The 42,344-nt window shown below is 66.0% G+C and carries 31 protein-coding genes; 10 read left to right on the forward strand and 21 right to left on the reverse strand.

The annotated features are described in order from the left end of the window. The 9 genes from A5634_RS29865 to A5634_RS07870 all read right to left on the reverse strand — a co-directional run. On the reverse strand, positions 1-1,662 hold a 1,662-nt coding region (locus A5634_RS29865; RefSeq protein ID WP_065143488.1), incomplete at its 3' end, for a PE family protein. 90 nt (positions 1,663-1,752) lie between these two features. After that, positions 1,753-3,582: a PE family protein gene (locus A5634_RS07835; protein ID WP_065143489.1), complete on the reverse strand. Its 1,830-nt coding sequence runs from the start codon at positions 3,580-3,582 to the stop codon at positions 1,753-1,755. Positions 3,583-3,908: 326 nt separating this feature from the next. Beyond that, a complete protein-coding gene (locus A5634_RS07840; RefSeq protein WP_065143490.1) occupies positions 3,909-6,443 on the reverse strand; it encodes a PE family protein in 2,535 nt (844 codons plus the stop codon). Positions 6,444-6,554: 111 nt separating this feature from the next. Further along, positions 6,555-8,027, reverse strand: coding sequence for a PE family protein (locus A5634_RS29870; RefSeq protein ID WP_065143491.1), 1,473 nt, complete (start codon positions 8,025-8,027; stop codon positions 6,555-6,557). Between the two features lie 239 nt (positions 8,028-8,266). Then, positions 8,267-8,959, reverse strand: a complete 693-nt coding sequence (folE, locus tag A5634_RS07850) for a GTP cyclohydrolase I (RefSeq protein WP_081290272.1) — start codon at positions 8,957-8,959, stop codon at positions 8,267-8,269. A 228-nt stretch (positions 8,960-9,187) separates the two neighbouring features. Then, a complete protein-coding gene (gene pheT / locus A5634_RS07855) occupies positions 9,188-11,686 on the reverse strand; it encodes a phenylalanine--tRNA ligase subunit beta (protein WP_065143492.1) in 2,499 nt (832 codons plus the stop codon). After that, positions 11,686-12,729, reverse strand: coding sequence for a phenylalanine--tRNA ligase subunit alpha (gene pheS, locus A5634_RS07860; protein WP_065143493.1), 1,044 nt, complete (start codon positions 12,727-12,729; stop codon positions 11,686-11,688). Before pheS ends, pheT begins: the two co-directional genes overlap by 1 nt. A 299-nt stretch (positions 12,730-13,028) precedes the next feature. Beyond that, positions 13,029-13,832, reverse strand: coding sequence for a rhomboid-like protein (locus A5634_RS07865; protein WP_065143494.1), 804 nt, complete (start codon positions 13,830-13,832; stop codon positions 13,029-13,031). A gap of 9 nt (positions 13,833-13,841) precedes the next feature. Continuing rightward, positions 13,842-14,753, reverse strand: a complete 912-nt coding sequence (locus tag A5634_RS07870; protein WP_081290273.1) for an adenylate/guanylate cyclase domain-containing protein — start codon at positions 14,751-14,753, stop codon at positions 13,842-13,844. 205 nt (positions 14,754-14,958) lie between these two features. On the opposite strand from A5634_RS07870, the gene A5634_RS07875 reads away from it, so the two are divergent. After that, complete coding sequence (locus A5634_RS07875) at positions 14,959-16,014, forward strand: oxygenase MpaB family protein (RefSeq protein ID WP_065143495.1); 1,056 nt, start codon at positions 14,959-14,961, stop codon at positions 16,012-16,014. Between the two features lie 10 nt (positions 16,015-16,024). Here the strand turns inward: A5634_RS07875 and A5634_RS07880 are convergent, their stop codons facing one another. The 6 genes from A5634_RS07880 to infC form a co-directional block, all read right to left on the reverse strand. Beyond that, entirely contained in the window at positions 16,025-16,828 is an 804-nt protein-coding gene (locus tag A5634_RS07880; RefSeq protein ID WP_065143496.1) for a PE family protein, read from the reverse strand. A gap of 143 nt (positions 16,829-16,971) precedes the next feature. Then, complete coding sequence (locus A5634_RS07885) at positions 16,972-17,970, reverse strand: PE family protein (protein ID WP_065143497.1); 999 nt, start codon at positions 17,968-17,970, stop codon at positions 16,972-16,974. A gap of 158 nt (positions 17,971-18,128) precedes the next feature. Continuing rightward, complete coding sequence (locus A5634_RS07890; protein WP_155769420.1) at positions 18,129-18,935, reverse strand: TrmH family RNA methyltransferase; 807 nt, start codon at positions 18,933-18,935, stop codon at positions 18,129-18,131. A gap of 7 nt (positions 18,936-18,942) precedes the next feature. Continuing rightward, a complete protein-coding gene (rplT, locus tag A5634_RS07895) occupies positions 18,943-19,332 on the reverse strand; it encodes a 50S ribosomal protein L20 (protein WP_023373731.1) in 390 nt (129 codons plus the stop codon). An 87-nt stretch (positions 19,333-19,419) separates the two neighbouring features. Beyond that, positions 19,420-19,614 carry a 50S ribosomal protein L35 gene (gene rpmI, locus A5634_RS07900; RefSeq protein ID WP_065143499.1) on the reverse strand — a complete coding sequence of 65 codons (195 nt, stop codon included), beginning with the start codon at positions 19,612-19,614 and terminating at the stop codon, positions 19,420-19,422. 44 nt (positions 19,615-19,658) lie between these two features. After that, positions 19,659-20,246 (reverse strand): translation initiation factor IF-3, encoded by a 588-nt coding sequence (infC, locus tag A5634_RS07905; protein WP_081290275.1) that lies wholly within the window; start codon positions 20,244-20,246, stop codon positions 19,659-19,661. A gap of 439 nt (positions 20,247-20,685) precedes the next feature. Here infC and lysX point away from each other — a divergent pair, with 439 nt between their 5' ends. The 6 genes from lysX (at position 20,686) to A5634_RS07935 (ending at position 28,659) form a co-directional block, all read left to right on the forward strand. Next, the gene (gene lysX / locus A5634_RS07910) at positions 20,686-24,021 is read left to right on the forward strand and encodes a bifunctional lysylphosphatidylglycerol synthetase/lysine--tRNA ligase LysX (protein ID WP_065143501.1); all 3,336 of its coding nucleotides are present in this window, start codon (positions 20,686-20,688) and stop codon (positions 24,019-24,021) included. A gap of 69 nt (positions 24,022-24,090) precedes the next feature. Then, positions 24,091-24,516: a DUF6653 family protein gene (locus tag A5634_RS07915; protein WP_065143502.1), complete on the forward strand. Its 426-nt coding sequence runs from the start codon at positions 24,091-24,093 to the stop codon at positions 24,514-24,516. Between the two features lie 10 nt (positions 24,517-24,526). Further along, on the forward strand, positions 24,527-24,757 hold the full coding sequence (locus tag A5634_RS07920; RefSeq protein WP_065143515.1) for a hypothetical protein: 231 nt from the start codon (positions 24,527-24,529) through the stop codon (positions 24,755-24,757). Then, positions 24,750-26,513, forward strand: a complete 1,764-nt coding sequence (locus tag A5634_RS07925; RefSeq protein WP_065143503.1) for a serine/threonine-protein kinase PknH/PknJ — start codon at positions 24,750-24,752, stop codon at positions 26,511-26,513. Before A5634_RS07920 ends, A5634_RS07925 begins: the two co-directional genes overlap by 8 nt. A gap of 20 nt (positions 26,514-26,533) precedes the next feature. Further along, entirely contained in the window at positions 26,534-27,703 is a 1,170-nt protein-coding gene (locus A5634_RS07930; RefSeq protein ID WP_065143504.1) for a winged helix DNA-binding domain-containing protein, read from the forward strand. Positions 27,704-27,738: 35 nt separating this feature from the next. Continuing rightward, positions 27,739-28,659, forward strand: coding sequence for a DMT family transporter (locus A5634_RS07935; RefSeq protein ID WP_367593450.1), 921 nt, complete (start codon positions 27,739-27,741; stop codon positions 28,657-28,659). Here A5634_RS07935 and uvrA read toward each other — a convergent pair. After that, on the reverse strand, positions 28,649-31,570 hold the full coding sequence (gene uvrA / locus A5634_RS07940) for an excinuclease ABC subunit UvrA (protein ID WP_065143505.1): 2,922 nt from the start codon (positions 31,568-31,570) through the stop codon (positions 28,649-28,651). The genes A5634_RS07935 and uvrA overlap by 11 nt on opposite strands. A 97-nt stretch (positions 31,571-31,667) precedes the next feature. Between uvrA and A5634_RS07945 the strand changes: the two genes are divergently transcribed. Next, on the forward strand, positions 31,668-32,345 hold the full coding sequence (locus tag A5634_RS07945) for an MBL fold metallo-hydrolase (RefSeq protein WP_065143506.1): 678 nt from the start codon (positions 31,668-31,670) through the stop codon (positions 32,343-32,345). Positions 32,346-32,357: 12 nt separating this feature from the next. On the opposite strand, the gene A5634_RS07950 is transcribed toward A5634_RS07945, so the two are convergent. After that, positions 32,358-32,798: a universal stress protein gene (locus A5634_RS07950; RefSeq protein ID WP_065143507.1), complete on the reverse strand. Its 441-nt coding sequence runs from the start codon at positions 32,796-32,798 to the stop codon at positions 32,358-32,360. 201 nt (positions 32,799-32,999) lie between these two features. Here A5634_RS07950 and A5634_RS07955 point away from each other — a divergent pair, with 201 nt between their 5' ends. Beyond that, positions 33,000-34,571: a glycosyltransferase family 39 protein gene (locus A5634_RS07955; RefSeq protein ID WP_065143508.1), complete on the forward strand. Its 1,572-nt coding sequence runs from the start codon at positions 33,000-33,002 to the stop codon at positions 34,569-34,571. Between the two features lie 3 nt (positions 34,572-34,574). Here A5634_RS07955 and A5634_RS07960 read toward each other — a convergent pair whose 3' ends face one another. The 4 genes from A5634_RS07960 to A5634_RS07975 all read right to left on the reverse strand — a co-directional run bounded on the left by A5634_RS07960 (position 34,575) and on the right by A5634_RS07975 (position 41,769). Continuing rightward, positions 34,575-35,990, reverse strand: a complete 1,416-nt coding sequence (locus A5634_RS07960) for an MFS transporter (protein ID WP_065143509.1) — start codon at positions 35,988-35,990, stop codon at positions 34,575-34,577. Between the two features lie 2 nt (positions 35,991-35,992). Beyond that, entirely contained in the window at positions 35,993-37,426 is a 1,434-nt protein-coding gene (locus A5634_RS07965) for an MFS transporter (RefSeq protein ID WP_065143510.1), read from the reverse strand. Beyond that, complete coding sequence (uvrB, locus tag A5634_RS07970; RefSeq protein WP_065143511.1) at positions 37,423-39,582, reverse strand: excinuclease ABC subunit UvrB; 2,160 nt, start codon at positions 39,580-39,582, stop codon at positions 37,423-37,425. Before uvrB ends, A5634_RS07965 begins: the two co-directional genes overlap by 4 nt. Before the next feature lie 147 nt (positions 39,583-39,729). Beyond that, positions 39,730-41,769 (reverse strand): serine/threonine-protein kinase, encoded by a 2,040-nt coding sequence (locus A5634_RS07975; RefSeq protein ID WP_065143512.1) that lies wholly within the window; start codon positions 41,767-41,769, stop codon positions 39,730-39,732. A 172-nt stretch (positions 41,770-41,941) separates the two neighbouring features. On the opposite strand from A5634_RS07975, the gene A5634_RS07980 reads away from it, so the two are divergent. After that, positions 41,942-42,344: FHA domain-containing protein (locus tag A5634_RS07980; RefSeq protein ID WP_216638723.1), on the forward strand; the 403-nt coding region annotated here is incomplete at its 3' end.

The raw sequence follows: 42,344 nt of genomic DNA on the forward strand, positions 1-42,344 counted from the left end.
TCCGCCGATACCCCCCGCGCCACCGTCGAAGAGGGCAGCGGTGCCGTGCGCGCCGTGGCCACCGTCTCCGCCCAACCCGCCGGTGCCGCCGTCACCGCCAGAGCCCCCGACGCCTGCGCCTCCGAATAGCCCACCCGCGCCGGCATGGCCCCCGTCGCCGCCGGCGCCCGCGTCGCCACCAGAGCCGCCAGTGCCTCCGTCACCACCGTGGCCGCCCGGCGCCCCGGGCCCGCCGATCCCACCGGAGCCTCCGTCGCCACCCGCCGCACCGGCACCACCCGCACCGCCCAGACCGCCGAGACCGCCGTTGCCGCCGATGCCGAATCGCAGGCCGCCGCGCCCACCGTTGCCGCCAGCCCCACCGGCGGTTCCTGCACCGCCGACGGCGCCGGTCCCGCCGACGCCGCCCGTCCCGCCAGGGCCGCCGCCAGCGCGCGTAATTCCGTCAGACTGCAGACCGCCGATGCCGCCTTGGCCGCCCTGGCCACCGTCGGCGCCCGTCCCGCCCATGCCACCGGTTCCGCCCATGCCCCCAGCGCCAGCGAACCCGTCCTCAGCGCCCGCGCCGAAGCCCGCGGCGCCGCCCGTCCCACCCGTGCCGCCTTGGCCGCCGACCGCGCCTGCGCCACCTTGACCGCCGGTCCCACCCGTGCCACCGCCAGCACCGTTTCCGCCGATTGAACTGAAAGTCGCGATGCCGGTGCTGCCGCCATCGCCGCCGACGCCACCGTCCCCGCCGGTGCCACCGGGGGCGCCTTCGCCACCTGCGCCACCGGTTCCGCCGATTCCGCCTTGCCCTCCACGGCCGCCCTTGCTGAACGCGAAACCTCCGTCACCTCCGTCGCCGCCGGGACCGCCCGCCGCCCCGATCTGGCCGACAGCGCCCGCCACCCCGGTTTGCCCTTGGTGCCCCTCACCCCCGTCTATGCCTCTTGCGCCGCCGGTGGGATCGCCGTCTGGACTTCCGACAGCGCCGGGACCTGCCGCGGCTCCCGGGGCGCTCGGGCTGGCAACGGGCTGGGGGTTGACGGCGTCTGTTCCGAGGGCGCCTATTCCGCCGTTGCCGCCGTGCCCGCCCTGGCCGAGCAACCATCCTGCATTGCCGCCGTTGCCGCCGCGGGCGCCCAAGCCGCCGGACAGTGCTGCCCCGCCAGCCCCGCCATTGCCGCCGTTGCCGATCAGACCCGCGTTACCGCCGGCCCCGCCTGCATGGCCAGCCGCACCGGGTGCGCCGTTGCCGCCGTTGCCGAAGAGCAGGCCACCGTCCTTGCCGGCTTCGCCCGCGACGGTTCCATCGGCGCCGTCGCCGATCAATGGCCGCCCCAGCAGCATCTGGGTGGGTGCGTTGATCAGATCCAGTACTGCTTGCATGGGCGATGCGTTGGCCGCCTCGGCGGCCGCATAGGCGCCACCCGCGGCGTTGATGGTGTGCACGACCTCGAACTGAAATGCCGCGACCTGTGCGCTCGCAGTCTGATACGCGCGGGCATTGCCGGAGAACACTGCGGCGATCGCCGCCGATACCTCGTCGGCTGCGGCTGCGACGATCCCGGTTGTGGAGGCCGCAGCCACAGAGTTCGCGGCGCTTACCGCCGACCCGATTCGCTGCAGATCAGCCGCCGTTGTGGCAAGGATCTGCGGCACGACACTGACGAACGACACGTCCCGACCTCCCGCCGTGCAAAAACACCGACGAGCGGAGCATATGCTCCAAGGACTGCTTTGGTCGAGCTTTTAGCGCGTTGTGAAGGCCTAAACGGGCGTTATCACGTCCGCGAGGTGGCGGGGTGTATAGACCAGCAATGTGTTTGCCAGCCCGGCAAACGGTGTGCCGCCCAGGGTCAAATTGATCGGGATGTCGATGATGTTGAAGAGGTTTAGCGGCACCGTCGCTGTCACTTGCTGCGGCGGAACGAGCAACCCATTGAATGGCAAATGCATCTCGATAGGTATCGAGACGTCACCCAAGAGGGGATCGATTACGGGCCCCAGCACGGGAACGCTTGACAGCTTCACCCCCATGGTCAAATCGACGATTGTCGTGCCATTGAGCATGCCGTCGAGTACATAAGCCGGGGAGTCCACGATTCCGGCGGCGATTGCGCCGATGTTGCCCGTCGCAATTCCATTCCCGATAACCGAGCTAGCGGTGGCGAATCCGTCCAAGCCAGCGACTGGCGCTCCGAGTACCGAGAAGAGAACCGACATCGGCAACCCGAAATTGGCGTCCAAGGACAGTCTGGGCGTGGGTTGCAACTCGAAACCGATGGTTGTCGAGACGCTGGTGTCGGCGAACGCATTGAGGATGTTGGCGAAGTTCTGCGTCATTTTTCCGGGAACGCTGTTGCCCGGGAACAAGTTCGCGAAGGTTTGAGCTTCCTGGCCGGGTAGTGCGAAGATCGGGAACAGGTCCGACGCCGGGCCCACGATCTTGATGTCGTTCAAGTTGCTCGTGTCGAATCCGGTGATGAAGAGGTTGAGGAACGCCGCCGTCCCGTCCTCTACCGCACCGTTGTAGTCGCCGATTGCGATGTCGTGGTTGACCGCCTGCCAGCTGGTCTGGAACTGACCCAGCCCGGCTTGGACATCAGCGCCGAACCTGGCTAGCGAAGTACCGAGGATGTTGGCGTATTTCACCTGATCGGTGAGGACGGTCTGGATCGCCAGCGCGGGGTTGGCCGTCGCGAGGTACCTGAGATTTGCCTCGGCCCACACCGCCGGGTTCGCGGCGATGTATGCGATATCCGAGTTGATCTGCGCCGCGTAGCCCTGCTGATTGGCCGCGATCTGCCGCAGCAGCGGGAACGGATCCTGATTCATCGCGTAGCCGAGAGCCGACAGATTGTTCGACGTGTTGGTAAAGAGTTGCTGCCAGGCACTGCCCATCGGCGGGGTGGGAGCCGTCACGACGGCAGGTGCGAACAACCCTGGGAACAGGACGCGTCCGAGGTCACCGACGATGGGAATCGTTCCGATCGGGCCGGTGAATCCCTGAAGTGCATTGGTCAGCGCTGCGCCGCCGGTGCCGTTGGCGAAGCCGGAAATGAGCGAACCTAGCTGCTGACCGGCGTTGTTGAACAGCGGGCTTAGGCCAGCACCGCTGATCAGTGTGCTTAACCCGCTGGTCCCTCCGCTGAGCGGGCCAAGCAGTCCGCCGAGTAGGCCCCCACCGCCACCGGTGGTGGTGCCGCCGCCGCTGGTGCCGCCGCCCAGGATTGGACCTAACGGACCCAGCAGACCGCCGAACGGGTCGGTCGCGGCAGGCGCCGCAACGCCGGCACCAGCCAGAGTCCGCTGAGCGTTGGCGATCTCGGCTTCGAGATAGGCGGTAGCACCACCGTTCAGCAACCGAACAAATTCAGCATTGAACGATGCCGCCTGCGCGTTGAGCGCCTGAAATTCCTGCCCGTAGGTGCCGAAGACACGGGAGATCGCCAGCGAGATTTCGTCTGCGGCCGCAGTGGCAATTCCGGTGGTTGGACCAGCAGCTGTCTCGACGGCCGCGCCGAGGGAGGAGCGAATGCCTGCCAGTTGCCCGGCGGCCGCCGACACCAGATCCGGACTAGCGGTCACAAAAGACATAACGAAACTCCCCTCGACGTACACCCGATGTACGCGCGGGTGTACCCACTACTAATTGGCCCCAAACGTCATTAGCCACCCTAAATTGTCGAACTCGTCACGCGTGGGAGAACGGGGCAATTAAGTCCGCTAATTACCCGAGCGCGTGGTTGCTGTTCGGCCGCAGCGGCGCCGGCACTTTGGGCACGCGCTCGCGGGGCCGCCGGGCCGGCCCGAACGCGAACGTGCGCACAATGCCACCGCCCGCGGCGTGTCGCCAGGCACTCCGTGCACGCTCGCGCGGGCAGCGACGGCTGGCCCAAGCGCGATGGCGCGCAAAATGCTAGTTACGCAATTGCCTTGGCAAGTTGGCCGGGCGCGTAATTCAGCAGTGCGGGAATGATGCCGCCGGTAGGCGTTCCGCCAAGCGTGATGGAAATCGGCCCAATGACTGGGGCATCCACGTGAGCCACGAAGGGCCGCAGCGGCGAAAGAATGCCTCCCACAGGAATATCGAGTGTCACCGGAATCCCCGCCGTGGACGCCAGCGGCAGCGCCAGCGGCAGCATCGCCTCTCCATTGAGGAAGCCGTTGGCGATGTTGGCCGGAGCACCGACGAATGCGGTCGCTGCCGCTTGCAGGTTTCCGGCCTGCAACGCACTGACAATCGCGCTCGTGCTGTCGGCAAATGCCATCGCCGTAGTGATCGGCGAACCGACGGCGTTGAGGGTCATTGCCAGCGGCAACCCGAACGTCGCGGCCCCGGTAAAGCTTGTCGTGTCAATTGCAAAGGCGATATTGGTGTCCAGCACGGTCGTGAGCACGTTGGTGAAGTTCTGCGCAATGTCGCCGGGGATTGTCAGCAGCGGGAATAGGTCTCCGACTGTGCCGGTCAGCAGAATGTTCGAGAAGTCACTCGCGTCGACACCGCTGACAAAGAGGCCAGCCAACGCTCCTGCGAGGTTGCCCGTTTGCAGGCCGGCCGGTATTCCGGCCAGTCCGATCGTGAAGTCCCGGGCGGCGTCAGTGAATGCGGTGAAGCTCAGCGACGCGTAGTCGAACTGGTTGGTCAGGAACTGGCTCAGGAATGGCGCCGGGTTAGCCAGCCAGGTGTTGCCCGTAAGCCGCAGATTGTCGACGGTGTTGTTAAAGAGGTCTTCGTACGGCCCAAAGATCGTGTCGCTGCTCGCCGCGGAGAAGGACACCGCGGCTGCACCCGGCGAGCCCGCCGTGCCGAAGATCCCGTTGGTGCCGGGGTTGCCCGGGGTACCGGCAGCACCGCCACCGGGTGTCCCGCCGGCCCCACCGGCACCAGCGGCCCCACCGAGACCGAACAGCCTGGCGTTGCCGCCGTCACCACCGTTAGCACCGGCCCCGCCCGAGGCACCTACGCTTCCGCGGGGCCCGCCGTCACCACCGGCCCCGCCGGCGCCACCGTTCCCGGACAGCAGCCCACCGTCGGCCCCCGCGCCGGCGGCGCCGCCGGCTCCACCGGTCCCGAGGGAACCGCCAATGCCGCCGGCCCCGCCGTTCCCACCGGACCCGCCGTTACCGATCAACAGTCCCGCGGTGCCGCCATTTCCGGCGGCACCACCGGCACCGCCGCTGCCACCAAGCCCGCCGCTGGCACCGGCGCCAGCGTTGCCGCCGGCACCTCCGTTACCGAAGAAGCTGGCGTTGCCGCCCGCTCCGCCCATTCCGCCAGCCCCGCCGGCCAAGGCCGGCACACTAGTGCTCGCGCCGTTGCCACCGTGTCCACCGGCCCCGCCGTTCCCGCCGAACAGTCCGCCGCTGCCGCCGGCACCGCCGGCTCCGCCCGCGAGGCCGAAGGTTAGCCCAGGAGGAATCGGGACAGCCGCGCCACCGCCGCCGTTGCCGCCGGACCCACCGGAGCCGAACAGTCCGACGCTGCCGCCAGCGCCGCCTGCCGCGCTCATAGCGCCGCCGGCCGCACCACCGTTTCCACCCTGGCCCACCATGGTGCTTCCGCCGGCACCACCGGCGGCGGCGGTGCTCGAGCCGCCTTCTCCACCATTGCCGAAGAAGGCATTACCACCGGCACCACCGGCGGCCGTTGTGCTGGATCCCCCGGCACCTCCGTTTCCGACGAATCCGCCGTCGGCACCGGCCTGTCCAGACCCGGCCCCGGCGCTGCCGCCGTCGCCAAAGAACACTCCGGCGCGGCCCGCGGTGCCACCGGACGGGCCGTCTCCACCATTTCCGCCACTACCGAACAGCACGGCGTTTCCACCTGCCCCGCCGGCACCGGTCCCATTGCCTGCTCCGCCGGCACCGCCGTTGCCGTATAGCAACCCACCACCGCCGCCGCTGCCGCCGGCCGCGTTTGTTCCACCGACTCCGCCGGCGCCCCCGTTACCGATCAAGCCGGCAGCCCCGCCGGCGCCGCCTGCGCCGCCGGTCGGTCCGCCAGCGCCGCCTTTGCCGCCGTTGCCGTACAACAGTCCACCGGGAGCGCCATTGCCGCCGGGATTCGATCCGATCCCGGCAGTCCCGTCAGCGCCGTCGCCGATCAGCGGACGACCCAGCAAAGTCTGAGTGGGCGCGTTGACTGCGTCGAGCACGGCCTGCATCGGTGAGGCGCTCGCGGCCTCCGCGGCGGCGTAGGCCAACGCGCCGCCATTCAGCAAGCTCACGAACTCCGCGTGAAATGCCGTCGCCTGCGCGCTGAGCGTTTGGAACTGGACACCGTAGGTTCCGAATAGCTGGGAGACCGCCGCCGACACCTCGTCAGCGGCCGCGGCAGCCAGTCCCGTGGTGGGGCCCGCCGCCGCAGCGGCGGCGGTGCCCAGTGCCGTACGGATACCTGCCAGGTTTTCAGCTGCGGCCGAAACGAGGTCCGGTGTGGTAATCAGATAGGACATTGTCGGCTCCCCCTCGCTTCGCTGCGCGATTCAGCTGATCGTCATCCAGGCAGAACGCAGCGTAAATCGGAGTCGTATCCACGCGAGGGAAAACGGATGTATTGCCAGCGGCTACCCCAATGGCGGGAACTGCGGGATCACCGGAACCGGTCCGCCGAGCGCGGCCGCGAGTTCTTGCGGCAGGAAGTTCAGCAGACCCGGCACGATTCCGCCCAAAGGTGTGCCTGTGACTACGCCGTTGATCGGGAGTCCGAAGCCGGAGTCGGCCACGGCCGTGTACGGGGACGGATTGACCAAGATGCCGGACAACGGAAGGTCGAGCGTGGTGGGGAACCCGAGTGCCGTCACGTTCAGCGGCACGGTGACTTGCCCATTGAGGAACCCGTTCAGCACGTCGGCCGGAGTGTTGAATGCTGCCGTGGCGGCACCCAGCACGTCCCCCGCCTGGGCCGCGTTTAGGAACGCGGCCGCGCTGGAATTCAGCGCGCTCAACCCATTGACCGGTCCGCCCAGGGCGTCAATAGCCAGCGCCAGCGGCAACCCCATGTGGGTGTTGAGATCGAGCCCGAAGCCAATCCCGGATGGGATCGTCGCGGGGTCATTGATCACGTTGGCAGTCGAAGTCACGCTGGTGTCGGTGAGCGTCTTGACGATGTTGGTGAAGTTTTGTGACATCTGCGCGGGGATCGAGCCGGCCGGAAGCAAGTTGGTGAAGTTCTGGGCCATCTGTCCGGGGATGGAGAAGATGGGCAGCAGGTCGCCCGCTGCGCCCAGAGGCGTGATCGATATCGTGCCGTCCGCGAGCGTGGTGGCCTCAAAGCCCGAGAAGAACGGCTTGAGGAGGCCGCCGCCGATAGTTTGCAAACCACCTGTGACGTCACCTGCCGCAAAGGCTTGGCCTGCGGCCTGGAAGCTGGCCGGCAATTGACCCAACCCGGTGACCAGATCTGTTCCGGCATGCTGCAACGAGGTGCTGATCAGATTGGCGTAGCCGATCTGGTTGTTGACGATTCCCTGCAGGACCGCGCCCGGGTTGGCCGTGGCCAGAGCTTGGACGGCACCTTGGAGGCTGGCCGGCACATTCGCCAACTCTGCGGGGAGATTCTGGACGGCGTTGGCAAATCCGGTCGCGATCTGCTGTCCGTAGCCGAGCTGGTTGCTGAGCAACTGACTTAGCAACGGCGTCGGGTTAGCGACGATCGCGCTTTCCAGACTGTGCAGGTTGGCCGAGGTGCTCGTGACGAGGGATTCGAGGCCCTGAAACAGTGACGGCGCAGAAGCCGCGCTCAACAAGGTCTGCGTGGCCGACGCCTCAGCACTGGCGTACGCGCCGGCACCGGCGTTCAACAAGCCCACGAATTGTTCGTGGAACGCCGCCGCCTGCGCGCTGATGGCCTGAAACTCCTGGCCGTGCGTCCCGAAAAGCTGCGCGATCGCGGCCGAGACCTCGTCAGCGCCGGCCGCCAAGACCGCCGATGTTGGGCCCGCTGCGGCCGCGGTCGCCTGGCCCAGCGCCGAGCTGATCCCGGCCAGGTCCTGGGCCGCCGAAGCAACCAGCTCCGGCGTCGCCAACACGAATGACATATCCATCTCCCTCACTAGCCCGAATAGTGACCGGTGGTCACGTTCACAAGAATGAATTTATCTTGAGATACCCTACTGGCAAGTAAGTTCCATGAAGTCACAGGAAACTGACAGTTAGCAGCGCGGGACCGCAATCGAGACCGATCAACGCGGCTCGATTATGGATTTATTCCTCGAAGGCGATGCCTAGGGCCGGCGCACCCGTCAACCCATAGGGCGCGGCGCTCTAGCGCCAGCAACTAGGCCCGTCGCATCGCTCGCACTTCGGCGAGGAACTCGCGGCGCAGATCGGGGTTCGCGAACTCGCCTCGCCAGACCGTCGTTGTGGTCCGTGAATGCTCTTCAACCCCGCGTACGTGGGTACAGAGGTGCGAGGCTTCCAGGTGCACCGCCACCCCGCGCGGTGCGATCAGCGTTACCAGCCCGTCGGCGATCTGCTCGCCGAGCCGCTCTTGAACAGTGAACCGGCGCGCGAAGAGCCGGACTAGCCGCGTCAGCTTCGAGATGCCGATGATTTGGTCGCCTGCGATGTAACCGATGAACGCGGTTCCGAAGAACGGTAGGGCGTGGTGCTCGCACAGGCAGTTGAACTCGATCGGCCCCTCTATTACCTGCGCAGGCGCAGCTTCGATGGACTCGTTGCACTCAGCCGGAAAGCTGGTGGCAAGTTTTGGATCGCCGTCGTACCCGGCAGTTATGTCGTAGAGCGCCTTGAGGAACCGATTCGGGGTCTCCCGGGTTCCCGGCGTATTCAAGTCCAGCCCGAACGCAGTGAAGATTTCCGCGATCGACGCACGGAACCGCTCCCACTGTGTCTCGGAGATTTCTCGGGCCGGTGGCTCGAACCAACGAGTTGGCTGGTTCGGCGTCAATACCCCGGCGGCGCCTGCGATCTCGATGACGTTGTCCGGTTGGTTGGCAGCGTTCGTCATGCAGACTCCTACCCGACGGCGCTGAAGGCGCGTTGGATCCTGCGGTTGCCGAAAGAATGTTACGCGCGAAGGCAAGAACTCTCAGCAAACTGAACGAGTAAATTTACGGAGCCGTCGATCGCAGTGGAACGCGCGTTTCCGCAACGTCCGCGGCCCACCCCGCATTCCGACGGCGGCCGCGCGGGCACAGCCACGGCCTGTGCGATTTTCGCGATTACAGCACGCCAATCAGCTGCGCAGTACGGCGCCGACGCGCTCGGCGGCGCATTGCACCGCGGCGTCGCGAGCAGCGCTGGCGTCATCCTCGGTGAGGGTTCGGTCCGGCGCGCGGAACCGCAGTGCAAAGGTCAGCGACTTGCGGTCCTCGCCGATCTGCGGACCGACAAAGACGTCGAACAGCGCAATGTGTTCGAGCAGGTCGCCCGCTCCGTCGCGCACGGCATCCTCGACCGTTTGCGCGGGAGTGTCGGCGGACACCACCAGGCTGACGTCTTGGAACACGGCCGGAAATGGCGATACGCGCGGGGCCGGCAACACAGCAGCGGTGGGCATCGCGTCCATGTTCAGCTCAAGCGCGCAGGTGCCTTTCGGCAGGCCCGTGCGTTCAATCACCGCAGGATGCAACTGGCCGGCGTGTCCGATTACCGCCCCCGCGACCAGCACCTCCGCGCACCGGCCCGGATGCCAGGGCAGCTGCTGGGCGGGCTGCAGCGTGACATCCACTCCGCTGGCCCGCGCGATGACCCGTACCGCCTCGAAGGCGTCGGCTGCCTCGACGGCACGCCCTGGGCCCCACGGTCCGCGCGGCTCGCGCAGACCCGCCAGCACCGCGGCGACATGCTGGGGTTGTCTGGGCAGGGACGCGTCCAACGTGGCGATTTCGACATCGGTGGGTGGCCGGTCAACCGGGATCAGTTCGACCGCACGAGTCTGCTCGGTCGGTTGCACCACCTGGGCGATAGCAAACAGAGCGGCGTCGCTGAGACCACGGGAGACGTTGCGTCCCAACGCTTCCAGCAACGCCGGCAGCAAGGTAGTGGCCAACTGCGGACGATCGGCCTCCAGCGGGTTGAGCACACTGGTGGTGCGGCGCCGCGGGTCATCGTCCGGCAATCCCCACAAGTCGAACACGTCGGTCGGCAGGAACGGCGTCGGCAAAATCTCTACGAAACCCGAGAGGGCTAGTGACTTGCCGATTGCCCGGCGTCGCTGCTGGACGGCGGTGAGTCCGCGCCCCGCGGGAGCCGTCGGCAGCACCGACGGGATGACTTCCAGGCCCTCCAGCCGCAGCACTTCCTCAACGAGGTCGGCCGGTTGTCGCAGGTCGGGCCGCCAACTAGGCGGCGTGACCGTCAGCGTGCCGCCGTCCTGATCGGTCCGGGCGCCGACCTGGGTCAGCCGCCGGACGGTGGTCCCCGGGGCGTAGGCCACTCCGGCGAAGCGGTCCGGAAGGTCAGCCGGAATCTGAATTGGCGACCCAGCCCAATCGGCAGCCGAGTTGCCGACTGGCGGGTCTCCGCGCCAGTCGGTCAGGGTGGGTTCGGCCGCTCCCCCGGCGATGTCGACGAGCAGCCGAGCACAGCGATCCAACACCGCCACCGATATAGCCGGGTCGACCGCGCGCTCGTAGCGTCGGGCGGCCTCACTGGGCAGGTGTAGCCGTCGTTGGGTGCGCGATATCGCGGCCGGGTCCCAGACCGCTGCCTCCAACAACACGTCGGTGGAATCGGGGCGCACCTCGGTGCTGGCTGCCCCCATCACGCCGCCGATCGCCGCCGTCGTTACCTCGTCGACGATCAGGACGTCGACCGGTTCCAGCTTTCGTTCGACGTCGTCGAGGGTGACGACGGTTTCGCCCGGACGCGCGAACCGCACGTCGAATCCCCCGGCGATGCGGGCGCGGTCATGGGCGTGCATCGGGTGCCCGAGTTCGAGCATCACGTAGTTGGTGACGTCGACTGCCGGTGAGGTGGCGCGGATACCGCACAATAGGAGCCGTCGCTGCAGCCACCACGGCGACACCGCAGCGGCGTCGATGCCGGTGACCGGGCGCAGCGCGAACCGGCGCACCCCGGTAGCGGCGTCCACCGTCAGCGGCCAGGCCTCGCCCTCGGCGGGTAGGGACTCCACGTTTGCAGGGTCGACGAAGTCCAGGTCGAAGGCGCACGCAATTTCGCGGGCCAGGCCGCGCACAGACATGCCGTAACCCCGATCGGGGGTGATGGCCAGATGAAAGACGACGTCGTCCAGGCCCAGCACCGCAGCACCATCGGCTCCTGGTTCGGCGGTTCCCCGCGGCAGCACCAGGATCCCGGAATGGTCTGCGCCCAACCCGAGTTCGGCCGCCGAGCAGATCATCCCGTTGGAGTTGCGCCCGTAGGTCTTGCGTGCGGCAATCGTGAAGTCACCCGGCAACGTGGCGCCGGGCAGGGCCACCACGACCAGGTCGCCAACCACGAAATTCGTTGCACCACAGACTATTTCCTGAGGATCCGGGTTACCGACGTCGACCAGGCAGGCCCGGATTGGTTTCTTGAAACCGGTCAGTTCTTCAATTTCGGCCACCCGACCCACCGCCAGCGGGCCGTCGACCGGACCGAGTGCGACCACCTCCTCGACCTCGTGGCCAATGCGTACGAAGGCCTGCTCGAGCTCGGCGGGACTTACGTCCCAACCCGGAGCACCGGTCGAGACGACCTCACGCAGCCAGCTGTACGGAACGCGCATCAGGCTCCCACCCCGAACGGCAGCGAGAACCGGACGTCGCCTTCGACCATGTCGCGCATGTCAGGGATACCGTTGCGGAACTGCAAGGTCCGCTCCAACCCCATGCCGAACGCGAAACCGGAGTAGACCTCGGGGTCGATTCCGGCCGCGCGCAACACGTTTGGGTGCACCATGCCGCAGCCGCCCCACTCCACCCAGTCGGCGCCGCCCTTTTTGTTGTCGAACCACACATCGACCTCGGCGGAGGGCTCGGTGAACGGGAAAAAGTGCGGTCGCATCCGGGTGCGCGCCAAAGGCCCGAACTCGGCACGCGCAAACGCGTCAAGCGTGCCGCGCAGATGCGCCATGGTCAGCCCGCGGTCCACAGCCAACCCCTCGACCTGGTGGAAGACGGGCGTGTGGGTGGCGTCGAGTTCGTCGGTGCGGAAGGTGCGTCCGATCGAGATGATGTAGACCGGCAACTCACGCTCCAACAGGGTGCGTACCTGTACCGGCGACGTGTGGGTGCGCAGCAACTGCCGGGAACCCTCCGGTGCGATGTAGAAGGTGTCCTGCTCGCTGCGCGCCGGGTGATCCGGCGGGAAGTTCAGCGCATCGAAATTGAACTGTTCGGTTTCGACCTCCGGTCCTTCGGCCAGCTCCCATCCCATCGCGACGAACGTGTCCGCGATGTGCTCGGCGAGGATGGTGATCGGATGACGCGCGCCGGTCGGCTGACGGGTCGACGGCAGGGTGACGTCGATGCGTTCGGCGACCAGCACTGCGGCGTCTCGCTCGGCGCGCAGCGTGACCAGGCGTTCGTCGTAGCTGCGCTGCGCTTCGCTGCGGGCCACGTTGACCCGCTTACCTGCATCGGAACGTTGGTCCTTGGGTAGGCCGCCGAGCGCTTGTCGCGCCAAAGCCAGCGCTGAGCGGTCGCCGAGGTACTCGGTCTTGATGTGTGCGAGCGCATCCAGACTCTGCGCGGAGGCAATGGCATGCTGGGCAGCCTCGACCGCCTTCGCCAAGGCTTCCGGCGACAAATCGACGGATTGATCACCCACGCGGCGGCACTCTCCTTGCTAACGAGGCTGTTCGGGCGGCCCGGCCTCTGCCCCGCCCGACGGGCTCCAGTGCGGCCCGCATCGTCGCAGGGTCACAGCACGGGTGTGACGCAACTGCCGATCATAAGTCATGGCCCGTTGTGTCACGGATCACCGGCGATCAGGTAGTCGTCGAGGAGCCTGGCGCACCCGCGTCTGTCGTCGAGAGATAAACCACGCACACGCTCATCGGCGAGTCGTGTTCGACGTTTATATGTCGCGTCGACCCCGGCGGGTGAAACGCGAGCAAGTGATAATTCCTAATTCGCCGGGGTCGACACCACGGGCAGCATTGAGTTCGCATCAAGTGGTGCGCGAACAGCGAGCCGTCCGGCCACTCCATGCGCCACCGCGGCGCCCAGCACTCCGAACACGATTCCCGCAGCCATTCCGACCGTGCTGTGCGCCAATATGAGGAACCCGAAACCCGCGGAGTTGAGCAGCATCAGGCAGCGCAACGGCGTCCAGTGCACGGCCGCACGGAACCGCATACCGAGCAAGATCCCCAGGCCCAGGGCGACGGCATGGCCAGCGTTGGTGAACTCGCCGCCCAGCACCGCCGCACAGATGCTGACGGCCAGCCACCAGGTGATCCACGCCGGGCGCCAGCGAGGCGGAATCGCCCCGGTCAGTCCCCCCAGGACCGCCAGCGCGCCGTAACTCATCCCGACGTCGCTGGCGTGCGCGATCGACCACGGCATCCAGCCGAGCTTGACTGCCCCCGCCAACGCCGCCGCCACCACGAGGGTGGCACCGATGTGGCCGATGAGGAAGGTGACGACCAGCCGAATGGTGTGCAGCTGCAGCTCTGCCAGCACCAGCAGGCAAGTCAGAAAAGGCAGCCAGAAATACAACGGGCCGGCCTCCACCACGAATGCGCTGCCGACCAGGGTTCCCAGCCTTCCGTGCGAGAGGTTGTGCAGGTTGGTGCTCGCGTGCCGAATCACACGGTCATGGACCTGCGGGCTCACCATCAACATGGTGGTGCTGACCGCAAAGAGGGCAGCCACGTAGCCCACGGTGAAGCGGACCCGCGACAGCCGGGCGAGAAGGCCAGAAAACATCACGTTCCACTATGCATGGACGTTTGTCTCATTCGTGTTATCGCCAGCTGCCAACTCCCTATGAGCCTTGAGGCGATAAATGGCCAAGTCCGCCGGAATGCCGGTGAGTTTGGTGGAGAACATGGGCCGGCGCGCCCGCTTGGCGGTGACACCCATTTCGTCCAGCTCGCTCTGCGGAATCAAATCCAAGGTTGGACTCGAAACCATGACCCCGCCCTTGGTGGCGCGCTCCATCACGCGCGCGGCGATATTGACGTCGACACCGAGCCAATCCGAACCCAACCGCTGCGGCCGGCCGGTGTGGATTCCCACCCGCATTCGCGGCGTATAACCGTCTACTTCAACGGTTTTGATCGCTTCTTGAGCGGTGAGCACCGCCTTGACCGCAACATCGGGGTGGCGGAAGACCGCCATGATGCCGTCACCCATGCGCTTGACGATGTGTCCGCCCGCGTCGAGCAACGGAGACTCGACAGCTCGCGCCACCTGGCGCAGCAACGTCAGGGCAGCATCATCCCCGGCGTGTAGTGACCAAGCCGAAAAGCCGACCAGGTCGGTGAACACCAGCGTCACTTCTGGATTTGCCGGTCGCCGGGAAACTCCCTCGGTGATCGCCTGCCACACCTGCAACACACCCAAGCTGACCTCGCGTGAGGCGGCGTCGCGGTCGCCTAACAGCCGGTCGGCTGCCCGCGCCGCGGCGCTCGGTCCGCCCTCGCCCGCGGTAGACAACGGGTCACCGAACTCGGGATCACCAGGTAGGAAGCGACGAGCCCGCTTGACGAACCCAACCACGCCGGGGCTGTGGTTGGTATTACTGAGCCACTTCGCCGGAGATCGTCGCCGCGGAGTGTCTTCTGCAACCGCCGTCGCATTCTGGTCGGGTTCGCCGGACTTTGATTCGTCAGGCCCGACCTCCACTCGGCTAGGGTATCGCGATTTGACTTGACCCGAGCAACACAGCTGCGCCACTTACGTCACACACGTAGGCAAACGTGCAGATCACATGGGTACTGCGGAGCTGTGGAGAGTCCGTAACGCAGGTACGACACATATGTCGAAATCGTAGACAACGCATGTTGTCACCGTTTATCGTGAGCGCAAATTAGGCGCTTTGGAGGCCGTGATGACTGTTCCCTCGACGACAGCGGCTGACCCTCTCGGGCCCGACTCACTCACCTGGAAATATTTCGGAGACCTGCGCACCGGAATGATGGGCATCTGGATCGGCGCGATCCAGAACATGTATCCCGAACTGGGCGCCGGGGTCGAAGAACATTCGATTCTGCTGCGCGAACCGCTGCAGCGGGTGGCCCGCTCGGTGTATCCGATCATGGGAGTGGTCTACGACGGCGACCGCGCGGCCGAAACCGGCCAGCAGATCAAGAGCTACCACCGCACCATCAAGGGAACCGACGGCGAGGGCCGTCGCTATCACGCCCTCAACCCCGAAACCTTCTACTGGGCCCACGCGACATTCTTCATGCTCGTCATCAAAGTCGCCGAGTACTTCTGCGGCGGCCTGACCGAAGCCGAGAAGCGTCAACTGTTCGACGAGCACGTGCAGTGGTACCAGATGTACGGAATGAGCATGCGGCCAGTGCCGCACTCGTGGGAGGAATTCCAGGAGTATTGGGAGCGGGTCGGCCGCGAGCAGCTAGAGATCAACCAGGCCGTCCTGGACATCTTCGACATTCGCATTCCGAAACCCCGATTCGTTTTGCTACCCACACCGATCTGGGATCAGATTTTCAAGCCACTGGTCGCGGGACAACGTTGGATTGCGGCCGGATTATTCGAGCCCGCGGTGCGGGAAAAAGCAGGAATGCGCTGGACGCCGGGCGACGAAATGCTGCTGCGGCTGTTCGGCAAACTGGTCGAGCTGGCGTTCCTGGCGGTGCCCGACGAAATTCGTCTGCACCCCCGCGCATTGGCCGCCTACCGGCGCGCCGAGGGCCGAATCCGCAGCGACGCGCCGTTGGTCGAGGCGCCGGCATTCATGGCGCCGCCGCGGGACCGTCGTGGGCTGCCCATGCACTATTTCCCGCCGCGCCCGCGCTTCCCGCTCGGTCGCCCACTGGAGCCGGCTCGCGCGATCATGGAGCGCGCCGGGTCACTGGTGCACAGCACGCTGTCCATCGCCGGCCTGCGCCCCGCGCGCGGGCGCGGACGGGCGGCGTGAACGCTCTGATCTAGAAGCCAAGCGGCTTAAGGAACAGCGGTTCGAGCCCGAATCGGTTTCCCTGGAACCAGAACTGCCAACCGAGCGCGGTGATCGAGCCGCCGGTAATCTGCAGTGGCAGTGTCCCATTCAACGAAATCCCTTGAGGGCCAAACGGAGTGAGTTGACTCATCGAGGCCGTGAACGCACCGGTGGCAGAGAACGTTCCCGACCCATTCGTCGACATCCACACCAGCGGACCCAACGGGGTATTGATGGTGCCGGTTGCATTGGCGACGAACCCGCCCACCCCGCTGAGATCGGACGGAAAGAACGGAATTCCACTGAGCGACAGCGACCCAATCTGGCCGAACGGACCATTGAGGACCGCGGATTGGTAGATACCCGCCATGCTGATGCTCGACGAAATTTGCAACGGACCGTAGTTGGACACCTGCGAAATGGTTTGAAGATCGCTGACCACCGTCTCAGCCGGATTGGCGACGCCGGCGGGAGCAAGCAGCGGACTGCCGCCGAGCAGCGCCTGCTGAGCGTTGGCGAACTCGGCGCCGAGGTATTTCGCCGCTCCGCCATTCAATAGAGACACGAAGCGGTCGTGATAAACCGCCGCCTCATCGCACAGCGACTGGAATTGTCGCGCGTGCGTACCGAACAGCGCCGTGACCGCGGCCGACACCTCGTCAGCGGCCGGGGCCGCGATGGCGGTGGTTTGCGTTGCGGCCGCGGCGTTCGCGTTGCGCAATCCAGTACCGATTTGCTGGAGGTTTCCGCTCGCCGCCGAGACAATATCGGGCAGCACATTCAGAAGTGACATCGTTTCCCCTCTTTCGGAGACCCCTCGAAACCGAAGTCGGCTATTACACGCGAGCTGAATAGTAACAGCGAAAGGTCACACTACCCGCTAATGAAATGCAAATGTCGCGGGTGCGCGCGGGGTTTACCGTCGGAGCAGACGAGCTATAAGGGGAGGCCGACCAACTTCAGCACTTCGGTACCGAGTCCACCGAACTGGGAGCCCTGGAAGGCGAAGTCGGAACCAATCCAGGTCTGGGTAAAGCCGGAGGCGGTGTAGCTGTACTGAGGCAAGGACATAGTCATCGGCGCAGAAGATGCGAACAACCCGCCGAACGGAATCCTCACGTCGAGCGATGGGCCGATCGCGCTGCCTCCCAACTGGCCCAACGGCAGCGAGACCGCCTGGTGGCCAAACAGACACGCGTGGACCCAGTCGAAGGGCGCGGTCGCGGCGACGGTCGCGGCTCCCAGCATGTTTCCGCTGCTGACCGCGCTAGAAAACGCGTTGAAGCTATTGAACAGCGAATAGCCGCCGGTGACTATCGGACCCGCCGCAGCCAGCGCCAACCGCACCTGGGGAGGAACGAGGAGCGAGCCGCCGGTTAGTTGCAGCGTCCCCAGGGTTTGGCTCGTCGTCATCTGCCCGTTGATTGACAGCGACGCGGGACCTATTGGCGTAGATGCACTCATGGTCATGCTCAGCGGACCGTTGCCAGTGTCGGGCATGGTGGCCGTCTGCGTGATCGCGATGGGCCCGAACGGAGTATCTATGCTGCTGACCGAAGAGGTAGCTGCGGCGGGGGCAGCATTTCCGATCAGCGGATGCCCGAGCAGCGCTTGGGCCGGCCCGTTGATCGCGTTCACCAACGCTTGCTGGGCGTTGCCGATCTCGGCACTCACATACTTAGCTGCACCGCCGTTCAACAAATTCACGAACTCGGCATGAAAAGCGGATGCCCGGGCATTGAGAGTTTCAAATTCCCGTGCGTGTGAACCAAAAAGGGTCACGACCGCGGCGGAGATTTCGTCGGCCGCTGCAGGCGTGATCGCGGTCGTCCGATCTACTGCCGCCACACTCGCACTGCGCAGTGCCGAACCTAGATCGTCCAAATTCGCGCTGGCCGCCGTTACCGCTTCTGGCACCACACTCAAAGAAGTCATGGGTTCCCCTTGCCGATCTGCTCAGCCGATCTGCCAATATTCCGGCTCGCGCTATTAGACGAGAGCCGAATAGTAACAGCGCGATCTCTGAGTTGTCACCGATCAATTTCAAATAATTTGGTCGGTTTCGGCGCGGTGGCGCCCGGCGGACCGGCAGGCTACGGTGCCGACGTCCCGGTCGCAGGCTGGCGTCTTAGCGCGCGCGCACTTTGGTAGAGGCAAATGGCCGAAGCCGCCGCAACATTGAGGCTTTCCGCCCCGCCGGCCATCGGAATCGTTATCCGCCGATCTGCTTGTTGCGCGATTTCAGGCGGCAATCCGTGGGACTCGGACCCGAACAGCCAGGCCGTGGGGTGGGCGAGCACGTCGTCGGAATCATCCAAGGACATCTCGCCGTCCACCGTGGTGGCCAGCACCTGCAAGCCTGCCGATCTGAGCTGTCCCAGCAAGGCTTGGGTTTCGGGGGCAATTACCACCGGAACACTGAAAATACTGCCGGTCGACGCCCGCAGGCACTTGCCGTTATAGGGATCGACGCTCTGGCCGGCCAGCACCACCGCCGAGGCTCCCATGGCGTCGGCGAGCCGGATCAGCGTGCCCGCGTTACCCGGTTCGCCGATGCCGATGGCTACCGCGATCAAATGCGGAGAGCCCGTCAGCACTTCGTCCAGCCCAACGTCTGGAATCTCGCACACCGCAACCAGACCCACCGGAGTCACGGTGTCGGACAACGCTTTTGCGGCCCGTTCTGTCACCAGGTGGACCGGTGTGCGCCGGTCGGCAAGCACCGCGTCGTGCCGGTGCGCCGCGTCCGCTGTGGCGAAAACCTCCCTGACCAGCCCGCGCTCGAACGCGGCGATAACCAGGTTTGCTCCTTCGGCGAGGAACAATCCCGCGCGACGCCGACCCGCGTGACGATGCAGCTTGACCGCTGCAGCCACCCGGGCCGAGCGTTCGGTGAGCACGGCCGGCTTAGGCAGCCTCTCCGGAAGGTGCGTTGACATCCTCGGGCAGCGCCGCACGGGCAACCTCGACCAGCGCGGTGAAAGCCGCCGGATCGGTGACCGCGATGTCGGCAAGGTTCTTGCGGTCCACTTCGACGCCCGCGGCCTTGAGACCCTGGATCAACCGGTTGTAAGTGATGTCGTTGGCACGCGCGGCCGCGTTGATTCGCGAGATCCACAACTTACGGAACTCGCCCTTGCGGGCACGCCGGTCACGGTAGGCGTAGTTCAGCGAATGCAGCTGCTGCTCTTTGGCTTTGCGGTAGAGGCGTGATCGCTGACCGCGATAGCCCTTGGATGCCTTCAGGACGCTGCGCCGCTTCTTGTGGGCGTTGACCGCCCGCTTTACGCGTGCCATGGGTGTTCCTACTCTCGTTCAAAATCGGTCGGGGGCTGTCGCCAGCCCGCTGGTCTTTGGGTGATGTCGCGGTTGGAGCGCGCCGGTCTAGCCGTTCAGCAGCGAGTTGATCCGCTTGGCGTCGTTGGCTGAAACCACGGTGCGCCCGTCCAGGCGACGGGTGCGCTTGCTCGGCTTGTGCTCGAGCAAGTGACGGCGGTTGGCTTTCTGGCGGACGATCTTGCCGGTTCCGGTGCGCCGGAACCGTTTCGAAGCCCCGCTGTGCGTCTTGGCCTTGGGCATGTTTCCTCAGTTTTCTCGTCTGCTGCTAGTGCTGCAGGTTGGTCTTACGGTGTGGTGTCACCGGCTGTGTCAGCTGGTCCCGCCGCGCTTCCCGGGTGCTGCGCCCTGGCGCGAGTCTTCGCGCCGCGGTGCGGTGCCAGCACCATCGTCATGTTGCGTCCGTCCTGCTTGGCCGACGTTTCGACGAATCCGTACTCGGCAACGTCAGCGCCCAGACGCTGCAGCAACCGGTAACCCAGTTCCGGTCGTGATTGCTCGCGTCCGCGGAACATGATGGTCACCTTGACCTTCGACCCAGCCTCGAGGAAGCGGACCACATGGCCCTTCTTCGTCTCGTAGTCGTGGTCGTCGATCTTGGGTCGCAGTTTTTGCTCTTTGACGACGGTCTGCTGCTGGTTCCTACGGGATTCGCGCGCCTTCTGCGCCGCCTCGTACTTGTACTTGCCGTAGTCCATGATCTTGCAGACCGGTGGTCTGGCATTAGGAGCAACTTCGACGAGGTCGAGATCGGCGTCCGCGGCAACGCGGAGTGCGTCTTCGATACGCACGATGCCTACCTGCTCCCCCCCAGGGCCGATCAGTCGAACTTCAGGTACGCGAATGCGCTCGTTGACGCGGGTCTCAGTGCTGATGGGGCCTCCCTCGTTGGCTGATATTCCAGTGCGGCCCGTGCCTGGGCTCAGCCGGAAACAGCGGTGGAAGCACAAACCATCAGCAAAAAGGCCCTGCAACGGCAGGGCCCAATGCCGACCGATCACGGCTTGAACTCGTCAAACCGCCTGCACAAACATGCAGGTCAGGCATTTCGAGATGCCTGTGACCGGACCGAATTGCCTTGAGAAAAACTCGTGACAATCGGTGGGAGTGGGACTCCACTTAACTGTCCCTGGCCGTAGCCGGGATGGTCGCAGCAGTCAGTCTAACAGCCATTACGCGTTGTGCTGGACCGCCATGTCGCGGCGTGCCAGGACCGCCCGGGTCAGCTCTCCCGGCTCCGTGAATGAAATCAGTCTCGCCATGTCGAGGGCATCGCCAGGAATTTCCCGGTTCAAGCGAATATCCTCGCGGTCTGTGACACTTACAAAGCCGCGCCCGACGACGCGCAGGCCGTCATCCCGGTATCACTGGCTGCCCGCCGCGACCGGATGGACCGTCGGCGTCATCGCTACCGTGTCGCTGCTGGCAAGTTTGTCGCCGCTGATCCGATGGCTGATCCACGGTCCGCGGGTGTTCATCAACAGCTACCTGTTCAACTTCCCCGATACCAGCTTCGCCTGGTCGTTCGTGCTGGCGCTGCTCGCCGCGGCGCTGACCGCGCGCAAGCGCATTGCCTGGCTGGTGCTGCTCGGCAACATGGTGGTGCACGCCGTCGTCAATGTCGCCGACATCGCCGCCGGCGGCAACACAGCCGCCGAGGCATTCGGCGAAAACCTCGGCTTCGCGTTCCACGTCGTGGCGATCGTCCTGCTGGTGCTCGGCTATCGAGAGTTCTGGGCCAAGGTCCGCAGAGGCGCACTGTTCCGTGCCGCCGCCGTACTGGTGGTCGGCGGCGCGATCGGGATCCTGCTCTCCTGGGGCTTGGTCGAAATGTTTCCCGGCACGTTGGCGGCGCCGGATCGGTTGCCCTACGTCGCCAACCGGGTGGTGGGCTTCAGTTTCGCCGATCCTGAGCTTTTCACCGGGCGCCCGCACCTTTTCCTCAACGCGCTCTTCGGGTTGTTCGGAGCCTTCGCGCTGATCGCGGCCACCATCGTGCTCTTCCTGTCCCAGCGCGCCGACAACGCCCTGACCGGTGAGGACGAATCCGCGATCCGCGGGCTGGTCGAGTTGTGGGGCAAGAACGACTCGCTGGCGTATTTCGCGACCAGGCGTGACAAATCCGTCGTCTTCGCCCCCAGCGGCCGCGCGGCCCTCACTTACCGCGTCGAGATCGGTGTTTGTCTGGCCAGCGGGGACCCGGTCGGTGACCCGAAGGCGTGGCCGGCGGCCATAGAGGCCTGGATGCAGCTGTGTGAAACCTACGGTTGGGCACCGGGCGTCATGGGGGCCAGTTCGCAGGGTGCGCAGGCCTATCGCGAGGCCGGACTCAACGCGCTGGTTCTCGGCGACGAGGCCATCCTGCGGCCGGCCGAGTACAAGCTGTCCGGCCCGGAAATGCGCGGCGTGCGTCAGGCCGTTACCCGGGCCCGTCGCGCCGGCCTGACGGTGCGGATTCGGCGCCACCGCGACATCTCCGAGGAGGAGATGGTGCAGACGGTCGCGCGCGCGGACGGCTGGCGCGACACCGAATCCGAACGCGGCTTCTCCATGGCGCTGGGCCGCTTGGGCGACCCGGCCGATGGCGACTGCCTGTTGGTGGAGGCGATTGACCCCGCCGGCGAAGTCGTCGCGATGCTGTCCTTGGTGCCGTGGGGCACCACCGGCGTCTCACTGGACTTGATGCGCCGTTCCCGGCAATCTCCCAACGGCACCATCGAGTTGATGGTCAGTGACCTCACCATGCACGCCGAGAATCTCGGCATCAGCCGAATCTCGTTAAATTTCGCCGTCTTTCGATCCGCGTTCGAGCAGGGTGAGCAATTGGGCGCGGGTCCGGTCGCGCGGTTGTGGCGGACTCTGCTGGTGTTTTTCTCGCGCTGGTGGCAGATCGAGACGCTCTACCGATCCAACGCCAAGTACCAGCCCGAATGGGTGCCGCGGTATGCCTGCTACGACGACGCCCGAATGATGCCCAAGGTCGGCGTCGCTTCGGCACTCGCCGAGGGCTTTCTCTCCATACCGTTCACCCGCCGCGACAAGGTGCACACCGGCCACCATCCCGCCGTGCCGCAGCGGCTCGCGGACACCGGGCTGTTGCACCCCGACGGCACTGCTCCGGACGTCAGCGGCCTGCAAGCCGAAGACCTGCTCGACGCCGACGAGATGCGTCGTCGTCAACCTGAACAGGTCCGGGTGCGGCTGGCCAAACTGAAGAAGCTGCGCGACAACGGCATTGATGCTTACCCGGTGGGAGAGCAACCCACCCACACCGTCGCCGCGGCGCTGCAGACCGACGACGCCACCGAATCCGTCATCTCGGTTTCGGGGCGCATCCTGCGGATCCGCAACTACGGCGGGGTGCTGTTCGCGCACCTGCGCGACTGGTCCGGCGAAATGCAAGTGCTGCTGGACAATTCACGTCTAGAGCAAGGCCGCGCGGCCGGTTTCAACGCGGCGATCGACCTTGGTGACCTGGTCGAGACGACCGGGCACATGGGTTACAGCGACAAGGGCACCCGATCGCTGATCGTGACCCGCTGGCGGTTGCTCGGCAAATGCCTGCGGCCGCTACCCAACAAGTGGAAAGGGCTGACCGATCCCGAAGCGCGGGTGCGGACCCGCTACGTGGACCTCGCTGTCAACGCCGAATCCCGCAGCCTGATCACCGCCCGCGGCAACGTGTTGCGCTCGATTCGGGAGACGTTGTTCGACAAGGGATTCATCGAGGTCGAGACGCCGATCCTGCAGCAGGTGCACGGCGGGGCAACCGCCCGACCGTTCGTCACCCACATCAACGCCTACACCATGGACCTGTTCCTGCGCATCGCGCCCGAGTTGTACCTGAAGCGACTGTGCGTCGGCGGTGTCGAGCGGGTCTTCGAATTGGGCCGGGCCTTCCGCAACGAGGGCGTCGACTTCAGCCACAACCCCGAGTTCACCCTGCTGGAGGCCTACCAAGCGCACGCCGACTACAAAGTGTGGATCGACGGCTGCCGCGAACTCATCCAAAACGCCGCCCAGGCTGCCAACGGCGCACAAACAGCGATGCGGCCCAGAACTCAAGATGATTCCGGCACTCGACTCGAGCCGGTGGACATCTCGGGCAGCTGGCCCGTCAAGACGGTCCACGACGCGGTGTCCGAAGCCCTCGGTGAGCACATCGATGCCGACACCGACCTGAAGACGCTACGCAAATTGTCCGACGCCGCCCGCATCCCCTACCGCGCCTATTGGGACGCCGGCGCGGTGGTACTTGAGCTCTACGAGCACCTGGTCGAGGACCGCACCGAGCACCCGACGTTCTACATCGACTTCCCGACCTCGGTATCCCCGCTGACCAGACCACATCGCAGCAAGCGCGGTGTGGCCGAACGGTGGGATCTGGTGGCCTGGGGCGTCGAATTGGGCACCGCCTACAGCGAACTCACCGACCCGGTGGAGCAACGACGTCGTCTCGAGGAGCAGTCGCTGCTGGCCGCCGGAGGCGACCCCGAGGCGATGGAGCTCGACGAAGACTTCCTGCAGGCGATGGAGTACGCGATGCCGCCCACCGGCGGCCTGGGCATGGGTGTCGACCGGGTGGTCATGCTGATCACCGGGCGCAGCATCCGCGAAACGCTGCCGTTCCCGCTCGCCAAGCCCCATTAACTGCCACGAAAGACGCTGGCCGCGAAGACTTTCGATGCGTAAGTCGGTGCGGCGAGGAGAATAGCGACCATGCCGTCGGTCACCCGTGCCCGCCGCGCGATATTTGCGCGGCATTGCCACCCCTACAGCGCCTGGACGCGGTGGGCCACTACGCCCCTGACGCTGGTGCCGATCTGGACCCGGCGATGGGATCATGCGCTGTTGCTCGGCGTGTGGCTGGCGGTCAATCCATTCGTCTTCGGTGAGCCGAAGCACCACCGCGCCTGGGCAACGCGGGCAATGCTGGGTGAGGAACTGTGGATCAGCGGGCGGCCCCGCGACGCCGCCGTCGTAATCAGCGGGGTGGCGTCGGCGGTATCGGCCTGCGCTGTCGTAGCCGCGCGGCGTCGTCGCCTCAAGCCGGCCGTCGTCGCAGTGACGGTCCAGATGGCGTTGACGATGGTGTACTGGCAGCTGATGGTGCGCTATTTCGAGCGCCGCCAACCGTCAAAGTAACGTGGCGGGCATGCCCGACCAACCGTCCCCACCCGATCCCGGGTACGACACGTCCGGCGTCCCGACCTTCGATTCGGTGCGCGAGAAAATCGAGTCGCGTTTCGGTGCTGCCCTGGGCGCTGAGGAACTCGCGGCCGAGACGGCCGAAGGGCGCTCCGCCGAGGAACAGTACGAGGAACGTCAGCGGGCGGCCGCCGAGCGTTTGGCGCAGATCCGGGAGTCGATGCGCACCGATGACTGACACCGTGCCGAATTCGCGGGCGGGCATGCAGTTCGGGCCTTACCGCTTGCGACGACTGTTAGGCCGTGGCGGGATGGGCGAAGTCTATGAAGCCGTCGACACGGTCAAAGAACGCACCATCGCCCTCAAGCTGCTGTCTCAGCAATACACCTCGGATGCGGTGTTCCGGCGGCGCATGCAACGCGAGGCGCACACCGCCGGACGTCTGCAAGAACCCCACATCGTGCCCATCCACGACTTCGGGGAAATCGACGGCCAGCTATTCATCGACATGCGTTTCATCGAAGGCGAAGATCTGGGCGCACTGCTGAAGCGCGCCGGTGCGTTGCCCCCGCCGCGCGCGGTCGCGATCATCACCCAAATCGCCGCTGCACTGGACGCCGCCCACCGCGCCGAGGTGATCCACCGCGACATCAAACCGGAGAACGTCCTGATCACCGGCGACGATTTCGCCTACCTGGTGGATTTCGGGATCGCAGCCGCGGCCACCGATCAGCAGCTCACCAAGACCGGCACCGCGGTCGGCAGCTGGCGATACATGGCGCCCGAACGGTTCGCCGACGACGAAACGACCTACCGCTCCGACATTTATTCGTTGGCATGCGTGCTTTACGAATGCCTTGCCGGGAGGCCGCCCTACCAGGCACAGAACCTCAGTGCCCTGATGGCCGCGCACTTGATGCACCCCGTCCCCCGGCCCAGCGAGGCGCGCCAGGACATCCCGAGGGCCTTCGACGAGGTCATCGCCCGGGGCATGGCCAAAGAACCGGCCGGACGTTACGCGACGGCCGGAGAGTTGGCTCGCGCCGCCAAGCAGGCACTCAGCGCTCCCGACCAGGACCGGGCGACGACGATGATCGCGCACAGCCAGCAGTTCGCCCCGCCGCCCAGCGGCCCTATCCCGCGCAGCACACCGACTCCCCCTGGCGCGTGGAATACGGTCCCCCCAGCTACCCCGCAGTGGGTGCCCAACACACCGCCCTCGGGGCCACCCGCACGCAAGCGTTGGCCAATCGTCGCTGCTCTGGTCAGCGTGGTGACGCTGCTGTCCGCCACCGGGATCTGGCTGGCAGTCGGCAAAGACGACGGGCAGGCTGCCGCTAACACGACCCCGACCAATGGGCTGACCACCACTGCCACGACCGCGGCCGTCACCACCACGCCGCCGAGCCCGACCGTTGCTCCGGGCCAACTGGAGTCGCTGTTGCTCAGCACCGATCAGCTCAACACCATGTTGGGCACCACCGGCATGGTCGTCGATCACAACAGCACCGAGACGACCGATCCGGGTCCGCAGAACTCGCTGTCGGACGAGCGGTGTCTGGGAGCGCTCATCGGCTACCAGGCCCGCAGCTACAAGAGCAGCGGATACACCGCAATGCTTGCCCAACTGGCGCTGAAGCCGAACAGCAATCCGGGCTACGTGGTGGTCCAAGGGGCGGTGGTGTTCGCCTCGGCCGAACTGGCCGACGCGTTTGTGACGGCTCAGGATTCCCAGTGGCGGGCATGCGCCGGTAGAACCATCACCCAGACAAACGAGGGCAAGACGTCGGGGTGGGCGTTCCGGGACGTGATGGGCAGCCCGCCCAAGATCTCGCTGCTGCGGGATCGCCCGAACGGCCGCTCGGAGTTGGTCTGCCAGCATGTGCTCAGTGCGGTCGCCAATATCGTCATCGACGTGAATGTCTGCGCTCCCGGCACTACCGACCAAGCGATCCAGATTGCCGACGCGATGGCCGCCAAGGTGCCCAAATGACGCCCGGCACCGGCTGAGTCATGCGTAAGTTCAGCGTCGCGGAGCGACGAAACCGGTTGGCGCGCAGGCATTTCCTGTCTGCCGCAGGGTCGGTGTCGCGGGTCACCGCCGGACTGGTGGGTTTGCACGCCACCGACCCGGCGACTCCCTATCTGTCGCTGTGGGCGCGGTGCCGCGGGTTCGCCAGCGCTGACCTGGACCGCGCTCTCTACGAAAAGCGCTCGGCGGTAAAGCATTTGGCCATGCGACGGACGTTGTGGTTGATCAACGGTGACGATCTGGCGATGGTTCAGTCGGCGGCCAGCGATCAAGTTGCCGACAACGAGCAGCGTCGGCTCGTCGCCGACCTGCACAAGGGCGGCGTCAGCGCGGACGGGCAGGACTGGCTGGACCGCGCGTCGGCGGCGGTGCTGCGCCACCTGAGCGAGCACGGCCCGGCCAACAGCGCCGAACTGCGCGCCGCCCTGCCCGAGTTGGCGGGGAGTTACGATCCGGCGCCCGGAAAGCGCTGGGGCGGGCCGACTCCCGTGGCTCCACGGGTGTTGACAGTGCTCTCGGCGCGTGGCGACATCGTGCGTGGCCCCAACGCCGGCAACTGGACCAACTCCCGGCCGCGCTGGAGCACCACCGCGGACTGGCTTTCCGAGCGCAGCCAACCGGTGCCCGAGGCGGCCGCGCGCGCCGAGCTGACGAGGCGTTGGCTGCGGACATTCGGGCCGGCGACCCTAACCGACATCAAGTGGTGGTTCGGCACCACGTTGACGGCGGTGCGTGCGGCGCTGGCCACCATCGGCGCGGTCGAGGTAGATCTGCACGGCAGCCCCGGCTATGCGCTGGCCGACGACCTCAGCGTCGAACCGGACGCGGCGCCATGGTGTGCGCTGTTACCCGGGCTGGACCCCACCACAATGGGCTGGTCCGAGCGGGACTGGTATCTCGGCGAACATCGCGAAAAGGTCTTCGACGGAAACGGCAACGCCGGACCCACCGCCTGGTGCAACGGGCAGGTGGTCGGCGGCTGGTGCCAGGATGACAACGCCCAAGTCCGGCTCCAGCTCCTCGATGATCCGGGCAGTGACGGGCGTCGAGCGCTGCAACAGCGGGCAGACGAACTCACCGCCTGGCTGGACGGAGTCCGCATCAGCCCGCGCTTTCCCTCGCCGTTGTCCAAGTCTGCGGCGTCGGGTTGAGCTAGATGGGGTATGCGCCAGCCATGGATTGGCTGATGTTACACGCGCCAGCGATCGGATCGGCGTTGCTTGCCGCGTTGGCCGCGGCGGTGGGCATCGTCGTCCGCCAGGCTGCCCTGCAAGCTCCGAACATCGGCAAGGAGATGTCGGGCGCGGTCATCGCTGCCGTGCTGCGCGACCGGCTGTGGTGGGCTGGCACGGCGGCGGCCGTCGCCGGGTACGTGTTTCAGGCCGTGGCGTTGGCGCACGGCTCGCTGCTTTTGGTGCAGCCATTGCTGGTGTCCTCGCTGCTGTTCGTGCTGCCGCTGAGCGCCTGGCGGTGCGGTAGTCGGGTGTCGGGCTCCGAATGGGCGTGGGCGCTGCTGTTGACCTCCGCCTTGGCACTTTTCGTGCTGATGGGGCGACCCCGCGAAGGGAGTTATCGGCCGGGGACAACGGCCTGGACGCTGGCCGTCACCGGCGCGATGGCGGTGGTGCTGATCTGTGTGGTGATCGCGCGTCGCACCGCCGACCGCACGCGCGCAATGTCGCTCGGTGTGGCCGTGGCCGTCCTGCTCGGAATGGTGGCGGTGCTTACCAAGACGTGCACTCATCTGTTCGGCGTCGGCGGCTGGCACGGACTGCTCAGCGTTCCCGCTCTGTACTTGCTGATCGTGCTGGCCATCGGGGTCACGGTGTTGCAGCAGTGGGCGTTTCAAGCCGGTGCGCTGCAGGCGTCGGTTCCGGTCATGTTGGTCGGTGAGCCGGTGGTCGCGGTGCTGCTCGGCGTTCTCGTGCTCGGCGAGCAACTCACCGTGCGTGGCGTGGGGGTGGTGGTGCTGCCGATGGCCGTCGTCGCGATGTTGGCCGCCACGATCGCCCTCGGTCGAGGCGAGGGCGCCCACACCGAGGAGGCCGCCCGCAGCGGACGAGGCGAGGCGGGGGTGCCTTCCTCCGACTCCGCACTCAGGCGCTGACTTTGCGGCGCTTGACGGTGGACCGCCGGGAGTTACCGGAGCGCGGCGTCGCCGGTGCCAGTACTTCGGCGAGGAACTTGCCCGTGTAGCTTTCCGGCACCGCGGCGACGTCCTCAGGCGTGCCTTGAGCGACCACGGTTCCACCACCGCCACCACCCTCCGGGCCCATGTCGACGATCCAGTCGGAGGTCTTGATGACGTCGAGGTTGTGCTCGATGACGATCACCGTGTTGCCCTTGTCGACGAGACCGCTGATGACCTTCAGCAGCTTGCGGATGTCATCGAAATGCAGCCCGGTGGTCGGCTCGTCGAGGATGTAGATGGTGCGCCCGGTCGAACGCTTTTGCAGCTCCGATGCCAGCTTGACACGCTGCGCCTCGCCACCGGACAGCGTCGGCGCCGGTTGGCCGAGCCGGACGTAACCCAGGCCGACGTCGACCAACGTGCGCAGATAGCGGTGGATCCCGGAGATCGGCTCGAAGAACTCCGCCGCATCCTCGATGGACATGTCCAGGACTTCGGAGATTGTCTTGCCTTTGTAGTGCACTTCGAGGGTTTCCCGGTTGTAGCGGGCACCCTGGCATACCTCGCAGGGGACGTACACATCCGGCAGGAAGTTCATCTCGATCTTGATCGTGCCGTCGCCGGTGCACGCCTCGCAGCGTCCGCCCTTGACGTTGAACGAGAATCGGCCGGGCTGGTAGCCGCGGACCTTGGCCTCGGTGGTGGCCGCGAACAGGGTGCGGATCTTGTCGAACACCCCGGTGTAGGTGGCCGGGTTGGACCGCGGCGTCCGGCCGATCGGCGATTGGTCCACCCGGACCAGCTTGTCCAGGTGATCCAGCCCGGTGACCCGGGTATGCCGGCCGGGCACTTGCCGAGCGCCGTTGAGTTTGTTCGCCAGCACCGCGGCCAGGATGTCGTTGACCAGCGTCGATTTGCCGGACCCAGACACTCCGGTGACCGACGTCAGCACACCCAACGGGAATGCCACGTCGATGCCGCGCAGATTGTGCTCGCGGGCGCCGACGACGGTCAGTTGGCGACGCGAGTCCACCGGGCGTCGAAACGCCGGCATCTCGATGCTTTCCCGGCCGGACAGGTAGGCGCCGGTGATCGACTCCTCGTTGGAGAGCAACTCGCTGTAGGTGCCGCTATGCACAATGCGGCCGCCGTGCTCACCGGCGCGGGGCCCGATATCGACGATCCAGTCGGCGTGCTCGATGGTGTCCTCGTCGTGCTCGACGACGATCAGGGTATTACCCAAATTCTTTAAGCGCGTGAGGGTTTCGATGAGACGGCGGTTGTCCCGCTGGTGCAGACCGATGGACGGCTCGTCAAGCACGTACAGCACGCCCACCAGGCCGGAGCCGATCTGGGTGGCCAACCGGATGCGTTGCGCCTCACCTCCGGACAGCGTGGCCGCGGCCCGCGACAACGACAGGTACTCCAGCCCGACGTCGAGCAAGAACCCCAGGCGCGACTGGATCTCCTTGAGCACCTGCCCGGCGATCGCCTTCTCTCGGGTGCCCAAAGTCAGGGCGTTGAGAAACTCCGCGCAGTCGGCGATCGACAGCTCGCAGACCTCGGCGATGGACTTCGGGCCGTGCTCGCGCGCGGCGAGGCTGACCGCCAAAATCTCCGGCTTGAGCCGGGTGCCGTCGCAGACCGGGCACGGGATGTCCCGCATAAAGCCCTCGTAGCGTTCCTTCATCTGCTCGGACTCGGTCTGCGCCATCTTGCGCTGCAAGAACGCCAGCACGCCTTCGAAGTCGGCGTAGTACGACCGGGTGCGCCCGTAGCGGTTGCGGTAGCGGACGTGCACTTGCTCGTCGCAACCCTCCAGAATCGCCTTGCGCGCCTTGGCCGGTAACTTGCGCCAGGGGGTGTTGACGTTGAATCCCATGGCATCGCCCAGGCCGGCCAGCATCCGGGTGAAGTACTCCGCGGTGTGTCCCGTCGACCATGGGGCCACCGCCCCTTCGGCCAGGGTGAGCTCCGGGTCGGGTACCACCAGGTCGGGGTCGACCTCCTTGCGGATGCCCAGACCGACGCATTCGGGACAGGCGCCGTAGGGCGAGTTGAACGAAAACGACCGTGGCTCAAGGTCGTCCACGGCCAGCGCATGCCCGTTGGGGCAGGCCAATTTCTCCGAGAAGCGCTGCTCACGGGGATGGTCATGCTCGTCGCGGTCGTCGGGAAACTCGAGGACCACGATTCCGTCGGCCAGGTTCAGTGCGGTCTCGACCGAGTCGGTGAGCCGTTGCTTGGCAGTGGACTTGACGGTGAGGCGGTCCACCACCACCTCGATGTCATGCTTTTCCTGCTTCTTCAGCTTCGGCGGCTCGGTCAGCGGATACACCACGCCGTCGACCCGGACCCGGCTGTAGCCCTGGGCGTTGAGCTTGTCGAACAAGTCGGCAAACTCCCCCTTACGGGTGCGCACCACCGGTGCCAGCACCAGAAACCGGATGCCCTCTTCCATCGCCAACACCTGGTCGACAATTTGCTGTGGCGTCTGGCGCGCGATCCGCTCACCACAGATCGGGCAGTGCGGGGTGCCCGCACGGGCATAGAGCAACCGCAGGTAGTCGTAGACCTCGGTGATGGTGCCGACCGTGGACCGCGGGTTGCGGTTCGTCGACTTCTGGTCGATGGATACCGCCGGGGACAAGCCCTCGATGAAGTCGACGTCCGGCTTGTCCATCTGCCCCAGGAACTGGCGCGCATACGCTGACAGCGATTCCACGTACCGGCGCTGGCCCTCCGCGAAAATAGTGTCGAACGCCAGCGAGGACTTGCCCGATCCGGACAGCCCGGTGAAAACGATCAGTGCGTCCCGGGGTAGGTCGAGGTCGACACCACGCAGATTGTGCTCGCGCGCGCCTTTGACGATCAGACGGTCAGCCACGCACTCCCTTTCACCCGTTTTTCCGCTCACGAACAGAGCTCTCCCCATGCTATGTGTCCATACCGACAAGTCGTTCTGGGCCAGTAACGTGACCGTTATGACAGCCCCAAGCGACAACTACACCGGACACTTCGAAGCGGGGACTGCGGCCCGACGCAGCCTGCCCGGCGCAACGATCCTGAAGGCCTCAGTGGGCCCTATGGATAACAACGCTTACCTGGTGACCTGTTCCGCAACCGGAGAAACGTTGCTGATCGACGCCGCGAACGACGCCGATGTCCTGATCGACCTGATCCGACGTTACGCGCCCAAGCTGTCGCTGATCGTGACGAGTCACCAGCACTTCGACCACTGGCAGGCCCTGGAAGCTGTCGTCGAGGCCACCGGTGCCCCGACGGCTTCGCACGAGGTGGACGCCGAGCCGCTCCCGGTCCGGCCGGATCGTTTGCTGGCCAACGGCGACACCGTGCGGATCGGTGAGTTGACGTTCGACGTGATTCACCTGCGCGGACACACGCCGGGCTCGATCGCGCTGGCCCTGGGCGGGCCGGCGACGGGCGGAGTCACCCACCTGTTCACCGGCGACTGTCTGTTCCCGGGCGGGGTCGGCAAGACATGGCAGCCCGGCGATTTCGAGCAGCTGCTCGACGATGTCGCCACCCGGGTGTTCGACGTCTACGACGATTCCACCGTCATCTACCCCGGTCACGGCGATGACACAGACTTAGGCGCCGAACGCCCGCATCTCGCCGAGTGGCGCGAACGCGGCTGGTAAGCCCTGGTAACGCTAGGTCGTGTGCACGATCAGCACGTCGACCTTGGCCTTACGCGAGACGTTAGCCGGCACCGAGCCCAACAGCCGTCCCGCGATCGTGCTCAGACCGACGTTGCCGACCACCAGCAGATCGGCCTTTTCCGACTCGGCGAGTTCGACCAACGCGTCCACCGGGGCGCCTTCGATGGCCCGCTCTTCGACGTTCTTCGCGCCGGCCTGGTGTGCCCGCTCCTTGGCGTCGTGCAGGATCTCGTAGATCGGCGCGGTACCGGTGACCTTGTAGCTTTCGCCCTTCAGGGCGTCGACAGCCCGAGCGTCTTCGTGCTGGGGCAGGTACGCAGACGCGATGATCAGTTTCGCGTCCGCTCCGGCGATCCTGGCCGCCCTTTCTACCGCGCGCAGCGACGAATCCGAACCGTCAGTCCCTACGACCACAGTTTGATAGGCGCTCATTTACCCTCCCAGGTGTCGGTTTCCGCCAACCCAAGACAGTATCGCGTTGCTGGACATAGATGGGAGAGATTTGCGGCGTGGCAGCCCTCACGCTCACGCCGCGGTGAAGTGCCCGTCACTTCCCGAGGACACCGCAACCGACCGCAAGCGACATAGCGCCGCAACGTGGCGACCTCGCGCCACATAAAGTTAAACGCAACCATGTCTGTATCTATCGTCGAAAATCCCCTGGCTGACGACGCCGAACCGGCGCCGTCGGCTCGCCCGCGTGGCCGGTTCCGGGACCCGTGGGCAATCGCGGCGCTCGCCGCGATCCTCAGCGCTGCGTGGGCCAGCAGACCGTCGCTGTGGTTCGACGAGGGTGCAACGATCTCCGCCGCCGCCAGCAGGACATTGCCGGAGCTGTGGAAGTTGCTGGGCCACATCGACGCCGTCCACGGCCTCTACTACCTGCTGATGCACGGCTGGTTCGCGATCTTCCCGCCGACCGAGTTCTGGTCCCGGGTGCCCAGCGCGCTGGCCGTCGGCGCCGCGGCCGCCGGGGTGGTGGTCTTCGTCAAGCAGTTTTCCGGACGCGCGACCGCCCTGTGCGCTGGCGCCGTCTTCGCCATCCTGCCTCGGGTGACTTGGGCCGGTATCGAAGCCCGCTCCTCCGCGCTGACGGTGGCGGTAGCGGTGTGGCTGACCGTGCTGCTGGTAGTCGCGGTGCGACGCAATCGCGCGCGGCTGTGGATTTGCTACGCGCTGATGTTGATGGTGTCGATCCTGGTCAGCATCAACACGGTGTTGCTAGTGGCGGTCTACGCGGCGGTGCTGCCACTGCTGGCCGCCCGGGGCAAACGCAAGTGGCCGACGATCTGGCTGGCGCTCGCATCTGCTGCGGCGCTCGGCGCGATGACACCATTCATGCTGTTCGCGCACAAACAGGTATGGCAGGTCGGATGGATCAACGGCCTGCACCGCAATCTGTTTCTGGACGTGGTGCACCGGCAATATTTCGATTACAGCGTCGCGTTCGCCATCCTGGCCGGTGTTGTGGTGGTCGTAGCCGCCGGCGTTCGACTTGCCGGCAAGGCGCGAGCTGAGGACGGCACGGGGCAACTGCTGCTGATCAGCGTGCTGTGGGTAGTGCTGCCGACTGCCATTGTGCTGATCTACTCGGCCGTGGCCGAGCCGATCTACTACCCGCGCTACCTGATATTCACCGCTCCCGCCGCGGCCGTCATCCTGGGGATCTGCATCGTCGCGATCGCCCGAAAACCGTGGCAGATCGTGGCCCTGGTTCTCGTCCTCGCCGCCGCGGCATTCCCGAACTACCTGTTCACCCAGCGCGGGCCGTACGCCAAGGAGGGCTGGGACTACAGCCAGGTCGCCGACGTGATCAGCTCTCACGCCGCCCCCGGGGACTGTCTGCTGGTGGACAACACGGTCCCCTGGCGGCCCGGACCGATCCGTGCCCTGTTGGCTACCCGGCCGGCCGCCTTCCGGTCATTGATCGACGTGGAGCGCGGCTTCTACGGGCCTAAAGTCGGTGCGCTGTGGGACGGCCACGTCGCCGTGTGGCTGACGACGGCCAAGATCAACAAATGCCCGGCGCTGTGGACGATCACCAACCGCGACACGTCGCTGCCCGATCATCAAGCGGGACAGGCGTTGTCGCCGGGAACCGCGTTCGGGCGCACGCCGGTCTACCAATTCCCGAGCTACCTCGGCTTCCACATCGTGGAGCGATGGCAGTTCCACTACTCGCAGGTGGTCAAGTCGACGCGGTAAATATCACCGCGGCGTGCGGCGGTCGCGCCGAGTCGCCTGGTAGGAAGCGATGAAGCCCATAGCCGCCAGGGCGGTGAACACCGCGTACAACGAGCGGGCTTCGACCACCGCTCCCCCCTTAGCGGTGTTGACCACGACCCCGGCCAATCCCGCGCCGACGGCGGCCGAGCCCAGTTGGACGATGTTGATCGCGGCGGCGGCTGCGCTGCTCTCCGCTGGGTCGTCGACAGCATCCATCGCACCCACCACAAGGTGCGGCCAGCCGATCCCGATGCCCGCTCCGGTGATCATCAGAGCCACCGCCCACAGTGCGACAACCCCGAGCGGGGCATACGCACGCTGGGTCGCTGCGCCCAGCGCCAGCCCGACTGCCATCACCAACGGAGCGGCGCTGACGACGTGCCCGATCAGCCGCCGATCGGACAGCGAAGCGCTGGCAACCTCGCCGATCGTCCATCCCGTGGCGAGCGCTGCCCCTAGGAAGCCGGCTTCCACCGGGCTCAGGTCGGCCAGCTTCTGGCCGAACAGCGGCACGAAGATATTCGCCATGGCAGCGGCCATTTGCACACACATGGTCAGGTAGATCCATTTCAGCGGTCCTGGACCGAATACGTTGCGCGGCAACACGGCAACGTGCATCCGCCAGTCGACCACCACAAAGATCGCGATCAATCCGACCCCGACGACGAGCAGCGCGATGGTGAGCGGCAGGTGACGCGGCACCGACGCGACGCTGATGGACAACGCGGCTGCACCCATCACCAGCAGCGACCAGATGGGCACCTTGCGGGAGGGCGCCAGCGGTGCCTCCACAAGCGAGGCAAGCGGACCGGGCTGCAGCACGCTCAGCACCAGCAGCGCCATCAGCACCGCCGCACATCCCATCCCGCCGTACGCCCACCGCCAGATGCCGAGCTGCGCGAAAACGCCGCCCGCCACGGGCCCGAGCAGCGTCGAGACCCCCCACATCGCCGACACCAGTGCCGAACCGCGCGTCCACAGCCGACGCGGTAGTGCGGCGTTGATCAGCGCGTATCCCAGCCCTGCCAGCAGTCCCCCGGCTACGCCACGCAACGTGCGCCCGGCGACGAGCACCTCCATGCTGGGGGCGGTCGCATTCACCACGCTGGCCAACGCGAACGCGGTGAGCCCGATCAGATACGACCGTCGCGCCCCGATCCGCATCAGCATCGGGTGAACCACGGTGGCCGCGACCACCGAACCGACCAGATACAGCGATGTGGCCCACGCGAACAGCCGGCCACCGCCGATGTCGGCGACGATGGTCGGCAGCATGCTGACGGTCAGAAATTCATTGGTGGAGTAAAGCAGGACGCCACCGGCCAGGACCGTGGACGTGCCGAGGTGCTGCCCCAGCAATTCACGCCAACTGCCGGTCGCACTGGCCGTGTCGGTCACCGCTACACCGTATGAGGCGACCTGCCGCGGTCGCGGCGGGTTGCCCGAATGGACGCCACGACACCCGTCGCCGCCAGCACGGTGAACACGCTGTACAGCCAGCGAGCCTCGGACACTTCCCCGCCCGTGGCGGTGTTGACCACCACGCCGGCCAACCCGGCCCCGAAGGCAGCCGAGATCAGCTGCACGGTGTTGATCGCCGCGGCGGCCGCGCCACTCTCGGCCGGGTCGTCCACGGATTCCATTGCGCGCGCGGACAAGTGAGGCCAGGTCATCCCGATGCCCGTACCGGCCAGCAGCAATGCCACCGTCCAGATCGCTACGCTGCCGGCCGGCGCGTCGGAGCGCTGGCTTACCGCGCCGAGCGCGAGACCGGCCGCCATCACCAGAGGCGCGGCCACGATCACGTACCCGATAGTTCGCGGGTTGCTCAACGATGCGCTGGCAATCTCACTGACGGTCCAGCCGATTGCCAGCGATGCACCCAGGAAGCCGGCCGCGACCGGAGTCATGTGCCCCAGCCGCTGGCCGAACAACGGCACGTAGGTGTCGATCATCACCGCCGCCATCTGCACGGCCATAGTGAGGTAGATCCACTTGAGGGGACCGGAGCCGAAGACGCTGGGCGGCAACACAGCGGCATCACTGCGCTTGTCGACAACCACGAAGGCCCCGACGAGCAGTACGCCGAGAACGAGCAGCCCCCCGATCGCCACCGCGTGACGTGGCAGTTGCGCCACGCTGACCGCCAGCGCCGCAGCCCCAATCAGCAGCAGCGACCACACCGGTACGCGCAGCGTCCGGGCCTGCGCAGCCGGCGCGGTCGAGTCCTCGCGCGCGCCACGATTCGCGGCGAGCACGACCGGAACCAATATGCCCATCAGCACCGTCATGATGGCCATCGCCACGAACGCCCAACGCCACAAACCGAATTGGGCAAACAGCCCGCCCATCGCGGGTCCGATGATCGTGGCGACTCCCCACATCGCCGACACCAGCGCCGAACCCCGCGTCCACAGCCAACGGGGCAGCGCGGAGTTGATCAGCGCGTAACCCAGCCCGGCCAGCACGCCGCCGGCCACTCCCTGCAAGGTCCGCCCGGCGATCAGGACCTCCATGTTCGGCGCCGCCGCGCACACCAGGCTGGCCACGCCGAAGACGCCCAGACCGAGCAGGAACGACCTGCGGGCACCAAATCGACGCAACATCGAGTTGACGGTGGTCGCCGCGACCACGGATCCCACCAGGTACAGCGTGACGACCCAGGCGTACAGCCGGGCACCGCCGATCTCGGCGATGGTGCTGGGCAACAGGCTGACGGTCAGGAACTCGTTGGTGGCATACATCGCCACGCCGCCCGCCAACAGCGTGGATGTGCCCAGGTGCCGACCCAACAGCTCACGCCAGCTGCCGGTCTGGCTCGTCGTTTCCGTCACTTCAGACCGGCGGCGTCCATTCCGCGCAGCTCTTTCTTGAGGTCGGCGATCTCGTCGCGGAACCGAGCTGCCAGCTCGAACTGCAGGTCCCGCGCGGCGGCCATCATCTGCGCGGTTAAGTCCTTGATCAGGTCGGCCAGTTCGGCGCGCGGCATGTTGGTGGTGTCGCGTCCTTCGATCACGCCAGCGCTCACGGCGCGGCCGGCCTCACCCGGGGCCCGCCGGCCGCGGGAGGCGTTGCGTCCGGACCCACCGATTTCCACCGTCTCGGTATCGTCTGCCTCGCGGTAGACCTGGTCGAGGATGTCGGCGATCTTCTTGCGCAGCGGTTGCGGGTCGATCCCGTTGGCCTCGTTGTAGGCCACCTGCTTGGCCCGGCGCCGTTCAGTCTCGTCGATGGCCTCTTTCATCGAGTCGGTGATCTTGTCGGCGTACATGTGCACTTCACCGGAGACGTTGCGGGCGGCGCGCCCGATGGTCTGGATCAGGCTGCGCGTCGACCGCAAAAACCCTTCCTTGTCGGCATCGAGGATCGCCACCAGCGATACCTCCGGCAGGTCCAGGCCCTCGCGCAGCAGGTTGATGCCGACCAGTACGTCGTACTCGCCGAGCCTGAGCTGCCGAAGCAGCTCAACCCGGCGCAGCGTGTCGACCTCCGAGTGCAGGTACCGGACCCGGATGCCCATCTCCAGCAGGTAATCGGTGAGGTCCTCGGCCATCTTCTTGGTCAGCGTCGTCACCAGCACCCGCTCGTCGGCGTCGGTGCGTTTGCGGATTTCGCCAATCAGGTCGTCGATCTGCCCCTTGGTCGGCTTGACCACCACCTTGGGGTCCACCAGCCCGGTCGGGCGGATCACCTGCTCGACGAACTCGCCGCCGGTCTGACTGAGCTCGTACGGCCCCGGGGTGGCAGAAAGGTACACGGTCTGCCCGATGCGGTTGGCGAACTCCTCCCAGGTCAGCGGCCGGTTATCTACCGCGGACGGCAGCCGGAAACCGTACTCGACGAGGTTGCGCTTGCGCGACATGTCCCCCTCGTACATGCCGCCGATCTGCGGCACCGTGACGTGCGACTCGTCGATGACGAGCAGGAAGTCCTCCGGGAAATAGTCCAGCAGAGTCGCCGGTGGCGATCCGGGGCCCCGGCCGTCGATGTGTCGCGAGTAGTTCTCGATGCCTGAGCAGAACCCGACCTGTCGCATCATCTCGATGTCGTAGTTGGTGCGCATCCGCAGCCGTTGCGCCTCGAGCAGCTTGCCCTGACCTTCCAATTCCGAGAGACGCTCGGCGAGTTCGTGCTCGATGGTGGATATCGCGACCGCCATCCGCTCCGGGCCGGCGACGTAGTGCGTAGCGGGGAAAATTCGCAGCGAGTCGACCTGGCGAACCACGTCTCCGGTCAACGGGTGCAGGTAGTACAACGCCTCGATCTCGTCGCCGAAGAACTCGATGCGCACCGCCAGTTCTTCGTAGGAAGGGATGATCTCCACCGTGTCGCCGCGCACCCTAAACGAGCCCCGGGTGAACGACAGGTCGTTACGGGTGTACTGCACGTCGACCAGCAGCCGCAACAGGCCATCACGGGGCACTTCGCTGCCGACCGTCAACTCGACCGAGCGGTCCAGGTAGGACTGCGGAGTCCCCAAACCGTAGATGCAGGACACCGACGCCACCACCACCACGTCACGGCGAGACAGCAGCGACGATGTCGCGGAATGCCGTAACCGCTCCACGTCGTCGTTGATGGAGCTGTCCTTTTCGATGTAGGTGTCCGTCTGCGCGATGTACGCCTCCGGCTGGTAGTAGTCGTAATAGGAGACGAAGTATTCGACCGCGTTGTGCGGCAACATCTCTCGCAGTTCGTTGGCCAGCTGGGCGGCCAGCGTCTTGTTCGGCGCCATCACCAGCGTGGGGCGTTGCAGACGTTCGATCAGCCAGGCGGTGGTCGCCGACTTCCCGGTGCCGGTGGCGCCGAGCAGCACGACGTCGTGCTCCCCCGCCTTGATCCGGCGCTCTAATTCATCGATGGCGGCGGGCTGGTCGCCGGCGGGCTGATGCGGGCTGACCACGTCGAAGCGCGCGCCGGTGCGTACCAGCTCCTCGACGGCGCGGTATTCGGAGTGGGCGACTACTGGGTGTTCGGTGGCGAAAGCCATAACACCAGGGTAGAGCCAGGCACCGACAGCCTTTATTCCTTGATCGAACGTGCAGAGAATGCCGGGCGCCGCGGCGTGTCGCCGTACATCTGCGCACGCTCGGCGCCACCCGGGCCACACGTCCAAGCGGGCCGCAGAACAGCTAGCTCAGCTGTGCCGGGTCCACATCCGCGTCACCGGATCGCATTCGATCAGGTAACCGTCGTTGGACGCCGACATCGCGAACACCGGGATGTCGGGTCGGTCACAACTGCTGCCGACGGCATGAACGCCAGTGGTGATCGGCGCCTTGTCCCAGGTATTGCCTTCGCAGACGACCTGTTCATTGCTGGTTTGGTCGTAGCCCAGCTTGTCGACATCGGTGCACGATCCGCCCAGCACGGGCGGCGACGGCCGGTGCACCGGCGCAATGGCCGCGCTGATCGTCTGAGCAGGATCGGGCAGCACGACGCTCGGCGGTACGTCACCGACACGCGTCGCGACCACCGGTACCCGCAGCACCGCCCCCTGGGCGCCACACTCGTTGCTGCGAACGGTCTCGGTTTCCACCCCGCGCAACGTGCCGTCGGCCTGCGGGGCCAGCGACAGCGCCTGGGTCTCCTGCTGGGTCTCCTGCGGGGCGGGCCGCACCAATTGGTTCGCTTGGCGACAGCCCACCCGCTGCTGCTGCGCAGCGCCTTGCCAATAGCCGGCAACAAATCGCAACGTGTCGGCCTGGCCGCCATCGCTGCTATCGGCGACCTGATGGCTGTCATCGTCGAGGCGGATCCCGCTGGACGCACAACCATTTGCGGTGCACATCGAATGGAAAGCCCACCAGCTGGTGGTGACGCCGTCGTGACGGATCGGCGTGCCGTTACTGGTGCGCTTCGAACGGTCAAAGTCCAAGCGGTAGGTGCCGTCGAGGACTTTGGCGGGCGGGGCCGCCACTGGTGTGGCGGCCGGCGGGGACGGGCTGGCGGCGAGCGCCGGATTGGCCGGAGCAGGTTCGGTTTGGAAGCTGTACAGCGTCGACCAGGTCGCCGCAACCGCGATCAGCACCGCACATACGATTGCCGCCGCCATCCGAATCCGCGGTGACAGCCCCTGCGCACGCACGACGGGACCGCGCGACGAGGCGGGCACGGCGGTGCCGCACTCGCGCTCAGCGATCTGTTCGCCCACCGCAGCGGCAAAGTCCCGGCAGCGCCCGAACCTCGCTTGCGGCGTCTTGGCAAGTGCTTTGGTGAATATGTCATCCAGGCATGCCAGTTCAGGCCGATAGTCACTTAGCCGCGGCGGCTCGTCGTTGAGGTGCTGGCTGATCACCGCGACAGGGTTGGTGTGTCGGAACGGTGGTGCACCGGTAAGTAAGTGAAAAGCCGTGGCGGCCAATGCATATTGGTCCGCCCGTCGATCGATGTTGGAGCCCGCCAGCTGTTCGGGTGCGGCGTAGGCGACCGTTCCCACCGCGACGTTGGTCTGGGTGATACCGCTGATATCGGCGAGGTGCCGAGCAACACCGAAGTCCGCCAATAGAATTCGACGGTCATCGGTGCCGCAGTGGGTGAGCAGGATATTGGCGGGCTTCACGTCGCGATGTAACAGTCCGCGGTCGTGAGCGTAATCGAGCGCTGCCGCAACGGCACTGAGAATAGCGCAGACGTCCTCGGCCGGCATGCCTTGGGAATGGGACTCTTTCACCAGCCGCGCGGCATCGTTCCCTTCGACGTAGTCCATGGAAATCCATAGTTGGCCGTCGAATTCGCCGCGGTCGTGTACCCCGACGATGTGTGGATGCCACAGCGTTGCGGCCAGATCGGCTTCGCGATTGAACCTTTCGCGGAATTCACCATCCGCGGTGATCGCCTCGGCGAGGACTTTGATGACGTCGCGGCGCGGCAACCGCGGATGCAAAGCGAGATAAACCTCGGCCATCCCGCCGACACCCAACTGGCGCAAGATCGTGTAACCGGCAAAGTGCGCGCCGCGGGCCATGCTGGGACGGAGTCCACCGGGCCGGTCTGCAGCGGGCGCGGGCTTCGCCGGCGGCACACGGCGACGCAGATGTGCGACGGTGGTCAACGGCAAAGATTGGAGTCCCGCACGCAGCAGATGACGCGAATTGGCAAGCAACCCTTGGCGGGCATTGAGCTCAGCGCCCGCGCCGGGCGCCGATCGACGAGCACCGCCTCGCCGATCCGCCATCCGCCGACCATCCGACATCCACCGCTCCTTCCCTTTCGAATGATGCACGAAATGCGTTGGCGCAGGACGCGATGCAAGCTGTGAAACAGCTATGTAAGCCCGGCCGGAGACATAGCAACGTCACAGCTGAGACACAACCAGCAACCCCGTAAACCGGCTAATACTGGTTGGCGTGCATCGACTAACCCCGCCTGCCCTGACAATCCGGCACGACGGGTCCCAATGTTGTTTCGCGCCAGGATATGAGGTGGTGATCGGCCGGGACCTGCACGCCGACCTGCGCATTCCGGATCCGCGAATCTCCCGCGCCCACCTCATCCTGCGTTTCGATCAGGGCCGCTGGCTTGCGATCGACAACGGTTCACTCAACGGCACCTACGTCAACGGCTACCGCATGCCGGTGGTCGAGCTTCACGACGGTCAGAGCATCAACATCGGTAACCCCGCCGGACCGCGGTTGACCTTCGAAATCGGGCCGCAACGAGGTCCCACTGGCCGACCGCCAAACGCGGTCAAAACCAGGTCCCCGCACGACAGCGGCCCACCCACCCTCGCCTGGGCGGGTGTGCCTGGGG

Origin of the sequence: Mycobacterium asiaticum (assembly GCF_001673365.1) — a bacterium.
Classification (GTDB): domain Bacteria; phylum Actinomycetota; class Actinomycetes; order Mycobacteriales; family Mycobacteriaceae; genus Mycobacterium; species Mycobacterium asiaticum_A.

Bases quoted from the DNA above. Each gene is read 5' to 3' on its own strand.
- folE (WP_081290272.1), bottom strand. From the start codon at position 8,959: ATGACGAACGCTGCCAACCAACCGGACAACGTCATCGAGATCGCAGGC.
- rplT (WP_023373731.1), bottom strand. From the start codon at position 19,332: ATGGCACGCGTAAAGCGGGCGGTCAACGCCCACAAGAAGCGGCGCAGC.
- uvrB (WP_065143511.1), bottom strand. From the start codon at position 39,582: ATGGCTTTCGCCACCGAACACCCAGTAGTCGCCCACTCCGAATACCGC.
- A5634_RS07930 (WP_065143504.1), top strand. From the start codon at position 26,534: ATGCGTAAGTTCAGCGTCGCGGAGCGACGAAACCGGTTGGCGCGCAGG.
- A5634_RS07950 (WP_065143507.1), bottom strand. From the start codon at position 32,798: ATGAGCGCCTATCAAACTGTGGTCGTAGGGACTGACGGTTCGGATTCG.
- A5634_RS07925 (WP_065143503.1), top strand. From the start codon at position 24,750: ATGACTGACACCGTGCCGAATTCGCGGGCGGGCATGCAGTTCGGGCCT.
- A5634_RS07840 (WP_065143490.1), bottom strand. From the start codon at position 6,443: ATGTCCTATCTGATTACCACACCGGACCTCGTTTCGGCCGCAGCTGAA.
- A5634_RS07955 (WP_065143508.1), top strand. From the start codon at position 33,000: ATGTCTGTATCTATCGTCGAAAATCCCCTGGCTGACGACGCCGAACCG.
- rpmI (WP_065143499.1), bottom strand. From the start codon at position 19,614: ATGCCCAAGGCCAAGACGCACAGCGGGGCTTCGAAACGGTTCCGGCGC.
- A5634_RS07935 (WP_367593450.1), top strand. From the start codon at position 27,739: ATGTTACACGCGCCAGCGATCGGATCGGCGTTGCTTGCCGCGTTGGCC.
- A5634_RS07975 (WP_065143512.1), bottom strand. From the start codon at position 41,769: ATGGCGGATCGGCGAGGCGGTGCTCGTCGATCGGCGCCCGGCGCGGGC.
- A5634_RS07920 (WP_065143515.1), top strand. From the start codon at position 24,527: ATGCCCGACCAACCGTCCCCACCCGATCCCGGGTACGACACGTCCGGC.
- A5634_RS07885 (WP_065143497.1), bottom strand. From the start codon at position 17,970: ATGACTTCTTTGAGTGTGGTGCCAGAAGCGGTAACGGCGGCCAGCGCG.
- pheT (WP_065143492.1), bottom strand. From the start codon at position 11,686: ATGCGCGTTCCGTACAGCTGGCTGCGTGAGGTCGTCTCGACCGGTGCT.
- A5634_RS07945 (WP_065143506.1), top strand. From the start codon at position 31,668: ATGACAGCCCCAAGCGACAACTACACCGGACACTTCGAAGCGGGGACT.
- A5634_RS07915 (WP_065143502.1), top strand. From the start codon at position 24,091: ATGCCGTCGGTCACCCGTGCCCGCCGCGCGATATTTGCGCGGCATTGC.
- A5634_RS07875 (WP_065143495.1), top strand. From the start codon at position 14,959: ATGACTGTTCCCTCGACGACAGCGGCTGACCCTCTCGGGCCCGACTCA.
- A5634_RS29870 (WP_065143491.1), bottom strand. From the start codon at position 8,027: ATGTCATTCGTGTTGGCGACGCCGGAGCTGGTTGCTTCGGCGGCCCAG.
- A5634_RS07880 (WP_065143496.1), bottom strand. From the start codon at position 16,828: ATGTCACTTCTGAATGTGCTGCCCGATATTGTCTCGGCGGCGAGCGGA.
- A5634_RS07865 (WP_065143494.1), bottom strand. From the start codon at position 13,832: ATGTTTTCTGGCCTTCTCGCCCGGCTGTCGCGGGTCCGCTTCACCGTG.
- A5634_RS07835 (WP_065143489.1), bottom strand. From the start codon at position 3,582: ATGTCTTTTGTGACCGCTAGTCCGGATCTGGTGTCGGCGGCCGCCGGG.